52 protein-coding genes and 2 pseudogenes (2 of these 54 running past the window's edge) are annotated in these 56,636 nt (G+C 63.2%); 27 read left to right on the forward strand and 27 right to left on the reverse strand.

Annotated elements, in window-relative coordinates:
- Positions 1-881, reverse strand: the 5' portion of a protein-coding gene (locus MMB74_RS16095) for an MFS transporter (protein WP_277429651.1). It extends 568 nt beyond the left edge of the window; only the first 881 of its 1,449 coding nucleotides appear in the window; the start codon lies at positions 879-881; the stop codon falls past the left edge of the window.
- A gap of 98 nt (positions 882-979) precedes the next feature.
- Here MMB74_RS16095 and MMB74_RS16100 point away from each other — a divergent pair, with 98 nt between their 5' ends.
- The 6 genes from MMB74_RS16100 (at position 980) to MMB74_RS16125 (ending at position 9,596) form a co-directional block, all read left to right on the forward strand.
- Positions 980-1,618 carry a hypothetical protein gene (locus MMB74_RS16100; RefSeq protein ID WP_277429652.1) on the forward strand — a complete coding sequence of 213 codons (639 nt, stop codon included), beginning with the start codon at positions 980-982 and terminating at the stop codon, positions 1,616-1,618.
- A 17-nt stretch (positions 1,619-1,635) separates the two neighbouring features.
- Positions 1,636-3,279 carry a DUF2334 domain-containing protein gene (locus MMB74_RS16105; protein ID WP_277429653.1) on the forward strand — a complete coding sequence of 548 codons (1,644 nt, stop codon included), beginning with the start codon at positions 1,636-1,638 and terminating at the stop codon, positions 3,277-3,279.
- Positions 3,280-3,563: 284 nt separating this feature from the next.
- Positions 3,564-4,778 carry a UDP-N-acetylglucosamine 2-epimerase (non-hydrolyzing) gene (gene wecB, locus MMB74_RS16110; protein ID WP_346780681.1) on the forward strand — a complete coding sequence of 405 codons (1,215 nt, stop codon included), beginning with the start codon at positions 3,564-3,566 and terminating at the stop codon, positions 4,776-4,778.
- A 253-nt stretch (positions 4,779-5,031) separates the two neighbouring features.
- Positions 5,032-6,978: a glycosyl transferase family protein gene (locus MMB74_RS16115; protein WP_277429654.1), complete on the forward strand. Its 1,947-nt coding sequence runs from the start codon at positions 5,032-5,034 to the stop codon at positions 6,976-6,978.
- Positions 6,978-8,663, forward strand: a complete 1,686-nt coding sequence (locus MMB74_RS16120; protein ID WP_277429655.1) for a bacteriophage N4 adsorption protein A — start codon at positions 6,978-6,980, stop codon at positions 8,661-8,663. The genes MMB74_RS16115 and MMB74_RS16120 overlap by 1 nt, the downstream gene beginning before the upstream one ends.
- Positions 8,664-8,804: 141 nt before the next feature.
- Complete coding sequence (locus MMB74_RS16125) at positions 8,805-9,596, forward strand: hypothetical protein (protein WP_277429656.1); 792 nt, start codon at positions 8,805-8,807, stop codon at positions 9,594-9,596.
- 10 nt (positions 9,597-9,606) lie between these two features.
- Here the strand turns inward: MMB74_RS16125 and MMB74_RS16130 are convergent, their stop codons facing one another.
- Together MMB74_RS16130 and MMB74_RS16135 are read right to left on the reverse strand one after the other, a co-directional pair.
- On the reverse strand, positions 9,607-10,515 hold the full coding sequence (locus MMB74_RS16130) for a hypothetical protein (protein ID WP_277429657.1): 909 nt from the start codon (positions 10,513-10,515) through the stop codon (positions 9,607-9,609).
- A 299-nt stretch (positions 10,516-10,814) separates the two neighbouring features.
- Positions 10,815-11,720, reverse strand: coding sequence for a dihydrodipicolinate synthase family protein (locus MMB74_RS16135; protein ID WP_277429658.1), 906 nt, complete (start codon positions 11,718-11,720; stop codon positions 10,815-10,817).
- A 199-nt stretch (positions 11,721-11,919) separates the two neighbouring features.
- Here MMB74_RS16135 and MMB74_RS16140 point away from each other — a divergent pair, with 199 nt between their 5' ends.
- The 6 genes from MMB74_RS16140 (at position 11,920) to MMB74_RS16165 (ending at position 18,019) form a co-directional block, all read left to right on the forward strand.
- A complete protein-coding gene (locus MMB74_RS16140; RefSeq protein ID WP_277429659.1) occupies positions 11,920-12,897 on the forward strand; it encodes a 4-hydroxyproline epimerase in 978 nt (325 codons plus the stop codon).
- Entirely contained in the window at positions 12,894-14,030 is a 1,137-nt protein-coding gene (locus MMB74_RS16145) for an FAD-binding oxidoreductase (protein ID WP_277429660.1), read from the forward strand. The genes MMB74_RS16140 and MMB74_RS16145 overlap by 4 nt, the downstream gene beginning before the upstream one ends.
- Positions 14,020-14,286: a 2Fe-2S iron-sulfur cluster-binding protein gene (locus MMB74_RS16150; protein ID WP_277429763.1), complete on the forward strand. Its 267-nt coding sequence runs from the start codon at positions 14,020-14,022 to the stop codon at positions 14,284-14,286. Before MMB74_RS16145 ends, MMB74_RS16150 begins: the two co-directional genes overlap by 11 nt.
- Positions 14,283-15,551, forward strand: coding sequence for an FAD/NAD(P)-binding oxidoreductase (locus MMB74_RS16155; protein ID WP_277429661.1), 1,269 nt, complete (start codon positions 14,283-14,285; stop codon positions 15,549-15,551). The genes MMB74_RS16150 and MMB74_RS16155 overlap by 4 nt, the downstream gene beginning before the upstream one ends.
- Positions 15,552-15,664: 113 nt before the next feature.
- On the forward strand, positions 15,665-16,408 hold the full coding sequence (locus MMB74_RS16160) for an AraC family transcriptional regulator (protein ID WP_277429662.1): 744 nt from the start codon (positions 15,665-15,667) through the stop codon (positions 16,406-16,408).
- Positions 16,409-16,702: 294 nt separating this feature from the next.
- Positions 16,703-18,019: a hypothetical protein gene (locus MMB74_RS16165; protein ID WP_277429663.1), complete on the forward strand. Its 1,317-nt coding sequence runs from the start codon at positions 16,703-16,705 to the stop codon at positions 18,017-18,019.
- 3 nt (positions 18,020-18,022) lie between these two features.
- On the opposite strand, the gene MMB74_RS16170 is transcribed toward MMB74_RS16165, so the two are convergent.
- A complete protein-coding gene (locus tag MMB74_RS16170) occupies positions 18,023-19,309 on the reverse strand; it encodes an FAD-binding oxidoreductase (RefSeq protein ID WP_277429664.1) in 1,287 nt (428 codons plus the stop codon).
- A gap of 20 nt (positions 19,310-19,329) precedes the next feature.
- Positions 19,330-20,268, reverse strand: coding sequence for a class A beta-lactamase (gene bla, locus MMB74_RS16175; RefSeq protein WP_277429665.1), 939 nt, complete (start codon positions 20,266-20,268; stop codon positions 19,330-19,332).
- Between the two features lie 106 nt (positions 20,269-20,374).
- Here bla and MMB74_RS16180 point away from each other — a divergent pair, with 106 nt between their 5' ends.
- Positions 20,375-21,241: a LysR family transcriptional regulator gene (locus MMB74_RS16180; RefSeq protein ID WP_277429666.1), complete on the forward strand. Its 867-nt coding sequence runs from the start codon at positions 20,375-20,377 to the stop codon at positions 21,239-21,241.
- 94 nt (positions 21,242-21,335) lie between these two features.
- Here MMB74_RS16180 and MMB74_RS16185 read toward each other — a convergent pair whose 3' ends face one another.
- Positions 21,336-22,235 carry a LysR substrate-binding domain-containing protein gene (locus tag MMB74_RS16185; RefSeq protein ID WP_277429667.1) on the reverse strand — a complete coding sequence of 300 codons (900 nt, stop codon included), beginning with the start codon at positions 22,233-22,235 and terminating at the stop codon, positions 21,336-21,338.
- 201 nt (positions 22,236-22,436) lie between these two features.
- Between MMB74_RS16185 and MMB74_RS16190 the strand changes: the two genes are divergently transcribed.
- The 3 genes from MMB74_RS16190 (at position 22,437) to MMB74_RS16200 (ending at position 26,417) form a co-directional block, all read left to right on the forward strand.
- Positions 22,437-23,456, forward strand: coding sequence for a DUF1338 domain-containing protein (locus MMB74_RS16190; protein WP_277429668.1), 1,020 nt, complete (start codon positions 22,437-22,439; stop codon positions 23,454-23,456).
- 52 nt (positions 23,457-23,508) lie between these two features.
- Positions 23,509-24,753: a PLP-dependent aminotransferase family protein gene (locus tag MMB74_RS16195; RefSeq protein WP_277429669.1), complete on the forward strand. Its 1,245-nt coding sequence runs from the start codon at positions 23,509-23,511 to the stop codon at positions 24,751-24,753.
- 152 nt (positions 24,754-24,905) lie between these two features.
- The gene (locus MMB74_RS16200) at positions 24,906-26,417 is read left to right on the forward strand and encodes an aldehyde dehydrogenase family protein (RefSeq protein WP_277429670.1); all 1,512 of its coding nucleotides are present in this window, start codon (positions 24,906-24,908) and stop codon (positions 26,415-26,417) included.
- A gap of 42 nt (positions 26,418-26,459) precedes the next feature.
- On the opposite strand, the gene MMB74_RS16205 is transcribed toward MMB74_RS16200, so the two are convergent.
- Entirely contained in the window at positions 26,460-27,314 is an 855-nt protein-coding gene (locus MMB74_RS16205; RefSeq protein WP_277429671.1) for a helix-turn-helix domain-containing protein, read from the reverse strand.
- Positions 27,315-27,588: 274 nt separating this feature from the next.
- Here MMB74_RS16205 and lhpI point away from each other — a divergent pair, with 274 nt between their 5' ends.
- Complete coding sequence (lhpI, locus tag MMB74_RS16210) at positions 27,589-28,515, forward strand: bifunctional Delta(1)-pyrroline-2-carboxylate/Delta(1)-piperideine-2-carboxylate reductase (protein WP_277429672.1); 927 nt, start codon at positions 27,589-27,591, stop codon at positions 28,513-28,515.
- 36 nt (positions 28,516-28,551) lie between these two features.
- Positions 28,552-29,184, forward strand: coding sequence for a DNA-3-methyladenine glycosylase (locus tag MMB74_RS16215; RefSeq protein ID WP_277429673.1), 633 nt, complete (start codon positions 28,552-28,554; stop codon positions 29,182-29,184).
- Positions 29,185-29,223: 39 nt separating this feature from the next.
- On the opposite strand, the pseudogene MMB74_RS16220 reads toward MMB74_RS16215, so the two are convergent.
- Positions 29,224-29,772: pseudogene (locus MMB74_RS16220) on the reverse strand (acyl-homoserine-lactone synthase); the annotation flags it as partial.
- Positions 29,773-30,222: 450 nt separating this feature from the next.
- On the reverse strand, positions 30,223-30,927 hold the full coding sequence (locus MMB74_RS16225) for an autoinducer binding domain-containing protein (protein ID WP_277429674.1): 705 nt from the start codon (positions 30,925-30,927) through the stop codon (positions 30,223-30,225).
- Positions 30,928-31,419: 492 nt separating this feature from the next.
- Between MMB74_RS16225 and MMB74_RS16230 the strand changes: the two genes are divergently transcribed.
- Positions 31,420-31,749, forward strand: coding sequence for a hypothetical protein (locus MMB74_RS16230; RefSeq protein ID WP_277429675.1), 330 nt, complete (start codon positions 31,420-31,422; stop codon positions 31,747-31,749).
- Between the two features lie 45 nt (positions 31,750-31,794).
- On the opposite strand, the gene MMB74_RS16235 is transcribed toward MMB74_RS16230, so the two are convergent.
- Positions 31,795-32,271 (reverse strand): CBS domain-containing protein, encoded by a 477-nt coding sequence (locus MMB74_RS16235; RefSeq protein WP_277429676.1) that lies wholly within the window; start codon positions 32,269-32,271, stop codon positions 31,795-31,797.
- Positions 32,272-32,481: 210 nt separating this feature from the next.
- Between MMB74_RS16235 and ribA the strand changes: the two genes are divergently transcribed.
- Positions 32,482-33,129 carry a GTP cyclohydrolase II gene (gene ribA, locus MMB74_RS16240; RefSeq protein WP_277429677.1) on the forward strand — a complete coding sequence of 216 codons (648 nt, stop codon included), beginning with the start codon at positions 32,482-32,484 and terminating at the stop codon, positions 33,127-33,129.
- 6 nt (positions 33,130-33,135) lie between these two features.
- Entirely contained in the window at positions 33,136-33,294 is a 159-nt protein-coding gene (locus tag MMB74_RS16245) for a hypothetical protein (protein ID WP_277429770.1), read from the forward strand.
- A 140-nt stretch (positions 33,295-33,434) separates the two neighbouring features.
- On the opposite strand, the gene MMB74_RS16250 is transcribed toward MMB74_RS16245, so the two are convergent.
- From MMB74_RS16250 to MMB74_RS16265, 4 genes are all read right to left on the reverse strand, one after another.
- Entirely contained in the window at positions 33,435-33,947 is a 513-nt protein-coding gene (locus tag MMB74_RS16250) for a hypothetical protein (RefSeq protein WP_277429678.1), read from the reverse strand.
- A 224-nt stretch (positions 33,948-34,171) separates the two neighbouring features.
- A complete protein-coding gene (locus MMB74_RS16255; protein ID WP_277429679.1) occupies positions 34,172-35,077 on the reverse strand; it encodes a hypothetical protein in 906 nt (301 codons plus the stop codon).
- A gap of 384 nt (positions 35,078-35,461) precedes the next feature.
- On the reverse strand, positions 35,462-36,082 hold the full coding sequence (locus MMB74_RS16260) for an acyl-homoserine-lactone synthase (RefSeq protein ID WP_277429680.1): 621 nt from the start codon (positions 36,080-36,082) through the stop codon (positions 35,462-35,464).
- Positions 36,083-36,331: 249 nt separating this feature from the next.
- Positions 36,332-36,775 (reverse strand): DUF4902 domain-containing protein, encoded by a 444-nt coding sequence (locus tag MMB74_RS16265; RefSeq protein WP_277429681.1) that lies wholly within the window; start codon positions 36,773-36,775, stop codon positions 36,332-36,334.
- Between the two features lie 89 nt (positions 36,776-36,864).
- On the opposite strand from MMB74_RS16265, the gene MMB74_RS16270 reads away from it, so the two are divergent.
- On the forward strand, positions 36,865-37,587 hold the full coding sequence (locus tag MMB74_RS16270; RefSeq protein ID WP_277429682.1) for an autoinducer binding domain-containing protein: 723 nt from the start codon (positions 36,865-36,867) through the stop codon (positions 37,585-37,587).
- Positions 37,588-37,665: 78 nt separating this feature from the next.
- Here the strand turns inward: MMB74_RS16270 and MMB74_RS16275 are convergent, their stop codons facing one another.
- From MMB74_RS16275 to MMB74_RS16295, 5 genes are all read right to left on the reverse strand, one after another.
- Positions 37,666-38,862: an enoyl-CoA hydratase/isomerase family protein gene (locus MMB74_RS16275; RefSeq protein ID WP_277429683.1), complete on the reverse strand. Its 1,197-nt coding sequence runs from the start codon at positions 38,860-38,862 to the stop codon at positions 37,666-37,668.
- 72 nt (positions 38,863-38,934) lie between these two features.
- Positions 38,935-39,831 (reverse strand): 3-hydroxyisobutyrate dehydrogenase, encoded by an 897-nt coding sequence (gene mmsB / locus MMB74_RS16280; RefSeq protein ID WP_277429684.1) that lies wholly within the window; start codon positions 39,829-39,831, stop codon positions 38,935-38,937.
- A gap of 33 nt (positions 39,832-39,864) precedes the next feature.
- Positions 39,865-41,391: a CoA-acylating methylmalonate-semialdehyde dehydrogenase gene (locus MMB74_RS16285; protein WP_277429685.1), complete on the reverse strand. Its 1,527-nt coding sequence runs from the start codon at positions 41,389-41,391 to the stop codon at positions 39,865-39,867.
- A 142-nt stretch (positions 41,392-41,533) separates the two neighbouring features.
- A complete protein-coding gene (locus MMB74_RS16290) occupies positions 41,534-43,246 on the reverse strand; it encodes an AMP-binding protein (protein ID WP_277429686.1) in 1,713 nt (570 codons plus the stop codon).
- A 300-nt stretch (positions 43,247-43,546) separates the two neighbouring features.
- Positions 43,547-43,795, reverse strand: coding sequence for a hypothetical protein (locus MMB74_RS16295; protein ID WP_277429687.1), 249 nt, complete (start codon positions 43,793-43,795; stop codon positions 43,547-43,549).
- A gap of 659 nt (positions 43,796-44,454) precedes the next feature.
- Between MMB74_RS16295 and MMB74_RS16300 the strand changes: the two genes are divergently transcribed.
- Positions 44,455-45,258: a helix-turn-helix domain-containing protein gene (locus tag MMB74_RS16300; RefSeq protein ID WP_277429688.1), complete on the forward strand. Its 804-nt coding sequence runs from the start codon at positions 44,455-44,457 to the stop codon at positions 45,256-45,258.
- A 67-nt stretch (positions 45,259-45,325) separates the two neighbouring features.
- Positions 45,326-45,589: a hypothetical protein gene (locus MMB74_RS16305; RefSeq protein ID WP_277429689.1), complete on the forward strand. Its 264-nt coding sequence runs from the start codon at positions 45,326-45,328 to the stop codon at positions 45,587-45,589.
- A 276-nt stretch (positions 45,590-45,865) separates the two neighbouring features.
- Here MMB74_RS16305 and MMB74_RS16310 read toward each other — a convergent pair whose 3' ends face one another.
- The 8 genes and pseudogenes from MMB74_RS16310 to MMB74_RS16345 all read right to left on the reverse strand — a co-directional run bounded on the left by MMB74_RS16310 (position 45,866) and on the right by MMB74_RS16345 (position 54,272).
- The gene (locus MMB74_RS16310; RefSeq protein WP_277429690.1) at positions 45,866-46,441 is read right to left on the reverse strand and encodes a hemerythrin domain-containing protein; all 576 of its coding nucleotides are present in this window, start codon (positions 46,439-46,441) and stop codon (positions 45,866-45,868) included.
- Complete coding sequence (locus tag MMB74_RS16315) at positions 46,425-46,778, reverse strand: carboxymuconolactone decarboxylase family protein (RefSeq protein ID WP_277429691.1); 354 nt, start codon at positions 46,776-46,778, stop codon at positions 46,425-46,427. Before MMB74_RS16315 ends, MMB74_RS16310 begins: the two co-directional genes overlap by 17 nt.
- 123 nt (positions 46,779-46,901) lie before the next feature.
- A complete protein-coding gene (locus MMB74_RS16320; protein ID WP_277429692.1) occupies positions 46,902-47,114 on the reverse strand; it encodes a hypothetical protein in 213 nt (70 codons plus the stop codon).
- A 32-nt stretch (positions 47,115-47,146) separates the two neighbouring features.
- Positions 47,147-47,482 (reverse strand): cupin domain-containing protein, encoded by a 336-nt coding sequence (locus MMB74_RS16325; protein ID WP_277429693.1) that lies wholly within the window; start codon positions 47,480-47,482, stop codon positions 47,147-47,149.
- Between the two features lie 37 nt (positions 47,483-47,519).
- Positions 47,520-48,163: pseudogene (locus tag MMB74_RS16330) on the reverse strand (succinate dehydrogenase iron-sulfur subunit).
- A 389-nt stretch (positions 48,164-48,552) separates the two neighbouring features.
- On the reverse strand, positions 48,553-49,704 hold the full coding sequence (locus MMB74_RS16335) for a porin (RefSeq protein WP_277429694.1): 1,152 nt from the start codon (positions 49,702-49,704) through the stop codon (positions 48,553-48,555).
- Between the two features lie 61 nt (positions 49,705-49,765).
- Complete coding sequence (locus MMB74_RS16340) at positions 49,766-51,436, reverse strand: fatty acid--CoA ligase (protein WP_277429695.1); 1,671 nt, start codon at positions 51,434-51,436, stop codon at positions 49,766-49,768.
- Positions 51,437-51,581: 145 nt separating this feature from the next.
- The gene (locus tag MMB74_RS16345; RefSeq protein ID WP_277429696.1) at positions 51,582-54,272 is read right to left on the reverse strand and encodes a LuxR C-terminal-related transcriptional regulator; all 2,691 of its coding nucleotides are present in this window, start codon (positions 54,270-54,272) and stop codon (positions 51,582-51,584) included.
- A 271-nt stretch (positions 54,273-54,543) separates the two neighbouring features.
- Between MMB74_RS16345 and MMB74_RS16350 the strand changes: the two genes are divergently transcribed.
- The 3 genes from MMB74_RS16350 to MMB74_RS16360 all read left to right on the forward strand — a co-directional run.
- Positions 54,544-55,533, forward strand: coding sequence for a quinone oxidoreductase (locus MMB74_RS16350; protein WP_277429697.1), 990 nt, complete (start codon positions 54,544-54,546; stop codon positions 55,531-55,533).
- A gap of 1 nt (position 55,534) precedes the next feature.
- Entirely contained in the window at positions 55,535-56,383 is an 849-nt protein-coding gene (locus MMB74_RS16355; RefSeq protein WP_277429698.1) for a TauD/TfdA family dioxygenase, read from the forward strand.
- Between the two features lie 62 nt (positions 56,384-56,445).
- A protein-coding gene (locus MMB74_RS16360; protein ID WP_277429764.1) for a 3-keto-5-aminohexanoate cleavage protein crosses the window boundary here: on the forward strand, positions 56,446-56,636 show its 5' end (the start). Its footprint extends 865 nt past the window's final position; 191 of the gene's 1,056 nt are visible here — the first part of the coding sequence; it begins with the start codon at positions 56,446-56,448; its stop codon lies off the right edge, out of view.

The following is a 56,636-nucleotide window of genomic DNA, read 5'->3' on the forward strand; positions in this document are numbered from 1 at the left end:
TACGCCATATTTACGCAGATGCCGAAGAGCACGGCGGCGCTGAAGGTTGCATCGCGCAACAATGGCAGCGGCACCATCGGCGCGCGGCTTTTGGCTTCGACTATGACGAACGCGAGGGCCGCCAGCACCGACACGGCCAGCGCGACGACGACGAGCGGATGGCTGGCGCCGAGCGGCCGCATTTCGATGACCGCGCCGGTGAACGCGGTGAGCGCGACGATGGCGATGCATTGTCCCGGCAGATCGATGCCGGTTGGTCGATGCCCGTGTTGCGCGCTCCGGCTCCTGTTCTCCTCGCGCGGTATCCAGGTGAAAGCAGCCGCCAGCCCGGCGAGGCAGAGCGGAACGTTGACGAGAAAAATGCCACGCCAGCCCCAGGCGGCGATGAGCATGCCGCCGAGCACGGGGCCGGCCGCGATCGAGATCGAGCCCGACGCGGTCCATAGACCGACCGCCCTTGCTCGAAGGTGGGGATCGTGACTACAGGCGCGATTGAGCAGCGCGAGCGAATTAGGCAGCATCGCCGCCGCGCTCACGCCCTGCGCCGCTCGCGCCGCGACGAGCGACGCGGCATTGGGCGCAAGGCCGCAGGCGAGCGACGATATCGCGAACAGCAACAGGCCCGAGGCGAACATGCGACGGGCGCCGAACCGATCGCCCAGCACGCCGGCCGAGAGCATGAGCACGGCAAAAGCAAGGGTGTAAGCATCGACGATCCACTGCAGCGTCGAGACCGGCGCGTGCAGTTGCAAGCCGATGCTCGGCAATGCAATGTTGACGATCGTCACGTCGAGCTGGGTGACGACGAATGCCACGCTGACCGTCGCGAGCACGCGCGCGCCAGTGGGGCCGAGGATCGGGGCGGGGTGACGAGCGTTCATGCCGTCGATGCTAGCAACGCGGCCGTAGAGATGTTTCGCTGTCTGATGAATTGTCGAATTCGGGCACTGCGAAGCGGGGTAGTGGGCCGACGGTGAGTATGTGGCATTTGAATAGCGGCGTTCTACCCGCTATTCCCATTAAGAAATTATCAACATATCAACTGCTCTATCACTGCACCGGCAAAATCAGTGTGCGGATTCAGACATATTCAGGCGAATTGATAGCGCGCGAGTGCGCCCGAGCGTGCATGCTGATAATGCAGGGCAACGTACGGCGCTCGAACCCCCTTCGACCTGTCCGCCCCGTGCTTTTCAAACCTGAGACGCCTCTATCGAGATGTTCATCCGAGCATCCCGACGCGGCGCTGCACGTCCAAAACCCGTTGCCGCACAGAACGCGAACGGGTGCAGAGAAGGAGCCCGCTATGCCTGTCCGAGATATGTCCGCACGCGCCCGGTTTTTCTCATCGGTCGCGGCGGCGCTTTTGACGATCGTTTTGTCGAGTGGTTTAGCGCTGAGCAACGCGAATGCGCAAAGCGCGAACGCGAACCGAGTGAAAACCCCCGATCCAACGAAGAGCTTCAAAGTGCCGCCGCTGCCGCTCGGCTCGGCGCATGTCCAGCTTCGACCCGGCATGTCGGAGAAGGATTGGCACGACGCATACAAGGAAACCGGTCGTCCCAAGTTCGAACGTCGTACCGTCAAGCGCATCGGCGACACCGTCGAGCGCGACTAGCGACCAGGGAGACCGACATGAAAAAACTCATTCTCATCCTCGCGCTATTGGCCGGGTTCGCGCAGCTGATGCTGCCGAGCACCGCGCGTGCGCAAGCCACGACCGCGAGCACGTTGATCCTTTACGACAACCCGGCCAACGATCCGTACTCGAAGCTCGGCCTCATCTACGCGATCATGCTGCGCAACTTGCTGGGACACTTCAATACCACCGTTACGATCGAGCCCGTGCAGAACTACACGGCGGGGCAGATCGGCGCCAACACCGCCACGTTCTACATCGGCGATTACTACAACAACCCGTTGCCGGCCGCATTCATGAGCGACGTGATGACGGCGACCAAGACCGTGGTCTGGTTCAAGTACAACCTCTGGCAAATCGCGTGGAACACCGCCTATACGTTTACGCAAACCTACGGCATCAATTTCTTGGGCTTGGCGGGTCTCAATGCGCAGCCTTCCTCGAGCAATCCGAATCCAGGGTTCTACGATACGGTCACGTACAAGAACATGTCGATGGTGAAGTACTACGCGTACAACGCCTCCACGGGCGTCGTCAACGCCGATCCCGACATCGGTCTCACCCAAGTGGCCGATGCGACGAAGGCGCAGTCGCTCGTCACGATCACGAACAGCCAAACGAAGGCCACCGCGCCGTACGTGATGCGTTCGGGCAACTTTTGGTACTTCGCCGACATGCCGTTTACGTATATCGGCCCGACCGACCGCTATCTCGTGATCTGCGACATGCTGCACGACATTCTCAATACGGGTGCGCCAGTCAACCATCGGGCACTCGTGCGGTTGGAGGATCTCGATGCCTACACGACGACTGCCTCGATGAAGAAACTATCGGATTACCTCTACAGCTTGAAGATCCCGTTCACGATGGCCACGATCCCCCTGTATACGGACCCCAACGGCTACTACAACGGCGGTGTGCCGGAAACGATCCACCTCGCGCAAGCGACAGGGCTGAAGGCTGCACTCAACTACGCGCTGCCGCGCGGCGGCAAGATCGTGATGCACGGCTACACCCATCAATACGATTCGACGCCTAACGTGCAGAACGCCGTATCGGGAAACGACTACGAGTTCTGGTTCATGGTGCAGAACCGGCCTGTCGACGAGGACTCCGAGCAATGGGCTCAAGGAAGGATGCAAGATGGCTTGGCCGAGTTCACGAACAACGGCTACAAGGTGGCAGGTTGGGGCGCGCCGCAGTATCAAATGTCGCCGCTTGCGTCTCAGGCCGCAGCGGCTCAATTCGGCACCTCGTTCCAGCGAGCCGTTTATTACACCGCTACCGATCCGCAGATCGGCACGGGCGCGGCCAATCAGGACTTCTCCGCCGGGCAATTCTTTCCCTACATCATCAATCGGGACTACTACGGGGAGCGTATCGTTCCCGAGAACCTTGGCAGTATCCAGTACAACATTTGCAACATCGATCCCTTCTCGTGCGTGGCGTACACGTGGCAGCAAGTGCTGACGAACGCGCAATACGCACTCGTCGTTCGAGATGGTTTCGCTTCGTTCTTCTTCCATCCATATTGGCTCGAGCCCGGTTTGGGCGTGCCGGCGATGTCTGACTTCAAGAGTCTCGTTTCGGGTGTTTCGAAGCTCGGCTACAAATGGGTCGACGGCACCACCGCCAAGTGATGAAAGCGTATGGCACAAGTGCATCGTGCGCATCGACGCTAGCGGCGATGCGCACGAACGAGGGGGCCGATCGCAGTCGCGTCGTTCGACGAACTCGGTGCAGCGCTTGGTCGCTGCACCCGTGCGAATGCTGTGAGCGAAGGGCCACAGACGCAGTAATGGCCGATATCGTAACTTAACCTTGCATTTTGAAAGGTTTCGTCTTACGAGGCGCGTGAAGGGTGCGCGCGCTGCACCCACACGTTCTCATATTGCGGGCGTCGGCCCAGTCAGCGGGGGAAAAAATGAAGAAGGTCTTAACGGTATTCGGTACACGGCCTGAGGCAATCAAGATGGCGCCGTTGGTGAAAGCGCTCGCCGATGAAGAAAGCATCGACGCGAAAGTGTGCGTAACCGCACAACACCGCCAAATGCTCGATCAAGTATTGGATTTATTCGAGATCGTTCCCGATTTCGATCTCGACTTGATGCGAGAGGGCCAAACACTCGGCGATTTGACCTCCGGCATCTTGCAATCGATCGGCACGGTGTACGACAAGTGGCAACCGGACGCCGTGCTCGTTCACGGCGATACGACTACGACGCTGGCAGCGAGCCTCGCGGCGTTTTATCGCTACATTCCGGTCGGGCACGTGGAAGCGGGGCTACGCACCGGCAATGTTTGGTCGCCGTGGCCTGAAGAGTTGAACCGGCGCGTCACCGATGCCGTTTCTTCCTGGCTCTTCGCACCCACGGAGCAGGCCAAGCACAACCTCTTCAGCGAAGGCGCGCCCGCCGCGCACGTCGTGCTGACCGGCAACACCGTGATCGACGCGTTGCTTCACGTCAAACGCAAGCTCGAAGTCGACGCGCGGTTGAACGATTCGATCGCAGCGCACTATGGGTTTCTCGATTCTTCGCGCCGCCTGATTCTCGTCACCGGCCACCGGCGCGAAAGTTTCGGCGAACCGTTCAAACACTTTTGCGAAGCCCTGCGGCAAATCGCGCTCAAGTACGACGACGTGCAACTGGTTTATCCGGTTCATTTGAATCCGAATGTGCGAACGCCTGTCAACGCCGTTCTGAGCGAAGTGCCAAACGTGCATCTGATCGATCCACAGGACTATTTGCCATTTGTCTACCTGATGTCCAAGGCGTATTTGATCATTACCGATTCAGGTGGCATTCAGGAAGAGGCGCCGGCGCTGGGAAAGCCGGTGCTCGTCACGCGCGAAACGACGGAGCGTCCCGAGGCTGTTCGTGCGGGGACGGCTCGGCTCGTCGGCACGCAGACCGAGCGCATCGTATCGGAGGTAAGCGCACTGCTCGAGGACCACAGTCAGTACGTGGCCATGGCGCATGCCAACAATCCATACGGCGACGGACACGCAAGCGAGAGGATCGTCGATGCGATGATGACGATTCCCGCGGAAATTGCGGCGACGGCTCACGTTGCACCGCAGCCGGTGCTGTTGCACAACGCGATCGCATCGGGCTTGCAAGCCTTGCGCTCGGCTTGATCGGCGGACGCGAGGCAGCCTGCGATTCGCACTGCCTCGCGGAGCCTCCGCTTATTTCCCATGCGGTAAATTTTTGCCGCCATTTCATTGACGCTCGTCTAAGCCGGCGCTTTCGATTCGCTGATCGATCCGGCCGGTTTTATTCGCCTGCTCGATTCGTCATCGACCGAATTTTCTGTGTGTGACGACGAACAGTCAATCAATGGTATTCGCCATACGATAAATGCGCGAATGTTAAAAGCGGCTGGTGGAAATGCACGCAATATCGATGTGGGGTTGGTATCTGGACGGACTGAATGCCGTTGCCATGGCTACGGCGATCATCATATTCGTCAGCACGATCGACGATCTATTCCTAGACGGCTATTACTGGTTGTTCGAAATCAAACGCTGGCTGCGCCGTGAACCGAACACGAGCGTCGATGCCAACGCGTTGCGCGCGCTGGACGAGCGTTACCTAGCGATCATGGTCCCGGCATGGAAGGAGTACGACGTCATAGCCAAGATGATCGAGAACACGCTCGCGACGATGGAGTACGAGCGTTACATCATCTTTGCCGGCACCTATCAAAACGACGCAGAGACCACGGCCGAGGTAGACCGGATGGTGCGGCGTCACCCTGGGCGAGTCGTACGCGCGGCTGTCCTCAATGACGGGCCTACGTGCAAGGCCGATTGCCTCAATTGGATCGTCGCCGCCATTCGCCGCTATGAGAAGGCCCACCATATCGAATTCGCCGGCGTGATCATGCACGATTGCGAGGACGTCATTCACCCCATCGAACTCAAGTACTTCAACTACGCGATCGGCGATTACGATTTAGTGCAGTTGCCTGTGCTGTCTCTACCGCGGAAATGGAACGAGTTCGTGGCCGGCACGTATATGGACGACTTCAGCGAAACGCATCAAAAGGACATGCCATCGCGACAGTTGCTCACCGGCATCGTGCCGGGTGCGGGCGTTGCGTCGTGTTATAGCCGGCGCGCGATCGAGGCAGCTTCGGTCGAGCGCGACGGCAAGCCCTTCAATACGACGACGCTGACCGAGGATTACGACTTCAGCTTCCGGTTGCGCGAACTCGGGATGAAAGAGACCTTCGCTCGCTTTCCGATCGCCGAAGTCGTCCTCGAGCAAGTGCGCCGACATCGCCAGCGCTTCGCGACGGCGCGCAACCTGCTTGCGACGCGCGAGTACTTTCCGAGCACGCTGCGCACGGCATACCGGCAACGCACGCGCTGGATCCTAGGCATTTCGTTTCAAGGGTGGCAGCAGCTTGGGTGGAGGGGGAACTGGCGCGACCGCTACATGTTCTTTCGCGACAGAAAAGGGATGGTGACCTCCCTGATTTCCATCGTTGCCTATGCGGTCTTGATCAACTACCTATCGGTGGCGCTCATGCGAGCGACCGGCATCGCTCCGCCGAGCGCCGCGCATCGAGCGCTGGTAGGCGCTTCGCTGGCGCCGCTGTTGGGGCTGAACAGCGCCTTGCTCGCTTTGCGGCTCACCGAACGCTTTTACTTCGTGGCGAAGCTGAACGGCATGCTGCAAGGCGTGCTGTCGCTGCCCAGATTGTTCGTCAACAACCTCATCAACTTCCTGGCCGTCTGTCGAGCCTGGCGGATCTTCATCCATCACCTCATTACAGGCAAGCCGATCGCGTGGGACAAGACGAGCCACACGTATCTCTCGAACGATCAGTTGGGTAAAGAGCGCCGCAAGCTCGGCGAGATTCTCGTCGAGTGGGGTGTCATCACGCCAGCTCTGGTCGATGCTTGTCTTGAGCGCCAAGCGACGTGCGGCAAGCGGCTCGGTGAGCTACTGCTCGAAAGCGATGCGGTGAGTCCCGAGTCGCTTGCCGATGCGCTAGCCGAGCAAGCTGAGTTGCCGCGCGTGAGCTTAGCCAATGTCGTCGCGGGACGGTTCAAGGCGACGCTTGCGACGGAGCTGCAGCAGACTTATCGAGCCATACCATTTTCGACGGCGGACGACGGCACCCTGAACGTCGCTGTCGGCAGTCCCCTCACGGAAGACGAGCGAGAGACCGTCAAACGAGCCGCGGGCTGCAACGTCGCGTACTTCGTGGCGAGCGACGCTGAGATCGCATCCGAGCTCGCGCGCCGTGCGCGTTTCTCGGAAGGCGATCGCGGCGGCGACGCCGCACGTCGCGCCGCGTCGTCGACTCATCCGGGGGAATGCTAATGAAACGCGCCGCATCCAAGCGAGCGAAGCGCCTGCGCGCATTCGTTCGCACGGGCGGGCTCGCGGCCTTTGCCGCGCTCGCCTTACACGCAAATTGTTCTTGGGCGCAGCCTTTGACGCCGCGCGCGTATCGTCTGGCCGACTCCGCCTACAAAGCGATCGCGGCCGGCGATTTGCCACGGGCGGAAGACTACGCGTCCAAGGCGCTACGCGCGCAACCGTCGAGTTTGCAACTGAACCTATTGATGCTCGATGTCTACATTCGCGAGGGCAAAATCGACGCGGCCGACGTGCAAGCCGATGCGTTGATGAAGCGCTATCCGAACGATGGCAACGTCCTCGCACAACATGGCTTCCTGCAGCAAAAGCAACAGCGGTACGACTTGGCCGCCGACGATTTCTCGGCTGCGCTCGTCAAGGGACAGTGGGACGACGCGCAGCAACGCAACCTTCGACTCGCCTGGGCCGACAGCGCGCTGATGGCGCATCGGCCGGAGCAAGCGGCACAGGCATTGGCGCCGATCGAACACGATCCCGACGTCGCCGTGCAACTGCGTGTTGCGCAACTGCATTTGCGCAACGGCGACCGCAAAGGCGCGCTGGCGGCAGCGCAACTTGCGCAGGCGAACGCGGTATCCGACGACGACAAGAAAAGCGCCGCGGCGCTGATCGAGTACGCCGAGCAGCCCGAGCCCGATCCTCGCAACGAGCAAGCGCAAAAGACACTGCAACGCGCGTACGACTTGCTGCGGGAAAACAAGGACAGCGAGGCGCTCGTCGAATTTCAGAAGGGCTTCGCATTGGGCGGAGGCAACGCCGGCAACTATGCCGACGCGGGCTACGCAGCCAAACGCTCCGGCGAGAACGACGATGCCGTGAAGCTATTCGAGGCGAGCCTCGATGCGGACGATCACGAGCACGCGTTCGACGCACAACGGCGTTTCGGTTATCGCCGCGAGGTGCAGCAACTCGAACGGACCTGGGGCTTCGTTCTGAGCTTGCCGTATCAAGTCTCGGCGTTCTCGTATCAAGGCACCGTCAGCGTCTTGCAACCGGGCATCGAAGCGTATTGGCAGCCGCCGAAGATCGGCTATCGAAACGGCCGCATCTTGCAGTTCTTCGTGCGCGGCTATGGCACGGCATACGACGGATCCGGCAACGTCACGGGGCTGCCTACGCTGCAAGGATCGGTCGGTGCGCGCTATAAACCGCTCGTCGATCAGAACCTGGTATTGAGTGCCGAACGCCTCGTCAGATTGGGCAGCCTGTCGCAAAACGATTGGCTCTTGCGCATGGGGTATTCCTCGGAAGCGGGCAACGATTTGCGCGTGACGGAGCCGAGCTGGCGCGCCTGGCAAGTGTATGCGGAGGCCGATTACTTTCTGCACCAAGGCCGTTACATTTTGTATTCCCAGTTACGATACGGACACACGTGGGCGGTGCCCGCCATCAGCGATCGTCTGACGGTATACCCCCACGTTGCGCTCATTTTCGACCACGACAGCAAGGCGCAAGATCGCACGGCAATCAGCGTAGGGCCCGGTGTGCAGTTCCGGTTCTGGTTCCGCGAGCACCACTACAGTGCGCCGGCGAGCTACGCCGACCTGACGGTGCAGTACCATATCCCCCTGACATCGGCGGCCCGAGCTCGCGGGCTCGCTGCACAATTGACGCTGTGGTACTAGGCGGAGGCCATCATGTTGCGCTTCGCGCGAAGCCGAAGCTGGCGCTCATCGCGGCGCAGCGGTCGCGCCCGCTCGAGGTGCCGCTTGGCGGCGATCAGCCTCTTATGCGCCGGTGTCACGCTTACGGCTTCGTGCGCGAACATGGCAAGCGATAGCCGAGTGCAAGGTATCGTGTGGCAAATCGACAATGCCACGGCGCGTCCGGCAGGTGATTGGGAGCTGCTCGGCGTGCGTCAGTTGTTGATTCAATGGATCGTCGTCGACGATACGGCGTTCGTGCCGAACCTCGGCTTGCCGACGGCGGCGAACATGCCGGATTGGGCTCGTATCGGCCGTGAGCCTTGGGCGAAGGATGTGGTGCTTGGTCTGGCCGGTTATGCGGACGAGAATCGGGCCCGAGCGAATGTCGAGCATTTGGCGAGGCTGTCGGCGCGAATCGCGGACGCGCCGCTGCCGTTGCATGTCACGGGGTATTACTTCCCTGTCGAAGTCGATCCCAGTTGGACCGATGCCCGCAAGCTCGCGTCGCTGCTGCGCGATTTGCCGCGTCCCCTATGGATTTCCGTGTACGACCGCTCCAATGTCGGAGGGAAGACGCTCGCCGATTGGTTGACGTCATGGCTGCCGTCGGATATCGGCGTTTTCTTTCAGGACGGATGCGGCGTTTACGCGCGTGTGCCGTCGGTCACGCGCGAATATCTCGATGCCTTATCGGCCAAGCTCGGCAGCGATCGCGTTCGCGTTATCGCGGAGGCGTTTCGCCCCAATGAGCAAGGCGGCTTTCGCGCCGCGACCGCCGACGAATTGCGGCAGCAACTCGCGGCGTATCGCGGCTATTCCGTCTACCTGTTCGACGGGCCGCATTACGTGTCGAACGATCTGACGAAAGCGTTGGCGCCGCGCGCCGCTCGCCGGCGCGCGGCCGCTCCCTGAAGGCAACGGATCAGGAGGGGGCTTTCAGGTTGATGATGGTGTCGCGAAGCAATTGAAAGTACTTGCTGGTCGAATACGGCAGCATTTCCTCAGCGTAATACCACCAGAAGAAGCCCCCGATGAACTTCGGATCGTTCATCGTGTTCACCATCGGGTAGTACGTCTTGATCATGTTCGATTGGACCGACCAAGGCGCCGCCGTATCCGAGGTACCGATTTCGCCGAAACCGACCTTCGCGTTCGGGAACAGGCTCTCCAACGCCGCGAAGTCGTTCTTCCACGACGGCGTCAGGCCCGAGCAATCCTGATACGGGTAGTAGCTGAACAGCGCGTAGTCCGCGCCGTTACGCACGGTCGACGAAAGGAACTGCGTCGGCCACGTGCGCCAGTTGTCCATCGGCAATTCCCAGCAGTTGTTACCCGCCGGATCTTGGTTGTAGTACAGGGTCACGGCTACTTTGCCGCCCGCACCCTTCACAACGTTGTATGCCGACTGAACCATCTGACCGATCTGCTGCTCTTCGGTCGTCGCGGTGGAGGTCGGGCCCTTCGAATCGGCGCGAAGCCATTCGCCGTTGATTTCGTTCGCAATTTCCCACACGTCAACGTTTGCGCCCAAGGTCGAAACGAGTTCCTTGGTTCGCGCGGTATACGCCGTCAGATTGGTTGGGAAGTAATACGAGTCATAGATTTCGCCCATCACGTAAGCGTACTGATGCAGCTTGACGATGTAGGGGTAGTAGTCCGCTGCCGACGTGCCCGGATCGAACACCACGCGAACGGTGGGCCGGTAGGGAAGATTTTGCAGGGAGGTGATGATTTTATTGAACTTGCTCAGGTCGTCGAGGGTCACGCCGTAAATCGGCGCTTTCGGCGTTTCGACCTGCGCGTGCGCGGATTGCGCGAAAGGTAAGGACATTGCGCACGCGAAGAGCGCACTGGCGGCTAGTTTGGAGAAGATTTTAAATCGTCTGAACGTCACGTCTCTTCCTCAGGGGTCGGTTGAAAGAAGCGCGATGTTACATGGAAATAAATACTAATTATCCGACGATAGGCGACGTATTCGTGTGATGGATTGACGTGAAAAAAGTTGTGCGCGCAACCGTTTGCCCCGTTTCGGCAGGCGCCGAACGGGGCGATTCGATGTGGGATCGGAATGGGGGATGAGCGCCGGGTAGGCATATCGAAGCGGCAGAAATTGCCGCTTCGATGGGAGGCTTAAAGCGAGGGCAATGCGGGGCGCGATTCGATAGACTTGCGAATCAACTGCTCGACTGCTTTGCGTTCTTCTCCGACGAGCGGCAAGCGGGGCGGGCGTACCGGTTCAGTGCCGAGGCCGACGATCGCTTCCGCGAGCTTGATGTTCTGCACGAGCTTGGACGAAACGTCGAGCGCGAGCAGCGGCGCGAACCAGCGGTACAGGGTCCGCGCTTCTTCGATACGCCCCGCCTGCACGAGCCGATAAATCGCCACCGTTTCGTGCGGAAACGCACAGACAAGCCCAGCAACCCAACCGTGCGCGCCCATTAACATCGCTTCCATCGCGAGGTTGTCGACTCCGCAGAAAATCGCATAACGCTCGCCGACCGCATTGAACAAGTCGGTCACGCGGCGCACGTCGCCGCAGGACTCCTTGATTGCCACGATCTTCGGTTCGTCCGCGATTTCCTTGAACATGTCGGGCGTCATATCGACGCCGTAGGCAAGCGGATTGTTGTAGATCATCAGCGGTAGCGGACTGGCCGTGGCCACCATGCGGAAGTGATTGATCGTTTCGCGCCGGTCTGACAAGTAGCGCAGGCCGGGAAGCACCATGTAGCCGGCGGCGCCGTGGTCAGCGGCGCGTTTGGCCTGACGGCATCCATCAAGCGTGCTGTCTTCGGCAATCGTCAGCAACACTGGCACCCGGCCGCGTGCAGCGTCCACCGCGATATCGAGCACTTCGAGCTTTTCGTCGAGCGAAAGCGTGGACGCTTCGCCGAGCGATCCGCAGACGATGATGCCGTCCACGCCGGCGTCGATCTGCGCTTCGATATTCTTCTTCGTCCACTCACGGTCTATGCTGAAATCTTCGTGAAACTTCGTCGTGACGGCGGGCATGACGCCTTGCCAGACTGGTGCCATTTCGGTTCTCCAAATGCGGTCGATGAGCAAATTGCGAGAGCAGTGTAGGGCGCGGTAAGAATCGCGTCTTGCGTCGTTCCCGCATTGGCGATGACGATTTCGGCACAGCGCGAAGGCGCTAGAAGAGTATGCCGAAATCGTCATGCCGAACGCGCAGCCGCGCCAAGACGCGCAGGCTTGGCGTTTCTACCATTGCCGCATGAAAACCATCCATATCATCGATTCCCATACAGGCGGCGAACCGACGCGTCTCGTGATCGCGGGCGGCCCCGACTTGGGCAACGGCCCGCTCTCCGAGCGGCTCGAGATCTTGCGCACGCGCCACGACGATTGGCGCGCAAGCGTCGTCACGGAGCCGCGCGGTTCCGATGTGATGGTCGGCGCATTGCTGTGCGAACCCTTCGATGCGAGTTGTGCGGCGGGGGTCATCTTCTTCAACAATGTCGGCTATCTGGGCATGTGCGGACACGGCACGATCGGCCTCGTGGCGTCGCTCGGGTTCATGGGGCGGCTCTCGCCGGGACCGCATCGCATCGAGACGCCGGTCGGCATCGTCGAAGCGACCCTGAATGAAGACCGCAGCGTTTCGGTGCGCAACGTCCCCGCCTATCGGTACCGGCGCGACGTTGCCGTCGAGGTGCCGGGGGCGGGGACGCTCATCGGCGATATCGCTTGGGGCGGCAATTGGTTCTTTCTCGTCGCCGACCATGGACGCACACTCGAACCCTCGAACATCGGCGCGCTCACGGCCTTCACGCATGACATCCGCGAAGCGTTGATTCGACAAGGCGTGACGGGGGCCGAGGGCGCGCTCATCGATCACATCGAGTTGTTCGCGCACGGCCAAGAAGCCGGCATCGATAGCCGCAGCTTCGTGCTGTGCCCGGGCGATGCATACGACCGCTCGCCGTGCGGTACCGGAACGAGCGCCAAGCTCGCGTGCCTGGCCGCCGACGGCAAGCTCGCACCGGGCGCTCGATGGCGTCAGCAAAGCATCATCGGCAGCGTCTTCGAGGCGACCTATACGACGCTCGGCCCGGTTGACGGATTGCCGCCCCAGATCGAGGCGATCGAACCGACGATCACCGGCCGCGCGCACATCATGGCCGAGGGTCGACTGCTGTTCGAAGCGGACGATCCGTTCGCCGTCGGCATTCCCGGCACGCACCCCGTATGACGGTCGATGCCGTCGTGATCGGCGCAGGCATCGTCGGGGCCGCGTGCGCAGCCGAGTTGGCCGCGCAAGGCATGACGGTGGAGGTGCTCGATGCAGCTTCGAGTATCGGCGGCGGCGCTACCGCGGCGGGCATGGGCCATATCGTCGTGATGAACGACTCGCCTGCGGAGTTGGCCCTGTCGAGCTATTCGCGCGAGTTGTGGCTAGCGCTTGCGCCATCGTTGCGCGCGGCCGATGCGTTCGCCCGATGCGGCACCCTCTGGGTGGCGGCCGATGACGAAGAGTGGCGAGCGGCGCAAACGCTCCATCATGTGTTGACCGGCGCGTGCGTGAAGGCCGACGTGCTCGATGCGGCTGCGCTGCGCGAGTGCGAGCCGTCGCTGGCGCCATCGCTCGCGGGCGGCTTGCTCGTGCCCGACGATGCTATCGTGTATGCGCCTCGCGCTGCGCAGTGGTTGCTCGAACATTCTTCAGGACACCGAAATATTCGCGTGCGCCTTGGGTGCGCGGCCGCCGCGGTGACGCCGGGCGAGGTTCGCCTCGCGAATGGCGATCGCATCGGTGGCGGCCAGATCGTCATCGCAAATGGCCTGACCGCGCGGGCACTCGTGCCGACGCTGCCGATCGAGCCCAAGAAGGGGCATCTGTTGATAACGGACCGCTACCGCGGCTACCTCAGTCATCAAGTTCTCGAGCTCGGCTACATCAAAAGCGCGCATCAGGCGCAGGGCGCCTCGGTCGCGTTCAATGCGCAGCCACGCCCGACCGGACAGGTTTTACTCGGCTCGTCGCGTCAGTTCGATACGCTCGATGCAGCCGTCGAGTGGCCCGTGCTAGCGCGGATGGTCGAACGCGCGGCGCGCTATTTGCCGGCTTTGCCGTCGCTCAATGCAATGCGGGCATGGACGGGCTTTCGTGCCGCCACGCCCGATGGGTTGCCGCTCATCGGGCCGGCGGGCGAGTCGTCACCCGGGGTTTGGGTCGCGGCCGGGCACGAAGGCTTGGGCGTCACGACTTCGCTTGCGACGGCAAAACTGTTGGCGGCGCAAATCGCGGGCACGGACCCTGCCATCGATATCGCTCCGTACCGAGTCGACCGTTTCCGTATGGAGGCAAGCAGTGGTGGCCGATGATGCGTTCGTTGTCGTGACGATCGATGGTGTCCCATTCACAGTGCCGGCGCAGACGACGGCGGCTGCTGCCGTTTTCCGCCGCTACGGCATCCTCGGCACACGCATGTCGGTGAGCGGGCAGCCGCGCGCTGCCTTCTGTGCCATGGGCGTCTGCCAGGAGTGTCGCATGACGATCGACGCGCGCGCCCATGTTCTCGCTTGCCAAACGGTGTGCGGGAACGGGATGACGATTTCAACCGAGGCTGCGTCGTCATGAAAGCGGCATTCGATCTCGTCATCATCGGCGCCGGACCGGCCGGTCTCGCAGCCGCGCGCGCCGCAGCGTCGAGCGGCATGCGCATCGCGCTCGTCGACGACAATCCTCGAGCGGGCGGGCAAGTGTGGCGTCAGGGCCCCGATACCGGCATGCCGCTCGCCATGCGCGAGACGCTCACGGATTTGCTTAGGAGCCCTAACATCACCCATTACGCAGGCGCGCGGGTGTCGTTGTTTTCCGGCGAGCACGAGATGGTGGTTTCGACGGCCTGCGCGAGTGGCGTTGTGTTGTCCTTTGGGCAACTGATCCTCGCCACGGGGGCGCGTGAGCGGTTGTTGCCGTTCCTCGGATGGACGCTGCCGGGGGTGACCGGCGCAGGCGCGCTCCAAGCGCTCATCAAAGGCGGTATGCCGGTGCAAGGCGAGCGGGTGGTGCTTGCGGGCAGCGGTCCCTTGTTGATTGCCGCGTTGGCGACGGCGCGAGCGGCCGGGGCGCGCGTCGTCGCCGTGCTCGAACAGACGCCGTGGCGCTCGCTGCTGCGCTTCGGCGTTTCGCTAGGCGCCACACCGGCCAAGGCACTGCAGGCGATTCAATTGACGCAGGGGTTCGCAACCGCCCGCTATTGCCCCGGCAGCGTCGTGCGGGAGGCGCTTGGTAGCGAGCGCGTCGAAGCCGTCGTCGTCCGCCGCGGCGCACGCGAGACGACGCTCGCGTGCGATCGGCTCGCATGCGGCTATGGCCTAGTGCCGAACGTGTCGCTTGCACAGGCGCTCGGATGCGGTCTCTCCGATGGCGCGATCGAGGTGGACGACGCGCAGCGCACATCGATGCCCGGCATTTGGGCTGCGGGCGAATGCACGGGCATCGGTGGCATGGAACTCGCGCGGGCGGAAGGGGAGATCGCGGGTCTCGCCGCGAGTGGCCGTCCGATCGGCTTGCCGCTCCTGCGCACGCGCGCCAAATGGAAGCGTTTCGCGCAGCGCGTAGCGACCGCATTCGAGCTTGGGAACCTGGCGCTCACGCATCCTGCCGCCGAAACGATTTTTTGCCGTTGCGAGGACGTCACCTACGGCGAGGTCGCGGCGCATGGAAACTGGCGTGACGCGAAACTGCACACGCGATGCGGCATGGGTCCGTGCCAGGGACGTATTTGCGGCGCCGCGGCGCAGACGTATTTCGGTTGGAATGCCGCGACGCCGCGGCCGCCGTTCGCGCCCACGCCTATCGGCGCTTTGATGGATGCAGCGCTCGCACAAGAGCCATAAGTGAGGCTCTTGCGCACCGCTCGCCTATAATCGAGGCGCTTTGCGCGGGTGCATGCCGACCGCGCCGTTTTCTGCGCCTTGTGACGATGCCCCCGACCCTACCCTTGCCGCAAATGCCTGCCGCTGAAACGCTCGATGACATGTTGCCGTACTACGCGCAGATCGAGCCGGTGCTCGATGCTTTGCCCGATTTGGTGTTCTTCGTGAAAGATCGCGCGGCACGCTATGCGCTCGTCAATCGCACGTTGGCGACTCGGTGCGGCTGCAAGGACAAACGCGGGATCGTGGGCAAGACGACGGAGGAAGTCTTCCCGTCCCGTTTCGGCGCGGCTTACTTGGAGCAAGACGAATCGATCCTAAACGGCGGCGCGCAGATGATCGATCAACTCGAGTTGCATCTCTATCCGGGGCGTCAGCCGGGATGGTGCCTGACTTCGAAGGTGCCGCTGCGAAACGGCGCGGGGCAGATCGTCGGTATCGCGGGCGCATCGCGCGATCTCAAGGCCAACGAGCGAACCCATCCCGCCTATACGAAGCTCGCCGAAGTCGTGCAATACATTCAAGAGAATTATGTGCAGCCGCTCAATTTGACGCACCTTGCGCGAATGGCCGGAATGTCGGTCGCACAATTGGAAAGATATTTTCACAAAGTCTTTCATTTGACGCCGCGACAGGTGCTGCTCAAAACGCGCCTGGACGCCGCTACCGCGTTGCTTGCATCCAATGACAAGGTGACCGACGTTGCCGCGCTGTGCGGTTACACCGATCACAGTGCGTTTACGCGCCAATTCAAAGCCACGGTGGGCGTCACGCCCAGCGAATATCGCGCCATGCTGCACGGCACTTCGCTTCGTTGAAACGCGCATTCGATGCAATCGACGGCGGCCAAAATATATCGGGTCGTACGCGAATGGCATAAATCGCCGGGGATGTGGCGCATTTCGCCGTGGCGAATACGCCTCGGCATTCTTGACGCTTGCAAGCCGCTCCACCATAGTGGGTCACTGGTTCGATTCGAGTGGTCGGTCTCATGGTCAAGTATCTTCATCGAATCGAGCGGTTAGTCGCGCTCCCCTTCCCACCAACGAGCGCCTATTCGAAGCGAGGCGTCATCTGCGCTTCGTCTTCGTTCGTGCGCTGGGAGCACGGACATGCGTGATCAAACCGCTCGCGGTCCGAAGTTTCCCGTCGCCTGCGCGCGTTGCGGCGGCCGTATTTCGGAACCGGTTGCTTTCTGCCCCCACTGCGGCGCACACGCGCGCTTTGCCTTGGCTGGCGCCGCTTCGCCATCGCCCGCTGTGCATGACAGCGCTCCTCCGGCAGGCGGCGCGCGCGTCGAGCCGTCCATGCGCGCGTTCGATCCCGCCGATTTCGAGGGCGATCTTGATACCCCGTGGCCCGGGCCTCCGACACCGCTATTCGCTTCAGCCGACGGCAGAGTGCACGGGCGGGGACGCGCGCCCGCGTTTCGCGGTGCACGCCAGTGGAACGTCAAGGGCGGCATGGGGTTGGTTCTTGCCGCCTTCGTGGTGCTCTATGGCGGCGTGGTGCTGATGCACAAGTACGGATACGACCAACCGGCCGTGTCGCCCGTGTCTAGAGACTATCCATCGAAGGCCGTCGAAGGTTCGATCGGGCCGGGTGGGCCGGGCGACGCGCGTACCGCGCCGCCCGGCGGAAAGCTCGACGACTCGGTCCCGCCCGACATGTCGATCGCGAATTTGCCGCCGCCGGTCGCGTCGGTTGCCCCTCCAGTCGCCTCTGTCGCGCCTGCTGCTCCGGCCGCGCAAAGCCAAGCGCCCAGCGCCCCCGCACCAAGCCCGCCGTCCGCGACGACGGTGCAAAGCCAGTCCACGCCCGCACCCAGCGCGCCGGTGCAGCCCGCCGTGACCGAAGGCGTCGTGCAAACGCAGCCGAACGGCGCGGACGTTCCGGACAGGGGCCGTGCGCGGGGGAAAGCGCATGCGCGGACGCGCGGACGCGGGCATGCAAACGATGCTCGTGTGCGACCTGGCGATACCACGTACCTGCATACCAGCGTGCAGTCACCATCTGAGGCTCAGCCGCAACCGCGGATGCAGGAAAAAGAGGCGCGCTCGGGGAGCGGCTCGATGACACGCACCCTGGACGGCGTGCAGACGCGGCTAGCAAAAAACGATTTGAGCGGAGCGCGGGCTTCGCTTGCCGGGGTATTGGCCGCCGATCCGCATAATGGTTACGCGCTCTCGTTGCGAGATCAATTAGCCTCTCGCGAACAAGCGCGCGACGCGTCGTTGAACGCTGCGCGCGCTTGCGTGGTCCAGTCGCGCTGGCACTGCGTTTGGCACAACGCGGGCGCCGCACTCTCGGTTGATGCGAGCAGCACGGAGGCGAAAGCGCTCGTGGACCGTGCGATCATCGAGTCGGGCGCGGCGACCGCCCCGGCAGGCCCAGGTCCGGACAACGTCCAGGTGCCGATGGTGCAGTGAGGTTCATCGCTGCCGAAAATCCGCAATGGCATCGGCGGCGATCTTCGTCAAATACGTCGCTTCGGCGGCGGCCAGTCCCAACACCCCGTGCATCGACTCCAACCCGAAGCGAGCGAAAGGCGCGGGAATCGGCCGTTCTTCCGCGATAGCCGCCGCGAGCAGCTCTCCCGCGGCGGTCGTCGGCGCTACGCCGTGACCGCCGAAGCCGACCGCATGCCAAACGCCGTCGCGGCTTCGGCCGATCTGCGGCATCTTGCGTCGTCCATAGCTCATGAGGCCGCTCCATGCGTGCTCGAGCTTCACGCCTTGCAACTGCGGATAAACGCGCAACATATCGCGCATGAGCAGCTTTGCGATCGTGCGCGGGTCACGCTCGAAGATGGAGATGCGGCCGCCCCAAAGAATGCGCGTGTCGCGCAAGGGGCGGTAATAGTCGAACGAGAACCGCGTATCGTAGACGGCGGCCGCGCAATCGATGACGCCCTTGAGCCGGTCGCCGAGCGGCTCTGTTGCTACGACGTAGGTTGCGATCGGTAGGACCGCGCGCTCGACGGCGCGGTAAACGCCACGCGCGTATCCGCCTGCCGCCATCACGACGTGCTGTGCCACGATCGAGCCATTAGGCGTCCTAACCAAATGGCGATCGCGCTCCGGCTCGAAGGCGAGGGCGGGGCTGTGTTCGTAGATGCGCACACCCGCGTCCGCCAACACTTTCGCGATGCCCAGCGCGTACTTGAGGGGATGAAAGTGGAACCCGTGCCGCTCCAGCAGGCCGCCATGATAACGATCGGTCTTCAGCCGCTCTCGCAAAGCGCTTATTGAAATCGGCTCCCATTCGACGCCGAACGACGTACGCATCAATTCGCGCTGGGCGGCCAGCGCATCCGGCCGCCCAAACCAATCGGCGAGGATGATGCCGGCCTGCACCACGTCGCACTCGATGCCGTGACGCGCGATGCGTTTGCCGATGAGTTCGACGGCATCGAGCGTGAGCCGGTAGAGCGACCGCGCGTCGTGAGGCCCGAGCGCGCGCAGCAAATCGGCGCATTCAAGACTATAGCCGCCGAAAACGAAACCCCCGTTGCGCCCCGATGCGCCGAAGCCGATGCGTTCGGCTTCGAGCAGGACGATGTCGCGCATCCCGCGCTCTACGAGGCCGAGCGCCGTGGCCAGTCCGGCAAAGCCGCCGCCGACGATGCACACTCGCGCCTCTTCGCGCGATGCGCTCGCCGATGGATAAACGGCGCGTTCGACCGTGGCTTCGTAGTAACTCGATGCGGCTGTTCTCATTGATGCGCCCTATGTCAAAGTTACGCCAGGTGTTTCGAGATCGCCCGGGCGACGTCCGCTATGGCCGCGTCGCGCGCACGTGCAGGCGCCTGCGTTTGCGTCAGGTAAGCGGTGACGACGATCGGCGCACGATCCTGCGGCCAAAGAAGCCCGATATCGTTGGTCGTGCCGCGCTCCCCGGTGCCCGTTTTGTCGGCGACGCGCCATGCTCGCGGCACGCCCGCGCGCAGCCGCGCATCGCCTGTGCGATTGCCCACGCCCCAGGCGAGTAGTCGCGCACGCGAAGGCGCGGATAAAGCATCGCCAAGCAGCACGGATTGCACGTTGCCGAGCATCGCCAGCGGCGTGGTGGTATCGCGCGGATCGTCGGGGACCGCCTCGTTCAGCGACGGCTCGTTCCGGTCGAGACGCGTGACAGTATCGCCCAACTGCCTCATGAATGCCGTGAAGCCGGGCGGTCCGTTCACCGTGTCGAGCAGCAGGTTCGCCGCCGTGTTGTCGCTCATCGTGACGATCGCATCGCACAGTTCGCCGATGCTCATGCCGGGCTCGCCGATATGCTTGCTCGCCACGGGCGCATATTGCTCGATACGGTCAGCGCCGAACACGATGCGCCGATCGAGATCCTCTTGGCCACGATCGACGCGCGCCAGCACCTGGGCGGCAAGCATCAGTTTGAATGTGCTGCAAGTCGGAAAACGCTCGCCGGTTCGATGGCCGGCACACATACCCGTTTCGAGATCGAGTATCGCTACGCCGAGCCGCCCGTCGACGCTTCGCTCGATGGCGGCCAGTTCGGATTCGATCGCTTTCGCTTGGGCGTCGAGCCGCGGCGATGGCTTCGCCGCGAACTCATGGGAGCCCGCCCGCGATTTCGAGCTGGGCCCGGCCAACACCTGAGTCGATAGGCCAGCTATGATGCCGCCCACTGCGGTTCCCAGGAATTTTCTTCTTTTCATCTCGTTCGCTCCGGTGGAAAAGGCAATGAATATCGCGCTTGCGGCGGTTGGCGACAATCGATGATAACTTTTCAGACACATAACCATTTCTTTTGGGTTCGCGAGCATGGCCAAACATCTACCGCTCAATGCGCTGCGCGCGTTCGAATCGTCGGCGCGTCATTTGAGCTTCACGCGCGCGGCGCGCGAACTGAACGTGACGCAGGCCGCCGTCAGCCAGCAAGTGCGGGCGCTCGAGGAGAGGCTCGGCGCTCGACTCTTCACGCGTTTGCCACGCGGTCTCGGGATGACCGACGAGGGGCTTGCGTTGCTGCCGGTCCTGTCCGATGCGTTCGCGCGGATCGAGGCGGTCCTGCGGCAGTTCGAGGGTGGACATTTCCACGAAGTGCTGACGGTGGGCGTCGTCGGCACGTTCGCCGTCGGCTGGCTCATGCCGCGATTGAATCGCTTTCGTGCGGCGCATCCATTCGTCGAATTGCGGCTCCTGACGCACAACAATCTGGTCGATTTCGCGGCGGAAGGGTTCGATTTCGCCATTCGCTTCGGCGACGGCAATTGGCCGGGCACGCAGGCGACGGCATTGCTCGATGCGCCGCTGACCGTCTTGTGCACGCCCGAATTGGCCAAACGCCTGCATGCGCCGCGCGATCTTGCCGGGCAAACGCTGCTGCGCTCGTATCGCCGCGACGAGTGGGCGCTCTGGTTTGCTCAGGCGGGATTGCCCGGCGGAGCGATTCGCGGGCCGGTGTTCGATTCGTCGCGCTTGATGATCGAGGCCGCAATGCAAGGAGCGGGCGTCGCGCTTGCGCCGGCGCGGATGTTCGAGCGCGAGATTCAAGCCGGGCGTCTCGTGCGCGCGTTCGAACTCGAGGTCGACACCGGGAGCTATTGGTTGACCTGGCTCAAATCCAAACGCATGACGGCGGCCATGCAGGCGTTTCGCGCTTGGATCGTGGCCGAGGCGGCGCTGTAGCCCGCGCTATCGCGCGCCCGCGGCACGATATCGGCGGCGCCATGATGATGCGCTTATGCAGTCGGCCGGGCAGACCGGCTCTTGCCGCCGACCGTCAATCGGCCCCAGGCACCAACGAGGCGAGCCATTGCGTCAACGCAACGAACGGCTCGTCGTTTGCGGCCGCGTCCGGCGCGACCAGGTAGTAGCCGGCGTCGCTGGCGAGCGGCAGGTCGAGCGGGGCGGTCAAGCGCCCCGATGCCAATTCGTCCGCTATCAGGATTTCCGGCATCAGCGCCACGCCCATACCGGCTAGCGCGGCGCTCGAAAGCATCGTGAACAGCTCGTAGCGCGGGCCACGCACGGCTCGTGCGTCATCGCCGAAGCCATGCGTGCGAAACCACTCGCGCCACGCGTCGGGGCGAGTCGAAAGGTGCAAGAGCGGCATATCGATCAGGCGCTCCCGAGTGAGCGGTGCGACGGTGGACGCGAGCGCCGGACTGCAGACCGGCACTGCATTGCCTTCGCGAAACAACAGCGTGCCCTGCGTCCCCGGCCAAACGGAGCGGCCGAAATAGACAGCGGCATCGAACGGTGAATCGCTAAACAGAAACGGTTCGGTTCGAATCGAGAGGTTGACCGTGATATCGGGTCGCAGCGCCTGGAATTGCGGCAGGCGCGGAATCAGCCATTGGCTGGCGAACGTGGGCACGACGGCCAATTCCAGCACGCGGCCCACACCGCGCTGCGCCATCAGCTCTAGGGTGTCGCGTTCGATGCGCTCGAGGCTCTTGCGGATCTGCGCGGCGTAATGCCTGCCGTGCGGCGTCAGCACGACGCGCTTCTTGATTCGCAGGAACAAAGCGACCCCGAGCCGGTTCTCGAGCGCCGCGATTTGGCGGCATACGGCGCTCTGTGTGAGGGCAACCTCGTCGGCCGCGCGGGTGAAGCTCTCATGCCGCGCCGAGGCTTCGAAGATCTGCAGCGCGGCCAGGTTGGGGATGCCCTTTCTCATGGTGGGATGCCGCGCGCCGAGCATGCTCGATGGCGACTTAGTGAGTTTTGAGAATGAAGTCGTGAGTTTAAATCAATTGTGACGAACCGTCGCGGCGACGACAATCGCCTTCGTCAACTGGGTTCGCATGCGCCCGCGCACAGCTCCATGAGCCTCGCCCTAGAAGGTGTGGCTTTATTTCGTAAAACAGGGAATGATTCGATGAACGGCAATCTCGACGCGCTGCTCGAAGCGGCTTGCGGACCCGGCGCCGCCCGGCGGTTGGTGCAATTGATGAATGTACCGCCTGCAATGGGGCGCTGGGAGGCCGGCGTCGCGACGCGTGCGGAACTTGCTCAGGCGCTGAACATGGCGCTGTTCGCGGGGTTGCTCGACCGCGTGCCGACAGGGCGCGCCTATACGGACGACGTCGTTCGCGACGGCGCGCGCGTGCAATTCGACCATGGCGCACTGCGCACGGTGCGTTGGCCGCATTGCGGCGCGCTGCCGCCGGGCGAAGCGGCATTCACCCGCATCCTGAGGCCGCTCGGCTATCGGTTGAACGGCACGTACCCGCTCGAGCGCATCAAGATGACCGGCCGCTCCTACGCGCATCTCGATGCGCCCGAGCACATCGCACAATTCTTCGTCAGCGAATTGCATCCCGAACGGTTCTCGCCCGAGTTCCAGCAAGCGGTGACGGAGGTCGTCGGTTCGTCCGCCGATCCGCTCACGCCGCAAGCCGTCGCGTGGCTCGCGGAACTCGAGCGCGATGCCGCTTTGCCGAGCGCCGACGCTTGCGCGTTGCTGCCCATCCTCGTGCGCTGTTTCGATCGCCAACACGCGACGCCGCGTTTAGCCGATTACCTGACGTTGCTCGAAGAATCGGCGGAAATGGCATGGATTGCCACCGAGGGCAACGCCTTCAACCACGCGACGGATCGCGTGGCCGACGTATTCGCGGTGGCCGATACGCAGCGGGCGTTGGGCCGGCCGATCAAGGAACGCGTCGAAGTGTCGAAATCCGGCCGCGTGAAGCAGACGGCGTTCCAAGCCGATCGCGTCGTGCGTGTGTTCATCGATGAGCAGGGCGGCGAAGTGCGCCGGGAAGTGCCGGGCTCCTTCTACGAATTCATCACGCGCGACATGTATGCCGACGACGAATCGGGCCGCGAGGCGCTCGATCTAGGTTTCGACGCCGGAAATGCGACGGGCATTTTCAAAATGACCGCGGCCGCGTGAACGAGTCGATGGCGATGGCAATGGCACGGCCAATCTCGAAGCGGAGGGAAGCTTGACGACGTCATGCACTGCGGCGCCCCCGGCGCTGGATGATCAAGCCTACGCGTTCACGGCGCCTTTTCGCGCACCGCAAGGCTCGCCGATCCGGGAGTTGTTCAAGTACGTCGGCCGCCCCGGCATGATTTCGTTCGCGGGCGGCTATCCGTCGAAGGATCTGTTCGATCGCGACGGTATCGCCCGCGCGCTCGAGGCCGCGTATAGGAGCGACCCCATCGCCTGTTTGCAATATGGCGATACGGCCGGTGCGCCGTCGCTGCGCGCTTCGCTGGCGCAACTCATGATGGCGCGGGGCGTGCGCTGCGATGCGGACGATGTGCTCGTCACGACCGGCTCGCAACAAGGATTCGATTTGCTGCTACGCACGCTGATCGCCCCTGGCGATACGGCGCTCGTTGAAGAGCCCGCCTATCCCGCCGCGATTCAAGCGCTGCGCCTCGCAGGCGCGAACATCGTGCCGGTGCGTACCGATGCCGACGGAATCGATGTCGAGGCGCTCGCTGCGCAGCTCGATGCGTTGCCCGCGGCGAGCCGGCCCAAGCTGCTCTATACCGTGCCCACGTTTGCGAACCCGACCGGTGCGACGCTGCCGCGGGAACGGCGCGAAGCGTTGATCAAGCTGGCCGCGGCGCGGCGCATCGTGCTAGTCGAAGACGATCCGTACGGCGAACTGCGATTCTCCGGTACGGCGGTGCCGCCGATGATAGCGCTCGCGGACGCCTACCCTGGTGCGAGGGATTGGATCGTCTATTTCGGCAGCCTATCCAAGATCGTCGCGCCGGGGCTGCGTATCGGTTGGACAATCGCGCCTGCACCGATCGCGCGGCGTATGATCGTCGCCAAGCAGACTAGCGACTTATGCACGGCGCCGCTTTCGCAAGAGACGGCGCGGTACTACCTCGACAGCGGCAGCTTGGCGGTGCACCTGCGTTCGATCGTCGGCGCGTATCGCTCGCGCTGCGAGGCCTTGCTCAAAGCGCTCGCGCATTTTGCGCCGCACGCGATCGCGCTCAGCGCGCCGCAAGGCGGTATGTTCGTGTGGGCGCGGCTGACGGGCGGGCGAGATGCCGCCGAAGTGCTCAAGCGAGCCATCGAGCAGAACGTCATGTTCGTTCCCGGCGCGGCGTTTTTCGTCCGCACGCCGGACGCGAGCAGCCTGCGCTTATCGTTCGCCGCGCCGAGCGAGGCGGAGGCGTTCGAAGGCGCCCGCCGCCTCGCTGTCGCGCTGGCGCAAGCATAAGCTGCGCTCGCGCCCGCATGCATCGGCTTGCGCAGGCGGCGCGAACGCGTTTCAATCGCTGAAGCCGGGTGCTTCTCGCCGTATGATCGCGCAGGCGGAGCATCCTAGTCATTGCGCGCTACATTGTTTCGATTCGACCTAAAGAGGACGTGATGGTAGTCAACGACATTCTTGCAACGCTGGGCGTCGACCTTTCCACCTGGAAGGGCGACGCGTTGACGTCCCGTTCGCCGCGCGACGGTGCAACGCTTGCGACGCTCGCCGTCGATTCGGCGGCGGACGCCGAGCGCAAGATCGACGCCGCGCACGCCGCGTTCTTGAAGTGGCGCACCGTGCCCGCGCCGCTGCGCGGCGAGCTCGTGCGCGTGTTCGGCAACGTGTTGCGCAAGCACAAGGAGCCGCTTGGTCAGTTGGTGACGCTCGAGGCCGGAAAGATCCGCTCCGAAGGGCTCGGCGAAGTGCAGGAAATGATCGACATCTGCGACTTCGCTGTCGGGTTGTCGCGCCAACTTTACGGTTTGACGATCGCATCCGAACGTCCGGGGCACCGGATGATGGAGACGTGGCATCCGCTCGGCGTGTGCGGCGTGATCTCGGCGTTCAACTTTCCTGTGGCCGTATGGGCGTGGAATGCCGCGCTGGCGCTCGTCTGCGGCGATCCCATCGTATGGAAGCCGTCCGAGAAGACACCGCTGACCGCGATCGCGTGCGAGGCGCTGTTCAACCAGGCCGTTCGCGAATTCGATCAAACCCATTCGGGCGTTGCGCCCGCAGGGCTGACGCAACTCGTCATCGGCGGCCGCGATGTGGGCGAAGCGTTGACGCGTTCGCACAAAGTGCCGCTGGTTAGCGCGACCGGCAGCGTGCGCATGGGTATCGAGGTGGCGCAGACGCTGAGCAAACGGCTCGCGCGCAGCATTCTCGAACTGGGCGGCAACAACGGCATGATCGTCGCGCCGAGCGCCGATCTCGATCTCGTCGTGCGCGCCGTCACGTTCGCGGCTGTCGGCACCGCCGGCCAGCGTTGCACCACGCTGCGCCGCTTGATCGTGCATCGCAGTGTCGTCGAGACGCTGTTGCCCCGCCTCGAAAAAGCGTTCGCCTCGGTGAAGGTGGGCGATCCCCTCGACGCCGATACGCTCGTCGGCCCGCTCATCGATCGCGCCTCGTTCGACGCGATGCAAGCGGCGCTGGCCGAGGCGCGTAAGGACGGCGGCCAAGTGGCGGGCGGCGAGCGCGTCGATGCCGGTCACGACAGCGCCTACTATGTCCGTCCCGCGATCGTGCGGATGCCGGCGCAGACGGGTGTCGTCGAGCGCGAAACGTTCGCGCCGATCCTTTATGTCCTCGTGTACGACGATTTCGAGCAAGCGCTTGCCGTGCACAACGCCGTGCCGCAAGGGCTTTCGTCGGCCATTTTCACGAACGACATGCGCGAGGCCGAGCAATTCATGTCGGCCGCCGGCAGCGATTGCGGCATCGTCAACGTGAACATCGGCACGAGCGGCGCCGAGATCGGCGGTGCGTTCGGCGGGGAGAAAGAAACGGGCGGAGGACGTGAATCGGGTTCCGACTCGTGGAAGAACTACATGCGCCGGGCGACGAACACGATCAATTACAGTCGCGAGTTGCCGCTTGCACAGGGTGTGAAGTTCGACGTCTGAGCGCGAGCGCCAGGGCCGGCCCCGGATTGAGCCGGGGCCGCGTTACGTGCGGCCGAGGCGCTTGGACAGATCGGCGACGAGAATCGCCAGACGCGCCGGCTTCTCGTAGCAGGCGACGTCGAACCGGCGAATGACTTCGCTGATGTCCGATTCGCTGGCTTTGCCGGTCAGCAGATCGCCGGTCAGTAGAAAGATCGCGGCATCGGGCCGCGGCGAGCGGCGCACGGCTTCGATGGCGGATGCGGCCGTGCGCTCGCCGAAAAGCCAATCGGTGATGACGGCATCGAACGTTTTCGTCCGCAAGGCCTCGATGAACGTGGACAGCTCGTCGTACGCCGTGGCCGCAAAGCCGTTTTGCGCGAGATAGTCGCAAAGCGCTTCGGCCGCGGCGGGGTCGGCGTCCACCACGGCCACGCTCGCGCGCTGCGCTTGCGTGCGCCGCGGGTGGATCTCGATCTTGAGGACTTCGTGCGCGCGCTCGCCCGGTACGCCGTCGCACCAAACGATGCGCCAGCGATCGCCTTCGCCGTAGGCCACGAATTCCGCGCGCTCATACGGACCGAGTTGCTCGCCGATCCAAGCGATGCACGGCCCTTCGAACGCGCCGACGTTGATCATGGCCTCGCGCGGCTGCACGCCTGCACCGCCGATGCCGTTTTCTTGCGTACCGAACAGTTGGGTGGGTGGTTCGCCGAATGCTTCGGCCACCTTGCGGATTTGCGCGAGGGTCCAAGGACTGCTGCCGCGCAACTTGCGGTGGCCTTGGGAAAAGCTCAAATCGAGGATCCGGCACAGCTCGGTCGTCTGCTGTCGTTTGCTTATGCCATGGCGAACCATCAGCGCGCGCACGCGGTCGGCAACGGTGAGAGAGTCCGCTAAGGTGGCTTCAGTGGTCATGCTTCAGGATGCATCGGCGCTGCGGGTAGAGGATGCGCGGTTAGGAACCCGTGCGTCGTGCGCCGCAACGCTCAAAAGTGAGTAGGCGCGGCGTATTTTAACGGGCAACCCACCTGCGCACGGCCGTCAAATATGTATCGACAGGTTACGTTCGTTACTGGTGGTCAATGGCGAGGCCCGCGGCAATTTGACTGACACATTGCCGCGGGCGCGCTCGACCGCGACAATGCACGTTCGACGCGCCTTCGGGCGCCGTCGCATTGGAGAAAACCCTATGACAATGCAGTTTTTCGACGCCACCGCAACGGCAAGGTTGACACCGTTTCCCGCGCTCGTCGATGCGCTGGCGCACGCCTGCGTCGAAGCCGCGCGCGGTGAAATCGCGAGCCCGGCGCGGCTCGTCGTGCCGCTCAACCGCGGCGGAACGATGCTGTCCATGCCGGCTGCGGCGCGCGACCTTGCCATCCATAAGCTTGTCACCGTGTGTCCCGTGAACCGCGAACGCTCGTTGCCCACGATTCACGGTCATGTCAGCGTCTGCGATCCCGATACGGGCGAGGCGCTGCTGGCGCTGGATGGTCCCACGGTGACAGGCCGGCGCACGGCCGCAGTGACGCTGCTCGCCATGCGCACCTTCTCGAGCTCTGCGCCGGGCGAGATTCTGCTCGTCGGGACCGGAACGCAAGCGGTCCACCACGTGCATGCGTTTGCTTCGGTCTATCCCGGCGCGCGCGTGCGGGTGCGCGGCAGTTCGCTGTCGCGTGCGAAGGCGTTTTGCGAGGAGCATGGTCACTTGATCGCGCTCAGCCCGATGACGGACGCCGAGACGCTCGACCCCTTCGACGCGGTCATTACGCTGACGACCAGCCGCGCGCCCGTTTATGACGAACCTGCGCGCCGTGGACGGCTCGTGATCGGGGTCGGGGCGTTCACGCCCGAGATGGCGGAAATCGGCGCGCGCACGCTCGAAGGCAGCCGCTTGTATGTGGACGACCTGGCCGGCGCAAAGCACGAAGCCGGCGATTTCATCCAGGCGGGCGTCGATTGGGCACGCGTCAACGCGCTTGCCGATATGCTGGCCGCCGGAGCGACGGCGGCGTCGAGCACCGGCGAGGATGCCGAACCCGTCGTTTTCAAAAGCGTGGGTTGCGCCGCGTGGGATCTGGCCGCGTGCCGGGTTGCCCGGCAGGTGTTGGGTTAGCGGCCGAGGCAAGGGGCGATCGACCGCGTAATCGTCGTGAACGACTTTTCGCATCCTATCGTGCCGCTCGCTCGCGAGGAACTGCCGGTCGATACCGTCGAGCTCGCGCGTTTCATGGTGGGCAAATGCCTTGTGCACGACTCCGCGCACGGCCGCCTGAGCGGACGAATCGTGGAGACCGAGGCCTATCCGCTCGGAGATTCCACGAACCACGCTTACCGAGGGCTGCGTCCATATAACCGCGCGCTATTTCGCGCACCCGGGCATGCGTACGTGCGGCTAGTCTACGGCGCGTGTTACATGATCAATTTGTCGGCCGAGCCGGAAGGCATGGGCGCAGCCGTGCTGCTTCGCGCCGTGGAGCCGCTCGATGGCATTCCCCTCATGCAGGCGAGACGCCCCGGCGCGAAACTCATCGATCTAACCCGTGGGCCGGGGCGCCTGTGCGCCGCCTTCGGCATCGGCCCTGAAGCCGATGGGGCGGACCTGTGCGGACGCGGCGCGCTTTGGCTGGGGCGTTTAAGTGGCGGCGAGCCGCGCGTCGCCCGCATTGCTGCAACCAAGCGAATCGGGCTGTCGCGCGAGATGCATGCTCCCCTGCGCTTCTACGAGTTGGGCAGCGCATTCGTCAGCGGCCCGAAGCGGTTGCTCCAGCCGCTGCTGCGGTAGGCCGCATGGGTGCGCGTGGCCAAACAGCGCTTCGTGGGTTTGCTTGCCGAGGTCGATTGCCAAGGCGACCGCGTTGACGCGCCCGATCTTCATGGGCGGGCCGAAGCGACGCATTTCAATTCGAGCGCGCGCGAGCAGCCGCTCGACCGCGGTGGTCGTGACGGTCACATAGCTCGTGACGCCCATGCGATCGGCAAAATCGACGACAGCGCGCATTGCATCGAGTGCGAGTTCACCGAAGCCGTAGCCTGCTCGCTCGGGCGAGACGATCGCGAAGCGGCTCAATTCCCAAACGCACGCAGCAGCGGGCGCGCGCTGCCCGTGCAGCAGTTCAGGGAAGGTGTCGCGCAACATGTAAGGCCCTTGAGTCGGCAGCAGCCGCCAGCAGCCGCAGACTGCGCCGGAAGCATTTCGTACGAGCATGTAATAGGGCGACTGCGCATCGTAATGATCGATTTCCATTCCCGACAAGACGGCGACTTCCCATCCCATACGTTCGCCGAATATTTTGGCGCGCAAGCGATACATCTGCGCCAGTGCGTCGAGATCGAAGCTATGTTGCTTATCGATGGTGATCTTCGCATTCATCTCGCTCTCCCGGATTGTTATGGCTTATCACCTACGGGGCATAGACCATATGCACTTTGCGTGCTGCTTGTAACTGTCAAGCAAGATAGGTACAAATCGCCGGTGACACTTGGGATGATTCGGGTATCGAGTACGCTCCTGACCAGGTGAAAAGAACTATGTCCATAGCCGATATTCGTCAACCAGAAACCGAGGGCTCGGTTCGGCCGGTTCGGACCGAAATAAACAGTGCATTCATCCAAGCTCATCGAAAGCAAGTGAAAGAAAGTCAGAAGACCTTCTGGGCTCGCTTCGGTGTCACCCAATCTCGGGGAAGCCGGTTCGAGCTCGGCGCAAATATCCCCAAACCGGTCATGATCCTGCTCAGGTTGTATTTCGAAGCGTTAATTTCCGACGACGATATTCGTAGCGTCTCGCAAAAGCGGCCGCCCACGCTTCGGCCATCTTTGATCAATCAGGATCGATCAACCCCATACGGGTCGCCTTGACCGCGGCGGCGCTTCTCGAGCTGACCCCGAACTTGCTGCGAATGTTCGTCATATGAAAGTTCACGGTCGCCTCGGAACAGCCGAAGATTTTCGCGATCTCCCAGGTCGATTTTCCCTGGGCGGTCCACTTCAGGCATTCGTATTCGCGTGGCGTCAGCTTCGGCACGAGCCTTTCGGTGTATCCGTCCAGAAAGCGCCGGCTGGTGTCGAAGGCGACGTCGCGCAACAGCGTCAGCATCGGCAGTTTGTCTTCCACGTCGGCGGCGAGCGCGCGCGCGGTGCTCTCGCTTTGCACGAAGCACAGCATCCCGACCTCTTGCTTGGGACCATGAATCGGCAACGAGATCCCAGTGCAAAGGCCGTGCTGGCGGGCTTCTTCATACATTTCCCGTTGGCTGCGCTCGGCGAAATGAGACGACGTCCAAATAAGCGGTGAAGTTCGCGTCAAACAATGCGCCACGGTGGGATCGATGCGAAAGAGCGCGCGCTCGTCATAGGTTTGGCGCCAGCTCGCGTCATAGGTGCTGCGCAAATAGGCGTCGCAGAACCGCAGGCCCGGCCGCGGGACCACTGCGAACAGCGTATGGTCGAAACCATATTTTCTGCCCAGCGAAGCAAGTGCCTCGAACCACGATTTTTCGTCGACCGCACGCCAAAGCGATGACATCGGTTCAATGAACTGGCCCGGCATATACCCTCACATGTCGAAAATATTACTTGCCCGAAACAGCCAAAGGAATTTCTAGCTTGTTTATTTCGGGGTGTCTTTTTTGGCGAATCATATCAGACACATCCTCTATCATCTGCTGGTTTTTTCGGCACGATGACTGAAGACCCGTAAAAATACCAAGTTTTTGAATAGAGCTTCGATGATGGCGCACGCGAGATCGATTTCAGAGCGTTGGTGGTCATTTAAATTCCTGTCGATACAACGGTAGGTTTCCCTCGGAGCGACCATCGAGGAAAACCGATTCCACTCACCAGGCGTTTTCGTGAATCGATAGGAAGATTTCGCGAAACCACATTTCGATATTTGCGATTCGTGCAACGGTGATTAACAGAAACGAGGGGTTCTCGGCTACCTGTCTGAATCGTAGACTTGGGGCTCCAACTTCGTCGCAGATCACGAATGTGCGTAATCAAACGTGGAGGAGAACCGGTGAAATCGATTTTGTTCGCAATTGCAGGGATAGTGATAGGCGGGGCATCGGTCACGCCCTCGCTCGCATTGGCGCAAGAGAGGTCGTCTGTCAGCCGTGCGGCAGTCGCGGCGCAAATGCGTCAGTTGGCCGATGTTGGCTACCGGGCCACTGGCGATGAAACGGTCTACCCGGAGGACGTGGAAGCGGCTGAGCAACGCGCCGGGCTGGGCCCGGCGCGGCAAGCACGCGTGGGCGATACAAGCGGCTATGGTCGAGCATTGGGGCCGCGCAGCGAATCGGGCGCACGGGAGCCGAAGGGTCCCGGGTCGCTCTATTTCGGCATGTGATCGAACGGCGGTTCGCCGTGAAGGCGCCACGCCGCGCCGCCACGGTTAGGTGTGCACGCCCGAGATGTAGTGCTCGAGTTGCTGGATCGTGAACTGCTGTTCCGAGATGATGGTTTTCACCAGATCGCCGATCGAAACCATGCCGACGAGCTGACCGTTGTCGATCACGGGCAGGTGACGCATTCGGTGCTGGGTCATCAAGGCCATGCACGCCTCGGCGGTGTCCGACATGCGCACGTGCAGCACTTGCGCTGTCATGATGTCGCGCACGGGCGTCGATTTGGACGAGCGATCCATCAGGACAATCTTGCGCGCGTAGTCGCGCTCGGTGACGATGCCCGCGATTTTCTTCTCACTTCCCTGGGTGACGATCAGCGCGCCGATTTGGTATTGCGCCATCATTTTCACTGCTTCGAAGACGGACGCCTCGGCGTCGATCGTGAGGACCGGCCGCTCGGCAGTTCGCCTCGCGGCCATCGGGTCGTCCAACTTCGACTTCAAAATTTGCGCTACGTTGGGCATGTGAGTCTCCGTCTTCTCGTTCGGGGGCGGGGATCGGCGCCGGCGTGCGCGGCATCTGCGACGCGCGAGCTTATTCCCCAGTATAGGCGCTGGCAGCGGCTGCGGCGGCCTGCGCCGGCGGCCGCCGATAGCGATTAGGGTTAAACTCGCGGTGCGCGCGCCGGCTGTCGGTGTGCCGACGAACCGTTATAACGCTATTCTCGAGAAGTCATGTCCACGCCCTCCCAGCCGCCGCGCGTCGACGGCGACAGCGCCGCGCAGTGCGTCACGCTTGCCGCCAAGGCCACTTTGCCCACCCGGTACGGAACGTTCACCTCCTACGCCTTTCGCGTCTCGGCCGGAGACGCCGAACATCTGGCTTTGGTGATGGGCGACGTGAGCGGACAGGCTTCGGTGCTCACGCGTCTGCATTCGGAGTGTTTGACCGGAGACGTGCTGGGTTCGTATCGCTGCGACTGCGGGGAGCAACTCGATCTCGCGTTGCGTTATATCGCTGCGGAAGGGCGGGGCGTGCTGCTGTATCTGCGGGGCCACGAAGGCAGGGGGATTGGGCTGTCGAATAAGATCCGGGCTTACGCGTTGCAAGAGCAGGGGCTCGACACCGTGGAGGCGAACCTAGAACTCGGGTTGCCCGACGACGCTCGCGAGTACGAGTCCGCTGTCGCCATACTGCGAGAGCTCAACGTGACATCGGTGCGGCTCATGAGCAACAACCCCAAGAAGTTCGATACGCTCGTCAAGCACGGTATTCCCGTTTGCGAGCGCGTTGCGCTCGCTATCCCCGTTCGCGATGAGAATGAGCGGTACATTCGGACCAAGCAGGTTAAGTTCGGGCATTACTTCGAAGAAAACGAGTAGCTTGGGGTGCCTGGCCGCAGGCGCAGCCGTGTTTTCCCGCGCGTCTTGCGCGAACTCGCGCGTCACGCCAAGCTGCTCGGCTGGTTCCAAGTGGGAGACGCGATCAGTCAGGCGGGCGGACATAACGCCGACTATGCGGGCCTCGAGCTCAAATACGGTTGGTAGCAGTGGGCTTAGCGCCAAGGTTCAATGAAGCGGCGTCTTGAGTAAGCCATGACTCATTTGAAATCGCCTCATGCAATCGCGCGATTGCATGAGGCGATATGCGCGCCAGGCGCACGGCCGAAGGCGGCCGCAATCACGCGTTAGGCTTTGATTCCCGCCGGCTTCGCAGGTGCGACGGCAGGCGGCGCGACGCGCCGCGCCGGCACGACCACGACAACCGGCTCCGGCATCGCCCACATCGGCGCTGCAAACACGACGGCTTGCTGCGCCGGCATCACAAACGTGTTCGCAAACGCTGCTTGCTGCAGCGCCAACATGCGTTGCTGCATCGCCATCATCTGCGCTTGCGCCGCACGCATTTGATAGTCGATTGCCTGCATCTGGCGCAGCGCGAAAGCCGGCGGCATACCGCCCGTGCTCGTTTGCACGGTATAGCTGGCATTGCCTTGCGGGCTATGCCAGCTCCAAGTGCTGACCTTCATCGGTCCAGCGGCGGTTTGAACGACGTGCGTTTCGGCTTTCACCGGTAACGGCTGACCGTTCACGTTGACATACATCGGTTGCGCGGCGGATTGGGCGCTCGCTTGTCCTGCCAGGGCGAGTACTGGAATCAGCGCGAGTGCGCCGGCCGCCATATACGAACGAAATTTCATATTCGTATCTCCATCGATCGATAGACTCGAAGAACCAACTGCGGACAAAACATGCGGCTCCCGGAGGGAGTCGACCGGTACTATGCTAGTGGTCGCTTAAACGAAAATTAAAGCCCGAAGCACAGCCTGTCACGCTGGGCCGGGTGAGCAACAGCAACGGCCAACGCCAACGCCGACGTATTCGCCATCGCCTCTCGCCAATCGGGGGCCGGCACGCGCTTTCGTCAGGAGCGGTAGCCCACCGGGCGCGGGGCATGCATTGCACGCCGAGACCAACCGGCGGCTGCATGTCTAGCCGGCGACACCCCCGCAAGCCAGTGCTCGACCGACATGCGCAACTGACGCGATGCTTCGGCTGCAATCCAGCGGCAGCAAGCATCGGTCGAAGCTCGAACCAGGCGCTCGGCCGTCTGAAAGACGAAGCGCACTTGCACGTCGTGGTCGGCTATGCGCGTCACGATTTCGTGCAGGTGCGCCGATTCGTCGCCCATCCGCGCTCGCGCCGATACTTCGGCGAAATGGTATTCGAGCCAATGCGCGAAGAACCATGCATCTTCCGAGCTCGCCAGGGTGAAAACGGCATCGCACCACACCGGCGCATGCGGTGCATCGTCGCGCTCGTCCATCGCCGTGCCTGCTGCTTCGGCGCCAGCCGCGGCGGATTGGGCCTCCTTCTTTACGAGGCCTTCGCGTCTAGCCCTGGCCGCCGGTGTCTGATGCTCGGTCGACACAGCGCCGCTCAACTGACGGGAGACGGAGGGAGCCTCGTCCCACGAACCCGCACCGGTCTCCAAGTGGTACGCGCGTAACGCCTGCCATAGCAAGGCATGATCGTCGGCACGCGACGGCTGCAGCGTAACTTCGGCCCTGTGCTCATCGATGCGAGTCACCGCGCGCGCAACGAGACGTAACTCGCAGAGCTCGGTCGCATCGCCGATGATCGAGGCGCGTCGCGGCAGGCCGATGGGCGCCAGCTTCGCGTGTCCGCCGACGGCGACCGTTAGCCCGTTGCGACCGAGCCGGACGATCGGAATCGACTCGGCGTGATCGACGAACTTCACCGCGATTCGCGCCCATGCGGCGAAAGCTTCATCGAAATCAGAAGAGGGCGCGTCGCACACGGTACACACAGTAGTTCTCCTTCAAAGGGCGCGGGTCGATGGCATCCGCGACCCGGTGCGAGCGGTCATCGATGCGATCGACCGACACGCAAAGCAGGGTGATCGAGTAAGGTAACCGCATCGCCGCGCGCGCAGGCGCTCTCGTTTGCGATCGTTCGATGGCAAAACATGCGGTTCGATGGCAGTCATGGTGGGTGCGAGCGGCGCCATGGCGGCGTGATGGCGCTAGGCCACTTCGCGCGCGCCGCAATGCCGCACCTGACGCCGATCGTGCAGATCGCTTGGCCCCGCAGCAGAGGCGGCCTTGGCTTCCGGCATACCCCAACGCCCCGCAAACGCGTAGGCGTCGAACTGCGCCTTGGGCCGCGCTGGGCGTTGCCAGCCGCGGCCAGCTCACGCGCAGACTTGCAGCACCGGCTCGCCGAAGCCGCGCTTCGCCATCGCCGGCGCTAGCCCCAGAGCGCGCAGCGTTTGCTCGTCCAGGTCGATCCAGCAAGCCACGACCATCCGCCCGTCGATGCGCTGCGCCGGACCGGCCCGGTGCGCATGCACACCGATTCGGCGAAACAGGCGCTCCATGCTCAAAAACGTCACGCCGATCAATTGCCGTGCGCCGAGCTTCAGCGCGCACTCGACGACGGATGCGAGCATTGGCCGCACCGCCCAAGCGCCGTCCTCGTCGCCAGCCATACTCGCAGCAAAGCGAGACAACTCCCAGACATGCAGCGACTTCGGCGGCCGCATGCCGTCGGCCAACAGCGAGGGAAAAAGGTCTTGCAGAAGATAAGGATGCGTAGTGGGCAATAATCTCGCACAACCGCAAATGGCCCCCGAATCATCATGGGCGACGACATACACCGTGTCGTCGCGGTCATATTGGTCTCGCTCGAACCGTTCATCGGCACACGGCAGCTTCCACCCCAACTGCTCGACGAAGACGCGATGCCGATAATGCGCAAGCGCGACATCGAGTTCGTCGGGCAGGCGCCCGTCGCCGTGAACGGATGTGCGCATGAAATCCCTCGCTTATGTTTTTTGATGAGCGCATTACAGCGCGCGCTCCGAGGGTCGGTAACTGTCAACGTTGACAGGACTGCGCAGGTGCCGTCGGGCCTGCCGAAGCGTTGGGACGCTTCTGGGCATGCCAGTCGTTTCTAATAATGAGATTGAAATTAGGCGGCGATTTGCTTATAAATGAGCACTGTGAATGGGTTAGCAGATCAATCGAGCGCAGCCCGGCCGAAACGGCGGCTGCGCTTTGCCTTATTGGAGCGTCGGGCCGCGCAGGGACGGTTGTCCCCAAGGCGCAAGCGCGGCTTGTGCGACGGCGTTCGGCCAGTTCAGGCCGGCCACGCATCGCAACAGCGCGCGCGTGGTTTGGGCCGGGCCGAGATCGAAGCCGTGCGGGTCGACACACATGACGTTGCTACGGATGTCGCCCCAGGCCACGACCAGCGCACCGGACGCCCGATCGACATACCAGTCCCATCCGAGCGTGACGTGCGCACCCCCAGGGCCGCGCGGGCGCTGCCATTCGGTATAACCGGCGCTGCTCGCATCGACGCCTTCGGCGCGCAACTCGTCGAGCAAGTCGGGGTCGGGCGCCGAATCGATGTGGACGAGGTGGAGATCGGCGAGGGCCTGCTCCGGGAGACGGACGTAGCCGTCGACACTGGGGCTGAACTGCGTGGCGGAAGAATGTCTCATGCGCCGGACTGTAGCAGTCCGGCGCAGCCGTGGGACCTGGCAACTATGACAGCGTTCTGTCCCACTTTTTGTAACGTTTCGGGGTAATCATGGAAGCGCCCTTGCGATGGCAAGACAGTTACGAACAACTGCGTGCGGCGAGCGACGAGCGCCAATTGTTCGAGCGGATCGCACAATTCGCGAAGCGGCTCGGCTTCGAGTACTGCTGTTACGGGATTCGCGTGCCGCTGCCCGTATCCAATCCGGCCGTCGCGATCTACGACACTTATCCCGCCGGATGGATGAAGCACTATCAAGACAATCGCTTCATCGACGTCGATCCGACCGTGCGCGAGGGCATGTCCAGTTCGGGGCTCATTCTTTGGCCCGAGGCGTCGTCCAACGCGCCCCGGTTATGGAGCGACGCCCACGATTTCGGCTTGCGGGTTGGGGTGGCCCATTCCAGTTGGGCGGCTCATGGCGTGTACGGTTTGCTGACGCTGGCGCGCTCGGCCGATGCGCTGACGAACCATGAGATCGATGAACTGACCTTGCAAGCGAGTTGGCTCGCCAATTTGTCGCACTCGTTGATGAGCGAATTTCTGGTCCCGAGCCTCGCACCCGAGGCGAGCGTCGTGCTCACGCCGCGCGAGTGCGAGGTGCTGTGCTGGACCGGGGAAGGGAAGACGGCCTGCGAAATCGGCCAGATCCTCAATATCTCCGAGCGCACGGTCAACTTTCATGTCAACAACGTGCTCTTGAAGCTGAACGCCACCAACAAGGTGCAGGCAGTGGTCAAGGCCATTGCGATGGGGTTGATCGCTTCCGGCTGAAGCGGCCGCGCCGAGGCTCCCGGTCTCGTCGAATCGGCCCTCGGTGCGCGGGTGGCATGCGCGCGGCCGCCCTGGAGATCAAGACGGCAATCGCGATGAGCGCTGCGGCGGCAACATCCCGAGATCGGCAAGCGGATGCGTCTCGCTCGCCCAAGGCGAGTTCAAGAAATGCGCAACGCGCTCGGGACCTACGCCGCCCAGCGAGGACGGCTGCCAGCGCGGCGCGCGATCTTTGTCGACGAGGTGCGCGCGCACGCCCTCACGGAAATCGCCTTCTTCGATCGCGCGCGACACGATGCCCAGCTCCATGCGATAAGCGTCGGCCAATGTGATCTCGCGCCCGCGCAAGATGGCCTCACGCGTGACGTGCAGCATCGTCGGCGAATAGCCGTGCATCGCGTCGAGCGCGCCTTGCAGCCATGCGCGCATTTCCGTCGACGGGTTCGAGATCAATGCCGACGCCAGCGATGCCGCCATTTCGTTCACGGTCAGCCGGGCGCTGAAATGCTTTTCGATGGCGGGCGCGAACCCTTCGATCGTTGCGGGCGGCATAGGCGAGGCAGGCGGCACGAACGCTTCGCGCAGGCGCTCGAGGACTTGATTCGACGGCAGGCGTGCGAGGCGCTCCTCGAATCCGGACAGCCAGTCGCTTCGCACGCAAACATCGGCCAAGCCGCAGTAAACAGCGTCCGCGCCCGAAAGCACGGCGCCGGTCAGGCCGACGTACAAAGACAGTTCGACCGGCATGACGCTGAGGAAACGCGTCGCCCCGACGTCGGGGACGAATCCGATCCGCGTTTCGGGCATCGCAATCTTGCTGCGCTCGGTGGCGACGCGCAGCGCCGCCGCTTGCGCAAGGCCCATCCCGCCGCCCATCGTAATGCCGTCCGCGAGCGCGACGATCGGCTTGGGAAACGCATGCAGCGCGAAGTCGAGCCGGTACTCGTCGATGAAGAATGGGCGCCAGCCTTGCGCGCCGTCGATGCGTCCGGCGTTGGCCGCGTGGCACAGCGCGCGGACGTCCCCGCCCGCGCACAAGCCTTTCTCGCCGCTGCCTCGCAGCACCAAGGCCACGATGCGCTCGTCGTTGCGGCAACGCTCGATGTGCGCCGCCAGCTCGTGCAACATCGCGTGCGAGAGGGCGTTGAGCGCGTGCGGTCGATCGAGCGTCAAGATCGCGACGCCGTTGACGACGTGACAGAGCACGCGCCCCTCGGCCGGTGCGCCCGATGCGCCATCGCGAGCGGCCTGCGAGGGTTCGACACGTGCATTCATTGAAAGACTCCGGTGATTTTCAGGTTTTAACGATTTGAACAAAGGGATGTTTTGCGGCGCGTCGCCGCGGCTTTACGACTGCCCCGTGCGTCGTTCGTAGAGCGAGATGATGGCCGAGAAGTCGAGCCCCCCGCGGCCTGCCGCGCTCATCGCTTGGTAGAGCTGCTGCGCGAGCGCGCCCATGAAGATGGGTTGCTTCGCCGAGCGCGCCGCTTCCGCGGCGAGGCCCAGGTCCTTGAGCATGAGGTCCGCGCCGAACCCGCCCGTATAGCCGCGCGAAGCGGGCGCCGATTCGACGATCCCGGGAAAGGGATTGTAAGTGTCCGAGCTCCAGCTGCGGCCTGTCGACGTGTTGATGATGCCCGCAAGCACCTTCGGATCGATGCCGAGGGCCGCCCCGAGCGACATCGCTTCGGCCACGCCCGTCATCGTGATCCCCAGCAGCAGGTTGTTGCAGATCTTCGCGACTTGGCCCATGCCCGTATCGCCGCAGCGGACGATGTTCTTGCCCATCGCGCCCAGTACGGGGCTCACCGCGGCGAAGAGCGTCTCGTTCGCGCCGACCATGAACGTGAGCGTTCCGGCCGCGGCGCCGCCCGTGCCGCCCGAAACCGGCGCATCGACGAAGGCGTTGCCCTGTGCCGCGGCGAGCTTGGCGAAGCCCTGGGCGCTAGCCGGATCGATCGTGCTCGAATCGACGATCGTCGCGCCGGCCGGGATCCCGGCCAGCACGCCTTGCTCGCCTGCGAGCACCTCGCGCACGTGCGCCGCGGCCGGCAGCATCGTGATCACGAGTTCGACATCGGTCGCGGCCGCCAGGGGCGAGCTGCAGACCACGGCTCCCGCATCGGCCAACGCGCGCAGCGCCGCTTCGCTCAAATCGAACGCTTGCAGCGCATGTCCGTGCTTGAGCAGGTTGTGCGCCATCGGCGCACCCATGTTGCCTAAGCCGACGAATCCAATCTTCATGGCGAATCTCCTTGGCGAAGTCGTTGCGCCGGCTCAGCGCAGGCTGATCGTCGTGTTGACGGCGCCGGCCGCGGAACCCGCATCGTCGAACCAGCGCGCCGTGACCGTTTTCGTTTGCGTGTAGAACTGGACGACTTGTTTGCCGTAAGGACCCAAATCGCCCAGCTTCGAGCCGCGCGAACCGGTGAAGCTGAAGAACGGCACGGGCACCGGAATCGGAATGTTGATCCCGACTTGGCCGATGTCGATTTCGCTTTGGAACTTGCGGGCCGCGGCGCCGCTTTGCGTGAAAAGCCCCACGCCGTTGCCGAACGGATTGCGGTTCACGAGCGCGATTGCGTCGTCGAGCGTGGCGGCTTCGAGCACGACGAGCACGGGGCCGAAGATCTCCGTGCGGTAAATCGTCATGTCGGTCGTGACGCCCGTGAAGATCGTGGGGCCGACGAAGTTGCCGTGCTCGTAGCCGGGCACGGTCACGCCGCGTCCGTCGAGCGCCAAGGTCGCGCCTTCTTCGACGCCTTTGGCGATCAGCGACAAAATGCGCTCTTTGGCCGCCTTGGAGACGACGGGGCCGACGTCGGTATTCGCCTCTATGCCGGCATTGACCTTGAGCGTTTTCGCGCGGGCAATGAGATCGGGTAGCCATGCTCGCGCTTGGCCCACCAATACGACGGCCGAAGTCGCCATGCAACGCTGGCCGGCCGCGCCGAAACCGGCGCCGACCAGGGCGTTGAGCGTCTGCTCGCGATTGGCGTCGGGCAGAACGACGGCGTGGTTTTTCGCGCCCATCATCGATTGCACGCGTTTGCCGTGCTGGCTCGCCAAGTTGTAGACGTGCGTGCCCACGGCCGTCGAGCCGACGAAGGAGACCGCCTTGATCGATTCGTGCGTGCACAGCGCGTCGACCGCTTCTTTGCCGCCGTGCACGACGTTCAGCACGCCGCGTGGAATGCCCGCTTCGAGCGCCAATTCGACGAGCGCCATGGTGGAAAGCGGGTCTTGCTCCGAGGGTTTGAGCACGAACGTGTTGCCGCAGACGATCGCCATCGGGAACATCCACAGCGGGATCATCGCCGGAAAGTTGAACGGCGTGATGCCCGCGCAAACGCCGATCGGCTGGCGTAGGGTGTAGGTGTCGACGCCGGAAGCCACGTTTTCGGCGAACTCGCCCAGTTGCAAGGTGCCGATCGAAGCCGCATGCTCGACCACTTCCAAGCCGCGAAAGATGTCGCCTTCGGCGTCGGGCAGCGTTTTGCCTTGTTCCGCCGTCAGGATTTTGGCGATGCGCGGCATGTGTTCGCGAATGAGCGCCTGGTACTTCAACATGATTCGCGCGCGCGTGCCGATCGGGGTGGCTTTCCATTGAGCGAAGGCTGCCTGCGCGGCGCCCACCGCGGCGTCGATTTCGGCACGGGTCGCGAATGGCACGCGCGCGAGCACCTCTTGGGTGGCCGGGTTGACGATGTCCCGCCACTCGGTGGAAACGGATTGAACGAATTCGCCGTTGATCAAAAGCTTGACGGTCGGAATGCTGGCGCCGGTGGCGGAAGAGACGCTCATCGATAGGCTCCGGTTCGTTGAATGGGAAAGCGCACCCGGCGGAAGCCAGGCGCGAAACGGCAAGCCGGCGCATATTGCGCGGCTTGCGAGGATCGGTGCAGCGGGCGAGGCGAGCGGGGCAAAGGGCGCATCGCGTGGATCGTCATCGCAGTTCCGGGAAATCTTCTTCCCAATACTCGCCGGGCAAGCGCTCGGCGGCGTCCCCCCGCTCGATTTCCCGGCGACGCAGTTCGACGCGGCGGATCTTGCCCGAGATCGTTTTGGGCAAGTCGTAGGCCTCGAGGCGCCGGATACGCTTGTAGGGTGAAAGCCGCTCGCGCGAGAACGCGAAAATGCGCTTGGCCAGTTCGGGCGTGAACGTGTAGCCGTGCCGCAGCATGACGTACGCTTTCGGGACCGACAGCCGCAACGGGTCCGGGCTGGGCACGACCGCGGCTTCGGCAACCGCTTCGTGCTCGATCATCACGCTTTCGAGCTCGAACGGGCTTAGACGATAATCCGACGATTTGAAGACGTCGTCGGCGCGGCCCACGTATACGTAATAGCCATCCTGGCGGCGCAGGGCAATGTCGGAGGTGTGGTAGCGCCCGTCGCGCAGGACATTCGCCGTCGCATCGGCGTTGTTCGCGTAGCGCGTCATCAACCCGAGCGGCCCGGCGCCGGTAGCGGGATCGAGCGGCAGGGCGATTTCGCCTTCTTCGGCCGGATGGCCGTCGGGATCGACCAGCACGACGCGGTACCCGGGCATCGGTCGTCCCATTGCCCCGGGGACGACCGGCTGCCCCGGCGAATTGCCGATTTGGCACGTGGTCTCGGTCTGGCCGTACCCGTCGCGGATCGTGATGCCCCACGCGGCTTTCACGCGCTCGATGATTTCAGGATTGAGCGGCTCGCCGGCGCCGACGATTTCTCGCAACGACACGGCGTACGAGGCGAGCGGCTCTTGCACGAGCATGCGCCAGACGGTTGGCGGCGCGCACAGCGTCGTGACGCGGTGACGCACCAGCGTGTCGAGCGTGGTTTTCGCATCGAAGCGTGCGAAATTGAGGATGAAGACGCACGCTTGGGCGTTCCACGGCGCGAAAAAACAACTCCACGCGTGCTTGGCCCAGCCCGGCGAGCTGATGTTCCAATGGACGTCGCCAGGTTGCAGGCCGATCCAATACATCGTCGATAAGCTGCCGACGGGATAGCTTTCGTGGGTGTGTTCCACGAGCTTCGGTTTGGACGTCGTGCCCGAGGTGAAATAGAGCAGCAGCGGGTCGCGCGCTTGCGTGACGCCGCGCGGCTCGAATTCGGCGCTGGCCGAGTAGCCTTCGGCAAAGGCGCGCCAGCCGGCCGGCGCGGCGTCGCCCGTGCCGACGGCGATCTTCACGAGGCTAGTGTCGACCGAGTCGAATTTGCCGCATTCGGCGCTGTCGACGATTGCGAACCGCGGCTGGCCAATGTCGATCCGGTCGCGCAAATCGTCGGTCGACAACTGCGTCGTGGCGGGCATAAGCACGGCGCCCAGCTTGATCGCCGCGAGCATGGCGTCCCACAGTTCGACGCGGTTGGGCAGCATGAGCAGGATCCGGTCGCCGCGTTCGACGCCGAGCCCACGCAGGTAATTCGCAATGCGCGCCGAACGCTCCGACATTTGCGCAAAGGAGAACTCGGCCGCTTCGCCGGTGCCCGCATCGACGAGCTTGAGCGCCGGATTATCGTTGCCGCGCGCCATCGGGTCGAAGTAGTCGAGCGCCCAATTGAAGGTGTCCAGAGCCGGCCAGGCAAATTCGCGGTAAGCGAGGGCGTAGTCGGTGCGATGGCGCAATAAGAAGTCGCGCGCCGTCAGAAAGCGCTGTGCTGGCGTCATAGCTTGTCTCCTGTATCGCTTTGGACATGTCCCGCGCGTTCGATGCGCGCCGGGTCGATTCTTATTTATAGACGCCGATATGCTGGCGCCGTAGTCGACCGCCTACGGCCGCTTATGCCGATGTACTACGCGTCGAAGTGTAGGCAGCGGCCGGGCGGGTTTCGATGCTCAACCCGCTCACTTTGCGTGAGCGCATTTGCCATCTTGCTCGCAAGATGGCAGGCCAGCGGCCAGCGGGGCGGGTTAGATGGGGATGGGGATGGCGATGGCGATATGCCAATGGCGCAGGCGATGCGCCGATCAGCGCACGCCCAGGCCACGAAGGACGGCGTTGCCGTCGTCGGTCAATTGAAAGCGGGTATCGCCCGTTTCGGAGGTGATCGGCTCGACGAGCCCGGCCTCTTGCAGCATCGGGATCTCGGGCTTGGCGGACACGTCGATCGGCGAATGCAGCAACAGCAGCAGCGTGGCGATTTCGTGATGGCTTAGGATGCGCCGCAGCATCGTAGGCGGCTTGCGCGGCGTGGCATGTTGTTGCGGGTCAGTCATCGGGCCGGCCTCCATCGCGAATAGCAGCGCGCCGATGTTGCTCAAGCCGGCTTAAGCGATCCTTAAAACGAGGGGGGCGGTGTGTTGCGCCGTATGCCGCAAAAGTCGATAACCGTCTGAAATGAAAGGATTTATGTGCGTCGGCGTGTCCCGCCGTGTATCGCGGCGTTACAAATTTCATGGGTAGCTAGTGCGCGTGACTAATGGGCCTCGTGCTGCAAGGAACCCGACCTGCCGCGCCCACCTCGCGCTCTAGGCGATATGCAAGCTTGCCGCTGGATGGGCGCGGAGGAGCCGATCACCCGCTCGGATGGCGACGGGCTGACTTTCACGCTGTCTCGACGCGTCACGCGGTGCTGCCCCATCGATAAGATGGACAAACGATAAATGTTTTGAGCAGCGACCGACCAACGCGCTCGGGTAGGAACGGTCTGTCGAATGTGTGGCGAACGCGCTGACGGACCGATGCTTTGCGATGCTATGACGCTCAACTTGCCGTCTCCATACCGATTGAGTCACCCACTAACGGACGTTGTGAATAACTCCTTAAAGATGTATAGTTAATCCATGTTAAACGTCAGGCAACGTCGCACAGCCTCGCGTCTGACCCGCCCTGTCGATACATCCGGCCACCCGGACACTTACGGCCAGAGGAAAACATGTCCCGCCCAATCGAACCCCGGAGAAGCCGCGCTTCTAGCACGTATCGTGAGCTCACCTCACGACAGGGCGATCAAGGCAACCGGGACATCGGCTGCAAGACGTGCGCGATGGCGTCGCTTTGCGCCTCTCGCCCAATCGACACTGTGGCGCACGTGCGGCTCGACGATGCCGTGCAGTGCGTGCGCACCGTAAAGCGCGGGCATGCCTTGTTTCGCCCGGGCGACACATTCGGAAACATCTACGCGGTCCGCTCAGGGTCGTTCAAGACGGTGGTGACCCATCGAGAGGGGCGTGAGCAGGTGACCGGTTTCGCGATCGTGGGCGAAACGCTCGGCTTCGATGGCATTGCCAGCGGCAGCTATCGTTGCGAGGCGATTGCACTGGAAGACAGTTCCGTGTGCGTGATGCCCTTCGATCTGCTGGAGGTGTTGTGCCGGGAAGTGAAAGGCATCCAGCAGCATGTCCACCAGATGCTCAGTGCCGAGATCGTACGTGCGTCCGCGCTCATGATGCTGATTGGCGTCGCGACGGCGGAGGAGCGGGTGGCCATCTTTCTGGCCGACTTGTCGCGGCGCTGGCAGGCGCGTGGCTACTCTGCCGCAGCGTTCACGCTGAAGATGACCCGCGAAGAAATCGGTAGCCATTTGGGACTGACGCTCGAGACGGTCAGCCGCATGCTATCGAAATTGCAGGCGCGGCAGTTGATCGAGGTGCACGGCAAGGATCTCCGAATTCTCGATATCGATGGGCTGCGCAACCAGGAGACAGAGGTTTGCAGATCTGCGTCCCTGGTTCAGTAGGACGCCGCACGAGTACGCGTTGCGTGCTCGTGCATCGCTTGTCGGAACGTCGGCCAGGAGGACAGTGATGAAAGAACCGCATGAATGCGCCACGAAATTCCCGATGTTGACGCCGCACGAAATCGCGACACTCATGCTCGTCGCTCATTCCCCCGGTCAGGTCGGCACCGAATGGCCCGAGCTACTGCCATTAGTGAGCTGTAATCTGATCAATGTCGACCAGTGCCGAAAGTGCCGCGGCAAACCGCTCGTCACGCCATTGGGCAATAATCTCGTTATCCGGCTTTGTAGGTCGCCGCGGCCGGCAACCAAAGAGGCATCCTCGGACTGATCTCAGCCGAGGCCATCAGTGAGGCCAATCATGCGAATTCTTCGTGAAGCCGAGCGCGCGGCCAGTCAGCGCGCGGATCACCTCGAAGCCCTGATCGACGAGGCAGGAGCGGAGAGCTTCCCGGCAAGCGATCCGCCCGCCGTCCATCCGGAACCACGGCCGACGCCAACGGACGTCGCGACTGGGATTGCCTCGAGGAGACCGCCGTCATAGCTTGCGAGCGGAAGGCGGGGGCACCGAAGCGGACGTCAACCCCGCCTTCTGGCGCCGGCGCCGCTATATGTCACCTGCCTGGCATCCGCAATCAGCTTCGCTTGCGATGACACGGTGCAGTTGCACGAAGCGCTCATGTACCGGCAATTGGAAGAGCGGGTCGGCTGGCCGAGGCGCGCTTGCTTGCAGAATCGAGGCCCAATCGCCGGAATCCAGGTGGCGCGCCGCAATAGGGAATAGCGTCAGTTCTTCAACCGCCATGTTATGCCGCAGCCGCTCCGCGTAGAGCCGGATGCGAAACTCGAGAAGCTCGCCGGACATGTTTTCATCGCGCAGCATCGATTCGAGATCTTGAATCAACTCGTGACCCTGACGAGCCAGTGTCGCATGCTGCGCCGCCAGTTCGCTCCCCACGTCAGGGGGCAACATGTTCTTCTCGAGCAAGTTACCGATGATGCGGTCCTCCAACGCGTGGTGATTCACGTCGGGAAACCGCGTCAAGTAGTACAGGGCATCCACGAGCAGTGCGCTGTTGGCCGCAGCTTGCGAATCGCGTAGCATCGATCGGCGCTCGAGCAGCCGCACTAGCTGCTCCAAGCGTCGGTGTTCGGCGATCAGGTTGTCAATGATGCTCGCCATGCTGCGCCTCGGGCGATGAGCCCTCTTGTCTCATGACGTCGAGTGCGAGTGTCGAATGCGCGTATGCCGCACCGGCACGCATCTCCGCCGCGACCCAGATGGCTTCCATGATTTCCTTTTCCGATGCGCCGGCCTTCAAGGCCTCCTTCGTATGTCCCCGTATGCAATAAGGGCACTGCGTGACGTGCGCGACGGCCACCGCGATGAGTTGTTTCGTCCTTGCCGGCAGCGCGCCATCGGCAAAAACGCTGGCGCTGAAAGCCCTGAACGCGGCGAGCGCTTCGGGCGCGAGTTCCCGGCGTTGTCGAGCAATGTCCGGGCTTGACTGTGGATACATTGAGTTTTCCATCATTCACCTTCTACGAAAAACGCAGACGTTCGCACTCGATGTCGTCGCCAATCATGCATAACGCGCCGGTACAGACGCCGCGAAAGAATTGCTGAACCACGAGGCCGGCCGTTAGGTCGGGCCTGACGTGGAACCCGCTCTCAACAATCTCTTGAACTCCAGATACGACACGACGAAGCGGTGCCGGTACGGATAGGCGTGCGCGAAATGTCCCTTGGCGAGGACCGCTCGGCGGTAGATCTGCATCGTGCGACGCACCCACTCGGTGGCCTGCTGCAATCCATCGCGTTTGACCAGAAACTCAATGCGTCGCTGCTCGCTCATGGGCGTCTATTCCTCCGGCCGGACCGGCTGGCCTAATGATCGTGCGGGAGATAAAGGGTGACGAGCACAGAGGCGCTTTCCACGGCCTCGAGCCAATGTGTCTGCCCGCCCAGCAGGAACAACATGTCCCCGCCGCGCATCAGATGCACCTGCGCACCGCTGCCGAATTTGATCACGCCTTCCAGACACTGCACGGTTACCTCTCCCGGCGCACGGTGCTCGGAAATGTGCTTGCCGGCCGGAAGGACGAGCCGAACGACCTCCAGGTGGTCCGTGCGCATGAGCGTGATGGATTTCGAATCGCGCAATGCATCGCCGAGTGGTCGAACGTCGATCAACTCGCCCTGTGTCGCTCTTGGCATTGCCATCACTGCCTCCTTGCATGAGTTTTGTTTTGTGCGTCGTTCAGATCGCCCTACGCGCAAGCATGCTGCGAATCTCGCCGATTGCCTTTGCCGGATTCAGCCCTTTGGGGCAGACGTCCGTGCAGTTCAATATGGTGCGGCAGCGAAATAGGCGATAGGGATCGTCGAGATTGTCGAGCCGTTCGCCCGTGGCCTCGTCGCGCGAGTCGACGAGAAAACGATAGGCCTGTAAGAGCCCAGCAGGACCCACGTATTTATCCGGGTTCCACCAGAAGGAGGGGCATGCGGAGGAACAACACGCGCACAGGATGCACTCGTAGAGGCCGTCGAGTTGGTCGCGTTCCTCGGGCGTCTGGCGCCTTTCCCGCTCGGGTGGGGGGTATCGTTGATCAGGTAAGGTTTGATCGAATGGTACTGCTTGAAGAACGCGGTCATGTCCACGATCAGGTCGCGCACGACCGGTAATCCCGGCAGCGGGAGCAAAACGATGTGGCGGGGGAGTTCCCTTAAATTGGTGATGCAGGCGAGCCCGTTCTTGCGGTTGATGTTCATGGCATCCGAGCCGCACACGCCTTCGCGGCACGAGCGTCGAAAGCTTAGCGTCTCGTCCTGAGCCTTGAGCCGGACGAGGACGTCGAGCAACATCCGGTCATGCGGCAACACTTCGATCTCGTACGTTTGCATGTACGGCTTCTGATCGCGGTCCGGATCATAGCGATAGATTTCAAAGACTCTCGTTTCACTCACGGTGTCCCTCCTGGTTGGAGCAGCGCTCGTGACGCGCCAGCGTTGAGGGATTCGAACGTCGTGTCCAAGCCGGTCGCGCAACGCATTGTGAGATGCCATCTCCTTGAGCCAGCCGCCGCGATGCCACTCCCACGCTTTCCGCAGTTTATCTCTGCGAAACCGGAGGAGGTTGCGGTAGATCAAGATAGCGATGTTATATCACATCGTGATATATAAAGGCTGACGCGGGAGAAAGCGGTGACCAGTCCCTTTAAAGGTCCCCGTGCGCGGGAATAGGGGATGGCCACTTCGTGGGCTTCGTGGGCTTCGTGGCCCGGCGAGTGAACTCAGAAACTGTGGCGGATGCCGATCATCGCGCCGATCGTGCTCCGGTTGGGCGCGGTCGGCTCGCCGTAGACAATCATCTGGCCCATGTTGTTTCCGTGGTTGTCGACGCGCGCGGCTTCGGCGTATAACGTCGTCCGCTTGGAGAGGCTGTAATCGACCGCAAGCGATATTTCGGCCGAGTGATTCGCGGAGTGATTCCGGTCCTTCAGGTAATAGAAGCCTGAGCTGACGTGCAGCGCGGGTGAGAACGCGTACCCGAGGCCCGCCGAGTACATATCGACATTCGCTCTCTCGGTATGGGACGGGTTGCGGCCGTTGGCCCACGACGCGGAAACCGAGATACCGCGGAACGTGTACATTGCCCCCAGATAATAGAAGCGGTTGTTGTCGACGCCGGCGGGCGCAACGGAAACGACACCGGCAGGCGTGACCGCATAGGGATTGGTGTCATGCCCGTTGTAGTAGACGGCCGACAGATGCAAACCGTAGTTCGCGTACTTCAGCACGGCCGATTCGCGGGTGCTCCCTTGGAACTGACCGGCCACGCCGCCCGGCGCATACTCGAGCGCGAACGAAACGCCGCCGAACGTCGGCGATTGATAGACGATGGCATTGTCGTCGTAAAGTGCGCCGATCGAACCGTTGGTGGTGACGGGGATCCAGCCGGTGGCCTGATTCAGGCCAACCCAGGCGGTGAGGATGCTGCCGAAGTACTGCGAGCCCCGAGCGTCGGTATCGTACATGGCCCAGATCATGGGAACGATCTGGCGGCCAACGTCGACGCGGCCGTAGGGGCTGGACACGCCAATGGTCGCATACTGGCTGAATATAGCGTTGCCATTGCCCGTGCCGCTCAGGCCCAACGCGCCCGTGCCGCTGTTGAACGTACCCTGCAATTTGAAATTGACCTTGTAGCCGCCTCCGATGTCCTCGGTGCCGCGCATGCCCCAATTGCTCGCGTAAATGCCGCCGTCCTTGAAGGCGAAAACTTTGCCGCCGTTCTTGTTCAGCGCAGGGATCGCGCTCGCGCCGGCGGCGTTCTGATAGAGCAGGCCGCTATCGATGACGCCATAGAGCGTCACCGACGACTGCGCGTAAGCCGAGCCGGAGAATGCGGCCAATGCCGCTACCGCGACGAGTTTGATTTTCATGAGGTCTCCTTCAATTTATGTGGCTTGGGCGAAATCACGTTCTCGGGGCGTTGCGTGAAACTCAGTCGATCCATTCGCGCAAGCGCTTCTTGTCGATCTTGCCGACGCTCGTCTTCGGTATCTCTTCGAGGAAGACGATGCGCGTCTCCTCCGGGACGGCATAGCGACTGATTCGGTTGGACGACGCCAGCGCGAGCAAATGCTTGCGCACGTCGAGCGGCATCACGGCCGTCCCGGCGCGACGCACGACGAGGGCCATCGGGCGCTCTCCCCAAGTTTCGTCCCGCACGCCGATCACGGCGCTTTCCTGCACGCCAGGCACTTCGTTGATGAGCGATTCGATCTCGACGGAAGAGACCCATTCGCCTCCCGTCTTGATCACGTCCTTGATGCGGTCGACGATTCGCACGTAACCGTCGGGTTCCATCACCGCAACATCCTGCGTATGCAGATAGCCACTCGCCCAGAGTCGTTCCGATGCTTCCGGTTTGCCGTGGTAGCCCAGCGTGAGAAACGGCGCGCGCAGCACGATCTCGCCTTGCGTCCTGCCATCGCGCGGCACATCGCGCATGTCGGCGTCGACGATGCGCAGTTCCACCATTGGCACGGGCCGCCCGGCCATGCAGCGTCTGCGCACGTTCTCGTCCTCGTCCGAAGGCATCGCGCCGGGCGGAAACTGGGACAGCGCGACGATCGGTCCGGTCTCCGACATCCCGTAGCCCGCGAACACGTCGATGCCCTGGGCTAGCGCTGCACGGCATAGGCTAGTCGACAGCGCCGAGCCTCCGATGACCATCTTCCAGCCAGACAACGCTTGGCCGTCGCGTTTGGCGCCGTCGAGCAGCATCTGCAGAATCGTCGGCACGCAGTGCGAGAACGTAACCCGCTCGGTTTGCCTGAGCCGCAACAGGGCGTCGGGCTGGTAACGGCCCGGGAGCACGATCTTCAGACCGAGCATCACGGCCACGTACGGGATACCCCAGGCGAGCACGTGAAACATCGGCGTAATCGGCATATAGACGTCTTCGCGATGCAGACGCTGCCCCTCGCGCGGCGAGGCGAGCGAGGTGGCCGTCGCGAGCGTGTGCAGCACGATCTGACGGTGGCTATAGCTCACGCCCTTCGGGTCGCCGGTCGTGCCGGTCGTATAGAACAGCGCCGCGCGCGTACGCTCGTCGAAATCCTCGAAGACGAAATCGGGCGATGCGCTGGCTATCGTCGGCTCATAGTCGCACGCCACCGCAAGCGAGGTCGCGATAGACGCCTCTGCGTCGTCGTCACGGGCAATGATCAGCAGCGGAGGGCGGGTGAGGCTCTCCCATATCTGCTCCAGCAAAGGCAGGAATTCCGCATTGACGATCAGAACCTGCGCACCGGAATCGTTCAGGGTGTATGCGATCTGCCGCGGCGAGATCCGGACGTTCACGGTGAATAGCGTCGCCCCCATCATGGGGATCGCGAAATAGCTTTCTAGATATCGATGCGTATCCCAATCCATCACGGCGACCGTCGAGCCGGCCTTCACGCCGAACGACGTCAGGGTGTGGGCGAGTTGACCGATGCGCCGGTACAGCCCGTCGTAGGAATAGCGCTGCGTGCCGCGGTATGTGATCTCTTGATTCGCGCTGACGGCAAGCGCGTTCACGAGCAATTGCTTGACGAGCAGCGGATAGTCGTAGGCCGACGGCGTCGGCGCCACGATGTGCTCGGGTGTGTGGTTTCCTGATTGCATGGTTTGCCTGCCAGAGGTCGTCGTGCGTCGCCTTGCCGCACCTTGCAATCAAGCATATCCGCGTCACGCGCAGCTTTCCCCTCCCGCGGCGGGAGGGGGCGGGAAAACCTCCCCCTCGTTCGAGATCGGCGCGCCCATGCGCTCGTCAGGCGCTTTCGAGCAAGCCGAGCACCAGCGCTCTACGCACCGCGTGCTTGCGCGAACTCGCATCGAGCTTGCCGAACACATTCTTCAGATGCCACTTCACCGTCCCTTCGCCAATGGCGGCGGCAACGGCGATCTCTTTGTTCGAGAAATTACGCGCCAACAATTCGAGAATCTCGCGCTCTTTGGGCGTCAGCACGACGCTTGGCACCGCGCGAGGTCCAGCGCTTGGGCTTGGCATCGGCGGGCGTGCGACGGGCTGCGCCGCGGCGACGTAGGCGGGATTGCCGGCGGCTGCCTTCTGATCGGCGATTTGTCCGATCCAATCGGCGAGTGCCGGATGCGCGTCGATCAGCGTGCGCACGAGCCCGCTGGTCCTGGCCAGCGTCATCGCTTCGATGAGCAGCGCCCGCCCGTCGCTGCCCATACGATCCAATGCCACCGCGCGCAACGCCAGGATCTCGACTCGATGCACGCCGAGCGACATGGCGTCGGCCAGCTCGCCAGCCTCGGCCACCGCGCCGAGCGCCCCAGACCAGTTTTCCGAGCACATTGCCGCATGGGCCCGCGACAGCGCGATTCGTCCTGCCAACGAACGATGCCAGAGCGGGCCGTGGCGGGACGCCTCGCACTCGACCACACTCTCGAGCCGCCGGAGCAGCGCGTCGCACGTCTCGCATCCGCGGCGCGCGGCGTGCATCCGGATCTGCTCGGCAAGGCTCTCGATGCAAAGGCGCGGTAGAGCGCGGGCGCGGCCCAGTGCATCGAGCGCTTCGAGCACATCGACCGCCCGGTGCGCTTGCCCCTGTTCGACAGCGACACGCGCGGCGGTCAGATACGCGATGACGACCGACTCGGGCGTGCCGCTGCGCTCGAGCACATCCAGCCGGTTTGCGAGTAGCCCGGCGGCCTGCTCGATCTGACCGGTTTCGTAAGCGTGCATCGCGCTCATGGCTGCCAGCATGCATGCCAGCGGGTGACGTCGCCCCAGATCGGCATCGGCGCTCGCAAGCGCGCGTCTCAGCACTTGGCCGGCAAGTTGCATTTGGCCTTCCCGCAAATAGCTGAGCGCCGCGATATGATCCCCCCAGCGCACCAGAAAACCGACGCGCTTGCCGATTTCGCCACGGGGCATGCGTTGCAGATGACGCCGTGCTTCGGCAGGCTCCCCGAGCACCAAAGCCCGAGCCGCGAGGCGGTTCGCATGGGCCTGCGCGAGCCACGATGCACTGTCGGGCGGGTCGTTCGCCCACGCAGAGAACAGCTCGACGAATCGATCGACGTCATCCGCATAGTAGGCCGCCGCACTCAGAATCAGTGCACACTCGTACCGCAGTTCTCGACTCGCGTCGTTTCCCTTCTGAATACATTCGACTTGACGTTCCGCCTCTCGATGACGCTCGCCGAGCGCAAGCGCCCACGCGGCCGCGAGCCGCAGCCGGGGACGGCGATCGAGCTCCGCCTCCGGCAGCAGGTCGAGCCAGTCCAGCACCGACTGGAGGCGGCCCTGCTTCACCGCATCGTGCAGACACCGCTCGGCAAGATCGTAGGCCGCTTGAAGTTGGCCGGCGGCATGCGCGTGACGCGCCGCTTCCTCGATCATGCCCTGCCCGGTGAGCCAGGCGGCCGCGCGCCCGTGCAATTGCGCGAGCGCGTCGTCCGATAAGGTTGCGGCGCGAACCATCAGCATTTCGCGCACGAGCGTATGCATCCGGCACCACGGGCTGCCGTCCGACGTCACGAACACGGGTGTTTCCCGCATGAGCCTGGCAAGACGCTCGCCCGCCTGCGCATCGTCGGTTAGCGCCGCGCAAAGCTCGGGGTGAAGCGTATCGACGATGCTCAGGTAGGTGAGGAACGCCTTGTCGTCGTCGGATAGCTTGGCGAGCAGCACGCCGATCAGGTAATCGCGCAATGCCCCCGTATTGGACGCCATCGCTTCGATGACCTGGAGCGGGTCGGCGGCGCGCGCCATCGCCGCAATCGCCAACTGCAGCCCGAGCGGCCAGCCGTCCGTCAACTGGAACAGGCGCGCGCAGGCGTCGGGGTCGACGTGCGAGCCGAAGCGCTTGCTGATGAGTTCGATGGTCTCATCGAGCCGGAAGCCCAACTCGCCGGGGCCGATCAGTGCGGCGCGGCCATACGCGAGCATATCGCGGAGCGCTTCGTCCAATCCCATCCGCGCAGCCGCCACGATGCGCAGATTGGGCGGCGCGTTATGCAATACGTAGGCGAGCGCTTCTTTCCCCGCGGCAGGCAGCCGCTCGGCCTCGTCGACGATCAGCAGCACGTCGCCCGGCAACTGCGAGACTTCCGCGAGCCATGCCGTGACGCGCTCCAAGTCGCGGACGGACGCCATGCCGCCGTCGGTCAAGAGCCGCCCGAACGCGGGTCGGGCGCAGCCCGATCGAACGGCCTGCACGAGGCCCAATAGAAAGCGCTGCGCGTCGTCGCGCTCGTCGGACGAAAACCAGGCAACCGCGACGCCGCGCGCCAATTGCTCGCGGCGCCATTGCGCGAGCAGCGAGGTCTTGCCGTAGCCGGCGCCCGCCTCGACGAGGACCACGGGATAGTCGCGGACATGCGGATCGTTGCTGGAAAGCCTCGTACGCATCAGCAAATGCGATGGCGGGCGGGGCGCGGTGGTTTTCAACAGGAATTCGGCTGCGGTGCTGTCGATCAGGGTAGTCATCGTTTCGTTAAATCGTCGCCGGTCCGTCGCGGTGGGCCAGGAATCACGGACGCGCCTCCCGCTTCGGTGACGGGCGGCCCCTCTCTTCGCGAGAGGGGTAACCGGAAGGAAACGGCACTACGATACTTTCCAGTAGATGTTTCACAAGAGGGAAAACCATGACATGCGTTGCCGGCGCGCGACGAACGCGCGGGCCGCGTGCCCCCGAGCATTGCATCACGAACACCTCACGGCAGGCGCTGCCGCCTGCGAGCATCAACTGGAGATATGAATGCCACACGCGATTCGTTTTGATCAAGCCGGCGGCCCGGAAGTGCTGCGCTGGGAAAGCGTCGATGTGGGCGAGCCAGGGCGCGGCGAGGTCAGGATTCGCCACCAGGCGGTTGGCCTGAACTTCGCCGATACCTATTTCCGTTCTGGACTCTATCCCGTACCGCTTCCCTCCGGTCTCGGCGTGGAAGCGGCGGGGGTGATCGAAGCCGTCGGCGACGGCGTGTCCCATCTGGCGGTGGGCGATCGCGTGACCTACACCGGCTTTCTCAATACGTTGGGCGCATACAGTACGGAGCGCCTCATTCCGGCCGCGCCGCTCATCAGGCTGCCCGACGCCATCTCGTGCGAGACCGCGGCGGCCATGACCATGCGCGGCCTGACCGCGGCCTACCTGCTGCGCCGCATCCACCCCTTCGCGCAAGGCGACAGCATTCTGCTGCATGCCGCGGCGGGCGGCGTCGGCCTGATCGTGTCGCAGTGGGCCAAGCTGCTCGGGCTGCACGTGATCGGCACGGTATCGACCGAGGCCAAGGCGGCGGTCGCGCGCGCCCACGGCTGCGATCATGTCGTCCTCTACCGACAGGAGAACGTCGCCCAACGCGTGCGCGAGCTGACGGACGGCAAAGGCGTCGACGTGGTATTCGACAGCGTCGGCAAGGACACTTTCGAGACCTCGCTCGATTCGCTCAAGCGCCGCGGCTTGATGGTCTGCGTCGGCACGGCGTCGGGCCCCATTCCGCCATTCAACCCGCAGTTGCTGGCGATGAAAGGGTCGCTCTATCTCACGCGCCCGGCGCTTGCCGACTACATCGCCGATCCGGCCGAGAAGGCGGAACTCGCGGGCGAGCTGTTCGGACACGTTGCCGCTGGCCGCATCCGGATCGAGATCAACCAGCGTTACGACCTGAAGGACGCCGCGCAGGCGCATCGCGATCTCGAAGGGGGCAAGACCACGGGCTCGTCCGTATTCATGATTTCGGGAGACTGACATGAGGATCGATCCGCTTACTTGCTCGATCGGCGCGGAAGTCATTGGCGTGAACCTCGCCGATGCCGTGCGCGATGATGGGCTCTTTGCCGAGATCCGCGCCGCGCTGCTCGAGCATCGCGTCCTGTTTCTGCGTGAGCAGACCTTCACGCGCGCCGAGCACGTCGCCTTCGCGCGTCGCTTCGGCGAACTGGAGGACCATCCGGTCGCTGGCAGCGATCCCGAGCATCCGGGGCTGGTGCGCATCTACAAGTCGCCGGAGCAGCCGAACGAGCGTTACGAGAACGCCTGGCACACCGATGCGACATGGCGCGCCGCGCCGCCGTTCGGTTGTGTGCTGCGCTGCGTCGAGTGTCCCAGCGTCGGCGGCGACACGATGTGGGCGAACATGGCGCTCGCCTACGAAAACTTGCCCGATGCCGTGAAGCAGCAGATCGCCGGCCTGCGAGCCCGGCACAGCATCGAGGCGAGCTTCGGCGCCGCGATGCCGATCGAGAAGCGCCTCGCGCTCAAGGCGCAGTATCCGGACGCCGAGCATCCGGTCGTGCGCACGCACCCGGAAACGGGCGAGAAGGTGCTGTTCGTCAATGCATTCACGACACATTTCACGAACTACCACACGCCCGAGCGCGTGCGCTTCGGCCAGGACGCGAACCCCGGCGCCGGCGATCTGTTGCGCTACCTGATCAGCCAGGCCTATATCCCGGAATATCAAGTGCGTTGGCGCTGGAAGCCGAACAGCGTGGCGATCTGGGACAACCGCAGCACCCAGCACTATGCCGTGATGGATTACCCGCCGTGCACGCGCAAGATGGAACGCGCCGCGATCGTCGGCGACGTGCCGTATTGAGCACACGAGCCACCCGAGCTGTCCGTCACCTCATCAGACACATCGCCTTACCGGAGAACACCATGCAATTCCTAGACGATTCGCTGCACCCCGAAAACCAGGACAAGGTTGTCATCACCGTCGCACCTTATGGCCCGGAATGGATGCCGGCGGATTTCCCGGAGGACATCCCCGTCACCATGGAAGAACAAGTGCAAAAAGCCGTCGACTGCTATCGCGCGGGCGCCACGGTGCTGCACTTGCACGTGCGCGA

The sequence above is a fragment of the Trinickia sp. Y13 genome, assembly GCF_029522115.1.
Taxonomy (GTDB): Bacteria; Pseudomonadota; Gammaproteobacteria; order Burkholderiales; family Burkholderiaceae; genus Trinickia.

Coding starts and splice junctions, on each gene's coding strand:
- MMB74_RS16100 (WP_277429652.1), top strand. CDS start 980: ATGTGGCATTTGAATAGCGGCGTTCTACCCGCTATTCCCATTAAGAAA.
- MMB74_RS16105 (WP_277429653.1), top strand. CDS start 1,636: ATGAAAAAACTCATTCTCATCCTCGCGCTATTGGCCGGGTTCGCGCAG.
- wecB (WP_346780681.1), top strand. CDS start 3,564: ATGAAGAAGGTCTTAACGGTATTCGGTACACGGCCTGAGGCAATCAAG.
- MMB74_RS16115 (WP_277429654.1), top strand. CDS start 5,032: ATGCACGCAATATCGATGTGGGGTTGGTATCTGGACGGACTGAATGCC.
- MMB74_RS16120 (WP_277429655.1), top strand. CDS start 6,978: ATGAAACGCGCCGCATCCAAGCGAGCGAAGCGCCTGCGCGCATTCGTT.
- MMB74_RS16125 (WP_277429656.1), top strand. CDS start 8,805: ATGGCAAGCGATAGCCGAGTGCAAGGTATCGTGTGGCAAATCGACAAT.
- MMB74_RS16130 (WP_277429657.1), bottom strand. CDS start 10,515: ATGTCCTTACCTTTCGCGCAATCCGCGCACGCGCAGGTCGAAACGCCG.
- MMB74_RS16135 (WP_277429658.1), bottom strand. CDS start 11,720: ATGGCACCAGTCTGGCAAGGCGTCATGCCCGCCGTCACGACGAAGTTT.
- MMB74_RS16140 (WP_277429659.1), top strand. CDS start 11,920: ATGAAAACCATCCATATCATCGATTCCCATACAGGCGGCGAACCGACG.
- MMB74_RS16145 (WP_277429660.1), top strand. CDS start 12,894: ATGACGGTCGATGCCGTCGTGATCGGCGCAGGCATCGTCGGGGCCGCG.
- MMB74_RS16155 (WP_277429661.1), top strand. CDS start 14,283: ATGAAAGCGGCATTCGATCTCGTCATCATCGGCGCCGGACCGGCCGGT.
- MMB74_RS16160 (WP_277429662.1), top strand. CDS start 15,665: ATGCCTGCCGCTGAAACGCTCGATGACATGTTGCCGTACTACGCGCAG.
- MMB74_RS16165 (WP_277429663.1), top strand. CDS start 16,703: ATGCGTGATCAAACCGCTCGCGGTCCGAAGTTTCCCGTCGCCTGCGCG.
- MMB74_RS16170 (WP_277429664.1), bottom strand. CDS start 19,309: ATGAGAACAGCCGCATCGAGTTACTACGAAGCCACGGTCGAACGCGCC.
- bla (WP_277429665.1), bottom strand. CDS start 20,268: ATGAAAAGAAGAAAATTCCTGGGAACCGCAGTGGGCGGCATCATAGCT.
- MMB74_RS16180 (WP_277429666.1), top strand. CDS start 20,375: ATGGCCAAACATCTACCGCTCAATGCGCTGCGCGCGTTCGAATCGTCG.
- MMB74_RS16185 (WP_277429667.1), bottom strand. CDS start 22,235: ATGAGAAAGGGCATCCCCAACCTGGCCGCGCTGCAGATCTTCGAAGCC.
- MMB74_RS16190 (WP_277429668.1), top strand. CDS start 22,437: ATGAACGGCAATCTCGACGCGCTGCTCGAAGCGGCTTGCGGACCCGGC.
- MMB74_RS16200 (WP_277429670.1), top strand. CDS start 24,906: ATGGTAGTCAACGACATTCTTGCAACGCTGGGCGTCGACCTTTCCACC.
- MMB74_RS16205 (WP_277429671.1), bottom strand. CDS start 27,314: ATGACCACTGAAGCCACCTTAGCGGACTCTCTCACCGTTGCCGACCGC.
- lhpI (WP_277429672.1), top strand. CDS start 27,589: ATGACAATGCAGTTTTTCGACGCCACCGCAACGGCAAGGTTGACACCG.
- MMB74_RS16225 (WP_277429674.1), bottom strand. CDS start 30,927: ATGTCATCGCTTTGGCGTGCGGTCGACGAAAAATCGTGGTTCGAGGCA.
- MMB74_RS16235 (WP_277429676.1), bottom strand. CDS start 32,271: ATGCCCAACGTAGCGCAAATTTTGAAGTCGAAGTTGGACGACCCGATG.
- ribA (WP_277429677.1), top strand. CDS start 32,482: ATGTCCACGCCCTCCCAGCCGCCGCGCGTCGACGGCGACAGCGCCGCG.
- MMB74_RS16250 (WP_277429678.1), bottom strand. CDS start 33,947: ATGAAATTTCGTTCGTATATGGCGGCCGGCGCACTCGCGCTGATTCCA.
- MMB74_RS16260 (WP_277429680.1), bottom strand. CDS start 36,082: ATGCGCACATCCGTTCACGGCGACGGGCGCCTGCCCGACGAACTCGAT.
- MMB74_RS16265 (WP_277429681.1), bottom strand. CDS start 36,775: ATGAGACATTCTTCCGCCACGCAGTTCAGCCCCAGTGTCGACGGCTAC.
- MMB74_RS16270 (WP_277429682.1), top strand. CDS start 36,865: ATGGAAGCGCCCTTGCGATGGCAAGACAGTTACGAACAACTGCGTGCG.
- MMB74_RS16275 (WP_277429683.1), bottom strand. CDS start 38,862: ATGAATGCACGTGTCGAACCCTCGCAGGCCGCTCGCGATGGCGCATCG.
- mmsB (WP_277429684.1), bottom strand. CDS start 39,831: ATGAAGATTGGATTCGTCGGCTTAGGCAACATGGGTGCGCCGATGGCG.
- MMB74_RS16285 (WP_277429685.1), bottom strand. CDS start 41,391: ATGAGCGTCTCTTCCGCCACCGGCGCCAGCATTCCGACCGTCAAGCTT.
- MMB74_RS16290 (WP_277429686.1), bottom strand. CDS start 43,246: ATGACGCCAGCACAGCGCTTTCTGACGGCGCGCGACTTCTTATTGCGC.
- MMB74_RS16295 (WP_277429687.1), bottom strand. CDS start 43,795: ATGACTGACCCGCAACAACATGCCACGCCGCGCAAGCCGCCTACGATG.
- MMB74_RS16300 (WP_277429688.1), top strand. CDS start 44,455: ATGTCCCGCCCAATCGAACCCCGGAGAAGCCGCGCTTCTAGCACGTAT.
- MMB74_RS16305 (WP_277429689.1), top strand. CDS start 45,326: ATGAAAGAACCGCATGAATGCGCCACGAAATTCCCGATGTTGACGCCG.
- MMB74_RS16310 (WP_277429690.1), bottom strand. CDS start 46,441: ATGGCGAGCATCATTGACAACCTGATCGCCGAACACCGACGCTTGGAG.
- MMB74_RS16315 (WP_277429691.1), bottom strand. CDS start 46,778: ATGTATCCACAGTCAAGCCCGGACATTGCTCGACAACGCCGGGAACTC.
- MMB74_RS16320 (WP_277429692.1), bottom strand. CDS start 47,114: ATGAGCGAGCAGCGACGCATTGAGTTTCTGGTCAAACGCGATGGATTG.
- MMB74_RS16325 (WP_277429693.1), bottom strand. CDS start 47,482: ATGGCAATGCCAAGAGCGACACAGGGCGAGTTGATCGACGTTCGACCA.
- MMB74_RS16335 (WP_277429694.1), bottom strand. CDS start 49,704: ATGAAAATCAAACTCGTCGCGGTAGCGGCATTGGCCGCATTCTCCGGC.
- MMB74_RS16340 (WP_277429695.1), bottom strand. CDS start 51,436: ATGCAATCAGGAAACCACACACCCGAGCACATCGTGGCGCCGACGCCG.
- MMB74_RS16345 (WP_277429696.1), bottom strand. CDS start 54,272: ATGACTACCCTGATCGACAGCACCGCAGCCGAATTCCTGTTGAAAACC.
- MMB74_RS16350 (WP_277429697.1), top strand. CDS start 54,544: ATGCCACACGCGATTCGTTTTGATCAAGCCGGCGGCCCGGAAGTGCTG.
- MMB74_RS16355 (WP_277429698.1), top strand. CDS start 55,535: ATGAGGATCGATCCGCTTACTTGCTCGATCGGCGCGGAAGTCATTGGC.